Source organism: Sphingopyxis sp. H115 (genome assembly GCF_001468465.1).
Taxonomy (GTDB): domain Bacteria; phylum Pseudomonadota; class Alphaproteobacteria; order Sphingomonadales; family Sphingomonadaceae; genus Sphingopyxis.
This window is the reverse complement of the sequence record NZ_LNSA01000017.1, coordinates 54,256-95,573: the sequence shown is the minus strand read 5'-3', so window position 1 is coordinate 95,573 and position 41,318 is coordinate 54,256. Positions and strand designations below refer to the sequence as shown.

General features: G+C 64.0%; 37 protein-coding genes and 2 tRNA genes (1 of these 39 running past the window's edge). 10 read left to right on the top strand and 29 right to left on the bottom strand.

Going from position 1 to position 41,318, the window contains the following annotated elements:
• Positions 1-82 precede the first annotated feature (82 nt).
• On the bottom strand, positions 83-496 hold the full coding sequence (locus ATE71_RS13335; RefSeq protein WP_058803801.1) for a DUF2147 domain-containing protein: 414 nt from the start codon (positions 494-496) through the stop codon (positions 83-85).
• Positions 493-1,350, bottom strand: a complete 858-nt coding sequence (locus ATE71_RS13330; protein WP_058803798.1) for a metal-dependent hydrolase — start codon at positions 1,348-1,350, stop codon at positions 493-495. Before ATE71_RS13330 ends, ATE71_RS13335 begins: the two co-directional genes overlap by 4 nt.
• A 199-nt stretch (positions 1,351-1,549) precedes the next feature.
• On the opposite strand from ATE71_RS13330, the gene ATE71_RS13325 reads away from it, so the two are divergent.
• A complete protein-coding gene (locus ATE71_RS13325; RefSeq protein WP_058803797.1) occupies positions 1,550-2,176 on the top strand; it encodes a TetR/AcrR family transcriptional regulator in 627 nt (208 codons plus the stop codon).
• A 16-nt stretch (positions 2,177-2,192) separates the two neighbouring features.
• On the opposite strand, the gene ATE71_RS13320 is transcribed toward ATE71_RS13325, so the two are convergent.
• A complete protein-coding gene (locus ATE71_RS13320; RefSeq protein ID WP_058803795.1) occupies positions 2,193-3,185 on the bottom strand; it encodes a FecR family protein in 993 nt (330 codons plus the stop codon).
• Positions 3,182-3,694 (bottom strand): RNA polymerase sigma factor, encoded by a 513-nt coding sequence (locus ATE71_RS13315; protein WP_058803793.1) that lies wholly within the window; start codon positions 3,692-3,694, stop codon positions 3,182-3,184. Before ATE71_RS13315 ends, ATE71_RS13320 begins: the two co-directional genes overlap by 4 nt.
• Positions 3,695-4,045: 351 nt before the next feature.
• On the opposite strand from ATE71_RS13315, the gene ATE71_RS13310 reads away from it, so the two are divergent.
• From ATE71_RS13310 to ATE71_RS13300, 3 genes are all read left to right on the top strand, one after another.
• Complete coding sequence (locus ATE71_RS13310; protein WP_235588013.1) at positions 4,046-7,273, top strand: TonB-dependent receptor domain-containing protein; 3,228 nt, start codon at positions 4,046-4,048, stop codon at positions 7,271-7,273.
• Between the two features lie 329 nt (positions 7,274-7,602).
• Positions 7,603-8,073: a hypothetical protein gene (locus tag ATE71_RS13305; RefSeq protein WP_058803791.1), complete on the top strand. Its 471-nt coding sequence runs from the start codon at positions 7,603-7,605 to the stop codon at positions 8,071-8,073.
• A gap of 213 nt (positions 8,074-8,286) precedes the next feature.
• Positions 8,287-10,614 (top strand): hypothetical protein, encoded by a 2,328-nt coding sequence (locus tag ATE71_RS13300; RefSeq protein WP_058803790.1) that lies wholly within the window; start codon positions 8,287-8,289, stop codon positions 10,612-10,614.
• Here ATE71_RS13300 and ATE71_RS13295 read toward each other — a convergent pair.
• From ATE71_RS13295 to ATE71_RS13245, 11 genes are all read right to left on the bottom strand, one after another.
• Entirely contained in the window at positions 10,611-10,895 is a 285-nt protein-coding gene (locus ATE71_RS13295; RefSeq protein WP_058803789.1) for a hypothetical protein, read from the bottom strand. The genes ATE71_RS13300 and ATE71_RS13295 overlap by 4 nt on opposite strands.
• A 112-nt stretch (positions 10,896-11,007) precedes the next feature.
• Positions 11,008-11,694, bottom strand: coding sequence for a response regulator transcription factor (locus ATE71_RS13290; protein ID WP_058803787.1), 687 nt, complete (start codon positions 11,692-11,694; stop codon positions 11,008-11,010).
• Between the two features lie 14 nt (positions 11,695-11,708).
• On the bottom strand, positions 11,709-14,312 hold the full coding sequence (locus ATE71_RS13285) for a sensor histidine kinase (RefSeq protein WP_235588012.1): 2,604 nt from the start codon (positions 14,310-14,312) through the stop codon (positions 11,709-11,711).
• Between the two features lie 62 nt (positions 14,313-14,374).
• On the bottom strand, positions 14,375-14,968 hold the full coding sequence (gene kdpC, locus ATE71_RS13280) for a potassium-transporting ATPase subunit KdpC (protein WP_058803784.1): 594 nt from the start codon (positions 14,966-14,968) through the stop codon (positions 14,375-14,377).
• Positions 14,969-14,979: 11 nt separating this feature from the next.
• A complete protein-coding gene (kdpB, locus tag ATE71_RS13275; protein WP_058803783.1) occupies positions 14,980-17,019 on the bottom strand; it encodes a potassium-transporting ATPase subunit KdpB in 2,040 nt (679 codons plus the stop codon).
• 13 nt (positions 17,020-17,032) lie between these two features.
• Complete coding sequence (kdpA, locus tag ATE71_RS13270) at positions 17,033-18,736, bottom strand: potassium-transporting ATPase subunit KdpA (RefSeq protein ID WP_058803782.1); 1,704 nt, start codon at positions 18,734-18,736, stop codon at positions 17,033-17,035.
• 14 nt (positions 18,737-18,750) lie between these two features.
• Positions 18,751-18,840, bottom strand: coding sequence for a K(+)-transporting ATPase subunit F (gene kdpF / locus ATE71_RS13265; RefSeq protein ID WP_058803781.1), 90 nt, complete (start codon positions 18,838-18,840; stop codon positions 18,751-18,753).
• 105 nt (positions 18,841-18,945) lie between these two features.
• Positions 18,946-19,794, bottom strand: coding sequence for a TorF family putative porin (locus ATE71_RS13260; protein ID WP_058803780.1), 849 nt, complete (start codon positions 19,792-19,794; stop codon positions 18,946-18,948).
• Between the two features lie 157 nt (positions 19,795-19,951).
• Positions 19,952-22,063 carry a prolyl oligopeptidase family serine peptidase gene (locus ATE71_RS13255; protein ID WP_058803779.1) on the bottom strand — a complete coding sequence of 704 codons (2,112 nt, stop codon included), beginning with the start codon at positions 22,061-22,063 and terminating at the stop codon, positions 19,952-19,954.
• A 74-nt stretch (positions 22,064-22,137) separates the two neighbouring features.
• Complete coding sequence (locus ATE71_RS13250) at positions 22,138-22,560, bottom strand: DUF4112 domain-containing protein (protein ID WP_058803778.1); 423 nt, start codon at positions 22,558-22,560, stop codon at positions 22,138-22,140.
• A gap of 41 nt (positions 22,561-22,601) precedes the next feature.
• Positions 22,602-24,107, bottom strand: a complete 1,506-nt coding sequence (locus ATE71_RS13245; protein WP_058803777.1) for an ABC transporter substrate-binding protein — start codon at positions 24,105-24,107, stop codon at positions 22,602-22,604.
• An 87-nt stretch (positions 24,108-24,194) separates the two neighbouring features.
• Here ATE71_RS13245 and ATE71_RS13240 point away from each other — a divergent pair, with 87 nt between their 5' ends.
• Positions 24,195-25,142 (top strand): GNAT family N-acetyltransferase, encoded by a 948-nt coding sequence (locus ATE71_RS13240; protein ID WP_058803776.1) that lies wholly within the window; start codon positions 24,195-24,197, stop codon positions 25,140-25,142.
• A gap of 13 nt (positions 25,143-25,155) precedes the next feature.
• Here the strand turns inward: ATE71_RS13240 and ATE71_RS13235 are convergent.
• Positions 25,156-25,241 (bottom strand) — tRNA-Leu (locus tag ATE71_RS13235).
• 91 nt (positions 25,242-25,332) lie between these two features.
• On the opposite strand from ATE71_RS13235, the gene ATE71_RS13230 reads away from it, so the two are divergent.
• Both ATE71_RS13230 and ATE71_RS13225 read left to right on the top strand, forming a co-directional pair.
• Complete coding sequence (locus tag ATE71_RS13230; RefSeq protein ID WP_058803775.1) at positions 25,333-26,280, top strand: ABC transporter ATP-binding protein; 948 nt, start codon at positions 25,333-25,335, stop codon at positions 26,278-26,280.
• Positions 26,277-27,044 carry an ABC transporter permease gene (locus ATE71_RS13225; RefSeq protein ID WP_058803774.1) on the top strand — a complete coding sequence of 256 codons (768 nt, stop codon included), beginning with the start codon at positions 26,277-26,279 and terminating at the stop codon, positions 27,042-27,044. The genes ATE71_RS13230 and ATE71_RS13225 overlap by 4 nt, the downstream gene beginning before the upstream one ends.
• A gap of 40 nt (positions 27,045-27,084) precedes the next feature.
• Here ATE71_RS13225 and ATE71_RS13220 read toward each other — a convergent pair whose 3' ends face one another.
• The 4 genes from ATE71_RS13220 to aroA form a co-directional block, all read right to left on the bottom strand.
• Entirely contained in the window at positions 27,085-27,363 is a 279-nt protein-coding gene (locus ATE71_RS13220; protein WP_058803773.1) for an integration host factor subunit beta, read from the bottom strand.
• 203 nt (positions 27,364-27,566) lie between these two features.
• Positions 27,567-29,279, bottom strand: a complete 1,713-nt coding sequence (gene rpsA, locus ATE71_RS13215) for a 30S ribosomal protein S1 (RefSeq protein ID WP_058803772.1) — start codon at positions 29,277-29,279, stop codon at positions 27,567-27,569.
• A gap of 275 nt (positions 29,280-29,554) precedes the next feature.
• Positions 29,555-30,184 (bottom strand): (d)CMP kinase, encoded by a 630-nt coding sequence (locus ATE71_RS13210; protein WP_058803771.1) that lies wholly within the window; start codon positions 30,182-30,184, stop codon positions 29,555-29,557.
• Positions 30,181-31,509: a 3-phosphoshikimate 1-carboxyvinyltransferase gene (gene aroA / locus ATE71_RS13205; protein ID WP_058803770.1), complete on the bottom strand. Its 1,329-nt coding sequence runs from the start codon at positions 31,507-31,509 to the stop codon at positions 30,181-30,183. Before aroA ends, ATE71_RS13210 begins: the two co-directional genes overlap by 4 nt.
• Before the next feature lie 125 nt (positions 31,510-31,634).
• On the opposite strand from aroA, the gene ATE71_RS13200 reads away from it, so the two are divergent.
• Together ATE71_RS13200 and ATE71_RS13195 are read left to right on the top strand one after the other, a co-directional pair.
• Positions 31,635-31,961, top strand: coding sequence for a TIGR02300 family protein (locus tag ATE71_RS13200; RefSeq protein WP_058803769.1), 327 nt, complete (start codon positions 31,635-31,637; stop codon positions 31,959-31,961).
• Positions 31,962-32,079: 118 nt separating this feature from the next.
• Positions 32,080-32,155: transfer RNA gene (locus tag ATE71_RS13195), tRNA-Ala, on the top strand.
• A 146-nt stretch (positions 32,156-32,301) separates the two neighbouring features.
• Here ATE71_RS13195 and ATE71_RS13190 read toward each other — a convergent pair.
• From ATE71_RS13190 to ATE71_RS13155, 8 genes are all read right to left on the bottom strand, one after another.
• Positions 32,302-33,102: an acyl-CoA thioesterase gene (locus tag ATE71_RS13190; protein WP_058803768.1), complete on the bottom strand. Its 801-nt coding sequence runs from the start codon at positions 33,100-33,102 to the stop codon at positions 32,302-32,304.
• A 7-nt stretch (positions 33,103-33,109) separates the two neighbouring features.
• The gene (locus ATE71_RS13185; protein WP_058803767.1) at positions 33,110-34,276 is read right to left on the bottom strand and encodes a saccharopine dehydrogenase family protein; all 1,167 of its coding nucleotides are present in this window, start codon (positions 34,274-34,276) and stop codon (positions 33,110-33,112) included.
• 86 nt (positions 34,277-34,362) lie between these two features.
• Positions 34,363-34,875: a DoxX family protein gene (locus ATE71_RS13180; RefSeq protein WP_082665201.1), complete on the bottom strand. Its 513-nt coding sequence runs from the start codon at positions 34,873-34,875 to the stop codon at positions 34,363-34,365.
• Positions 34,876-34,946: 71 nt separating this feature from the next.
• A complete protein-coding gene (locus tag ATE71_RS13175) occupies positions 34,947-36,668 on the bottom strand; it encodes a cellulase family glycosylhydrolase (RefSeq protein WP_058803765.1) in 1,722 nt (573 codons plus the stop codon).
• Between the two features lie 79 nt (positions 36,669-36,747).
• Positions 36,748-37,302, bottom strand: a complete 555-nt coding sequence (gene dcd / locus ATE71_RS13170; RefSeq protein ID WP_058803764.1) for a dCTP deaminase — start codon at positions 37,300-37,302, stop codon at positions 36,748-36,750.
• Positions 37,303-37,341: 39 nt separating this feature from the next.
• Positions 37,342-37,791, bottom strand: coding sequence for a cytidine deaminase (locus ATE71_RS13165; RefSeq protein ID WP_058803763.1), 450 nt, complete (start codon positions 37,789-37,791; stop codon positions 37,342-37,344).
• Complete coding sequence (locus tag ATE71_RS13160; RefSeq protein WP_058803762.1) at positions 37,791-38,543, bottom strand: GH25 family lysozyme; 753 nt, start codon at positions 38,541-38,543, stop codon at positions 37,791-37,793. Before ATE71_RS13160 ends, ATE71_RS13165 begins: the two co-directional genes overlap by 1 nt.
• 2 nt (positions 38,544-38,545) lie before the next feature.
• A complete protein-coding gene (locus ATE71_RS13155; RefSeq protein ID WP_058803761.1) occupies positions 38,546-39,043 on the bottom strand; it encodes a UPF0262 family protein in 498 nt (165 codons plus the stop codon).
• Positions 39,044-39,219: 176 nt separating this feature from the next.
• Between ATE71_RS13155 and ATE71_RS13150 the strand changes: the two genes are divergently transcribed.
• The gene (locus tag ATE71_RS13150; protein WP_058803760.1) at positions 39,220-40,731 is read left to right on the top strand and encodes a replicative DNA helicase; all 1,512 of its coding nucleotides are present in this window, start codon (positions 39,220-39,222) and stop codon (positions 40,729-40,731) included.
• A 127-nt stretch (positions 40,732-40,858) separates the two neighbouring features.
• Here the strand turns inward: ATE71_RS13150 and ATE71_RS13145 are convergent, their stop codons facing one another.
• Positions 40,859-41,318: the 3' portion of a phosphoadenylyl-sulfate reductase gene (locus ATE71_RS13145; protein WP_058803759.1), read on the bottom strand. 344 nt of this gene lie beyond the right edge of the window; only the last 460 of its 804 coding nucleotides appear in the window; the start codon falls outside the window, past its right edge; it ends in the stop codon at positions 40,859-40,861.

The following is a 41,318-nucleotide window of genomic DNA, read 5'->3' as shown; positions in this document are numbered from 1 at the left end:
CTGCCGAAGCTCGCGGCGGGGGGCGGGTTGCTCGCCGCCGCCGCCGCGATGTTTCACTTGGTCGGCTAGCCCACAGCCCTATTCAGCCGGCGCGCGTCCATATCTTGGTACGGCAAAAGAAGACGACGCATCCCTTGAGCTCGAGCTTGCCGCTCGGGAGCAGTTTGAGCTGGCCCTTGGGTGCGCCGTCGCCCGATTCGGGGTCGTAGACGGGGCCGCCCTTCCATTCGCGCGGGCCGCCGGTGAATCCCTTGAGCACGACGAGGCCCTTGAGCTTGCGCTGGCGCAGCGCGGGGTCCGAATTGCGGACGTCGCGCAGGTCGGGATTGGCGCGGAGCCGGCTGGCATCGACGACGCGGCCGCACAGCGCGCTGCCGCATTTATAGATTTCGACGCGCCCGCCCTCGGTCCCGGTCGCCCAGACCCCGGTGATGTCGGCGGCCGCAGCGGGCATAGCGACGGCGGCAGCGGCGATGGCGAAAGCAATCCTCATCATGCGGCCATTCCTTTCGGCTTGCCGGCTTCGAGCAATTTCAGCGCGGCGTCGAGCAGCGGCCGGTCGTCCAGTTCCCACGGATGGAAGCCCGGTTTCATATAGGTGAAGACGCCGCGCAGCAACGCGCGCATCAGCCCGTGTCGGCCGTAAAGCCACGCAAGCAGCACCCGCCAGGTCGCCCAATCGTTGCGGCCGTCCTGCCGCAAGAGGTCGGCCGTGTTGCGGAAAATGACATAGTGGAACCGCATCGTCGTCACGCACATCACCGTGCTGCGCTTGAGCCAGCGGCGCAGCGGGGTCATGGACCGTGCGGCGTGGAGATAGGTGTCGAACGCCACTGCCTTATGCTCGATTTCCTCGATCGCATGCCAGCGCCAGAGCTGCCGAGCCTCTTCGGACGCGCCGCCCAGATGTTCGGGGTTCGCCAGCGCGTCGTGTGCCAGCGTCGCGGTGAAATGTTCGAGCGCGCAGGTCGCGGCCAACTGCTGGATCGGCGAGCGACGCTTGGCCCAGGCGATCGTGCGGCGGGCACGGTCCTCGGCCGATGCGATGTCGAAACCGACATCCTCGGCCTGACGGTTGAACACGACATGTTCGCGGCTGTGCATCGATTCCTGATAGAGGAAATCGTCGATCTGGCCGCGCAGCGGCTGCGGCGTCCCGTCGCGATAATGGCGCACCGACGTCATAAAGAATTTCTCGCCCACGGGGAAAGTAGAGGAGAGGGCGTTGAAGAAGGCAGTGCGGCCGGGGTCGTTGCTGTGCCACCAGCGCGGGGGCGCCTTTTCACGCCCGAATTTCAGGTCGCGCTTTTCGATATGCAGGTCGTCGGGTGTACGGATGGGGGAAGACATAGGTACCTCTCTGCGACTCAAGTTACATTAACATCAATGTTTATATCATTGCCGCAGGCATGGTGCAAGCCTCGGCTATTTGGCAGTTTCCAGCGGTTTTCTCTCCCGTTGTCACGGCGAGGGTGACAATTGGCGGCTTTGCGGTAAGGCTTTTCGGCGAAAAAGCTCCCGTGGGCGCGACGGCTGCAAAGGATCAGGAATGTACAAGCAAGCGCGACCGCATCAAAAGCGGCGCAAGCGTTCGGGGGACGAGGTCCGCGAAGAGGCGCTGGTTGCGGCGCGGCGTTTGCTGCTCGATGGGGGGCCCGCGGCGGTGACACTCGCCAATGTCGGCCAGGAAATCGGCATGTCGCACGCCAATGTCCTCCACCATTTTGGATCGGCGGCGGGGCTGCAATCGGCGCTGATGGGATCGATGGTGCGCGACCTCACGACCGCGCTCGACAATGTCGTCGGCCTGCTCAAAACCGATGCGGCGGCGCCGCGGACGGTCGCCGACCGCGTGTTCGACGCCTTCGACAAGGGCGGCGCCGGCCCGCTCGCGGCGTGGATCATATTGTCGGGCGACGTCGAGCATCTCGAACCGGTGCGCGAAGCAGTCCGCGCACTCGTCGATGCGATCGTCGGCCAGTCGACCGATGCTGGCGCTCCCGACCGGGTGCGCGCGGCGGTGCTGATGATGGCGGTGACGGCGTTCGGCGATGCGGTGATCGGGCCGCCGGTGCGCGACATGCTCGACCAGCGCGACGATGCGATGCGCGACCTTATCGCGCGCATCCTGCCGCTTTTCCTGATCCCGGGCGGTATCCCGCCGGCGGCATCCTAAACCGCGGCGCGCGCAGTCATTCGGCTCCCGAAAGCAATATCTCGTCGTCGGTCGTCGAAACGCGGCGCGCGATATCGTTGAGTTCCATCGCCTTGACAAATCCATCGACATCGCCGGCCTCGAACACGCCGACGACCTGCTTGTCGGGGATCTTGCCATCCTTGAACGCGAGTTTGCGCGTCGAATAGCGGTTCATTTCGGCGACCGCCTCGGACAGCGGATCGCGCATGAAGATCAGCCGGCCCTCGGTCCAACTCGTCTCTTTCGCCACGTCGACGCGCCGCAGCGTCCAATTATGGTCGGCGCCAATGACGAGCTGGCCTCCGGGTGCCATATCGGTGCCGCTACCGATGCCCGGCTCGGCCGCCGCCTCTTCGACCCGGACCTTCCCTTCGGCAAGCGTGACGACCATATTGCCATGTTCGAAGCTGACCTCGAACGCCGTGCCGATCGCGCGGACGCTCTTGCCGCCGGCGTGGACGATGAAGGGCCGCGACGGATCGGCCGCGACGCGGAAATAGGCGCGTCCGCCGACCAGGTCGACGCGCCGTTCGCGCGGGCTTTCGCTCACTCGCATTTCCGTTTCGGAATCGAGCGTTACGATCGATCCCTCAGGCAGGGTTACGGTCGTCGTCTGGCCGACACCGGTGCGGAAATGCTGGTCCTGCACGCCGCCGAAGCCCGGCACGCCCATCTGGTACATGCCCCACCCGGACGCAACGACGAGCAACAGCGATGCGGCCATCGCGAAATAGCGGCGCCAGGGCGCGCGCCGTTCGGCCACGGGTTCGGGCTCGCCCAGCATTTCGGGGTCCTGCGGGATCGTGCCCGCGATCATCCAGGCGCGATCGACCAGCCGATAGGCGTCGCGATGGGCATCCGACCGGTCGAGCCATTCGTGGAAAAGCCGCTCGTCGTCGATTGTCATATCGCCCGAGCGTTGCAGGTTGAACCAGTGGGCGGCTTCGGAGCGGAGCGCTGCGCGTTCGAGGATTTGCTTGCCGGTCATAGCCCCGGCTCCATTTCTTCGGCGATCCGAACCAGCGCGCGGTGCATCAATTCCTTCACCGCTTCCTTGGAGATGCCCATTCGCTGCGCGATCGCCTGATAGGTCAGATTTTCGAACCGGTGATACTGGAACGCCTCGCGCGCCCGCGGCGGCAGGTTCTGGATCGCTTCGAGGACGCGGCGATATTCCTGCTGCCCGATGACGATCCGTTCGGGCGACCGCTGATCGGCGATCTCTAGACCCTCTTCAAATTCGTCGTGCAACATCGCCGACCGCGCCTTTTGGCGGCGGTGGCGGCTGATCAGCGCATTGCGCGCGGCGGTGAAAAGATAGCGTTCGACATTGTCGATCGGGGCGCTGAGCTGTGCCGATTGTAGGCGCATGAAGACTTCCTGCACCAGGTCGTCAACGTCGGCGTCGTTCGCCCGGCGGCTGAAATAGCGCCGCAGGCCCGGGCCATAGGTGGTCATCCACGCCGCCAAATCGCGATCCGGATTGGGGACCGCCATCGTCAACCAAGACCCCGATAAAACAGGCATTGCCAGATGCTCCCAGCCTTTCGCGTCATTCCGGCATCATTCCCAAATCGATCATTGCGTCCCCATTCTACGCTGGAGCTAACCTGATAGACGCAGGAAAAATGCGTAAGGGGGGATCGGAGCGGTATCCCTTTGCATTTTTCCTAATACCCCGTTCACCGGCGTAGATATTAACATTGTTGAAAATTTCATGTGAGCATCCCCCCTTTCGGGACGAAGCGGCGTCTAGATAGATGGCGTCATGTCGAACGCCGCAACAACGGGGCGTCAACCCCGGCTACAGGGAGAGGGAGTGGGGACATGCGGTTCCAGGCATGCAATTTGCGTAAAATTTTGCTGAGCGGCGCGGCGATCGGGTGCCTTGCGCTTTCGGGCACGGCGGCATCGGCGCGCGAGCAGACGACAAATTATCGTATTCCCGCCCAGTCGCTCGACCGGGCCTTGCGCGATTTCGGGGTGCAGAGCGGCGTGACGATCATGGTCGATGCGTCGCTGGTGAACGGCAAGCGCACCGCGGGCCACAGCAGGCGGAGCGACCCCGAAACGGCGCTCCAGACGTTGTTGCGCGGCACCGGGCTCAGCTATCGCCGCGACGGGAATATATTCGTGGTGACGCGGGAGGGAAACGTAAATCGCGCCGTCGGGCCAGAAATTGAGGACGATAATGAAATCGTCGTGACGGCGCAGAAGCGCGAGGAGAAGATCAACGACGTGCCGATTGCCGTCACCGCCTTCACGCCGAAGGCGCTCGACGATCACAAGATCGAAGGCGGCGCCGAACTGGTGCGCGCGGTACCCAACGTCAATTTTTCGAAAAGCAATTTCAGCGGCTATGACTTCACGATCCGCGGGATCGGGACCAAGGCTATTTCGGCGTCGAACGACCCCGCGGTCGCGGTCAGCTTCAACAACACCCCCCTTATCCGCAACCGCCTGTTCGAAGCCGAGTTCTTCGACCTCGAACGCGTCGAGGTGCTGCGCGGGCCACAGGGTACGCTCTATGGCCGCAACGCTACCGCTGGCGTGGTCAACGTCATCCCGGCGCTTCCCGACGACAGCTTTGGGGGCGAGATAAAGGGGGAGGTCGGCAGTTTCGAGACGCGGCGCCTGTCGGGGATGCTCAACGTACCGATCACCGACACGCTGGCCGTCCGCGTCGCGGGCGCCATGACGAAGCGCGACGGCTTCGATTACAACACGTTCACCCAGCAGCGGGTCAATGGCCGCGACCTTTGGTCGACGCGCGCGTCGATCCAGTGGGAGCCGAGCGACCGGTTCAGGATCAACGCCATCTGGCAGCATTTCGAGGAGGACGACAACCGATCACGCACCGGCAAGCAGCTTTGCACCACCGATCCCGGCGTGGCCCAGGTCGGTGATATCGCGGTACCCGAATTCCTGCAAAGCCGGTTCAGCCAGGGGTGCCAGTCGGCGTCGCTTTACGACGATGCGGCCTTTGGCGCGCCTAATGCCAAGGCGCTGGCCTATGTCATGTTTCCCCAATTCAACATAGGCATCGGCAGGGATCCGACGGCGCCGCCGCCCCGTCCGCTCGTTTTTCCGATCGAGCGCAATTTCGATCCTTATGGCGATGTCGTGCAGTCGCGGGACATGAGGGAAATCGCCACCAGCTACGATCCCGTCTTTCGCGCCAAGAATGATGTGTTCCAGCTCAACATGGAAATAGGGATCGGCGACGATCTGACGCTCGTGTCGCAAGGCGCCTATTCCCGCGATCGTTATTATTCGTCGCAGGACTATAATCGGTTCGTCTCGGCGCCGGTGTTCAACGATTCAGCCACGCTGGTTCGACCGAATGGCGCGCCGATGACGGTGCCGGGCCCGACGCCGGGGGGCATTTTTACCGATCCGCAGCTGGGCGCATCGGACCGCATCATTTCCGCCGATCTCAGCCGGTCGCGCAATCGGCAATGGACCCAGGAACTGCGGCTGCAATCATCCTCTGACGGCCCTGTCAATTTTAACGTCGGGGCCAATTATCTCGATTTCAAATCGCAGGATGACTATTTCGTCTACAACAACCTGTTCTCGCTTATCGCGCAGTATAACTTCAACGGCAGCAACGTGGACAACGGCCGGGTTACTCGTAATTGCGGGGAAGGGACGCTAACGGCCCGCGAATGCGTTTATGTCGATCCCAATCCGATCGGCGAAGGTCCCGAGGACGGCCATAATTATTTTCGCAGCAAGAACCCGGTTCGGACCAAATCGCAAGCGGTGTTCGGCGAGCTTTACTGGCAGGCAGCCGAGGATCTGAAACTCACGCTCGGGCTGCGCTATACGCGCGACGAAAAAATCGCGACTCCGGTTCCCAGCCAATTGCTTCTGGGCTCATCTGAAAATGATCCGACGCAGGGCGGCTCGGTAAGCGGGGGCACGATCAACCGCGGTTTCCGTGAATTTCCCGATATCCGGCAGAAATGGAATACGGTGACGGGCCGGTTGGTCGTCGACTGGAAGCCCGACCTGTCCTTTACCGACGATACGCTGGTGTATGCGTCAGCTGCACGCGGCTATAAGGGCGGGGGCGCCAATCCGCCGCGCGCCGATATCGACCAGACGGTGATTCAGTATCAGCCGCTCCCCGAAACGTTCAAACCCGAATATGTGACGGCGTTCGAAATCGGGACGAAGAACAGCTTCGACGGCGGGCGGTTCACGCTCAACGCCGCAGCCTTCTTCAACGCCTATCAGGATTATCAGATTTCGCAGATCGTCGACCGCATTTCGCTCAACGAGAATTTCAGCGCCAAGACCTGGGGTCTGGAACTTGAGACGGCGTGGCGGCCCTCGCGCAATTTCCGGCTCGATGCGACGCTCGGCCTACTCGACACGCGGATCGACAAGGGCGCGAAGTCGATCGACGTGATGGACCGGACCCAGGGCAATCCCGACTGGATGCTGCTGCGGCCGTGGCTTCAGGTCCCCTCGAACTGCATCGCGCCCAAGGCCCTCGTCGGACAGATATTGGCCTATGATCGGGCGAACGAAGATCTGAAGCTGCTGATGCTGTCGGCGCTATGCGCCGGGTCCGCGCGTTACGGTACCTTCAATCCGGAGCTTCCGAACGTCAGCCCGGCGTTTCAGTTCGATCGGCTGCTGGGCTTCACCTATAATCCGCTGACCGATGCGCCGAACGGCGGGAAAGGCTTTTTTGCCGACCTTGGCGGCAACGAGCTGCCCAACGCGCCCCACTATACGTTCAACGTCGGCGCCCAATACAGCGCCTTTATCGAAGGCGGCGACTGGGTCCTGACTTTCCGCGGCGATTATTATCGTCAGGGCAAGAGTTATGCGCGCGTCTTCAACACCGAATATGACCGGCTGAAAGCTTGGGACAATGTCAATTTGGCCGTCACGCTTGCCCGCGGCGAAGGCGATTTCGCGCTCCAGCTTTATGTCAAGAACCTGTTCGACAAGGCGCCGATCACGGGCACCTTCACCAACAGCGACGACACGGGGCTCAGCACCAATGTCTTTACGCTCGACCCGCGCATCGTCGGCCTCAACGCGACGGTGAAATTCTAGCTCGTCGTAAAGGCGCAATGGCGCGGCGCCGGTTCCACGCGAACGCAATTGGAGGGGTTTCGGTTTCTCGTTGCAATCGGACAGGCGAGCTTCACGAGCCTCTCCCCTGGGGCCGCCGTTTCCTTGTTGGACGGCGGCCTCCGTTTTTTTTTGGCGATGAGGTGAGGTCCGAACGCCGACCCGGTCTCCCCGATCGACCGAGCCGTTAGCCTGCTAGAACACAAACAAAAAAACGCGTTCAATCCCCCCCTTTTCGTATCTGCCGCGTCATATTTATTGGGAGGCATCCCGCCTTCCCAAATCAACATCGATACGGAAGAGGATGTGTCATGAAGAAATTTACGGCCCTGATAGGAACCGTCGCCGCGCTCGCCATGCCTTTCGCCGCCCAGGCGCAATCGTTCAGCGGCAACGCCAACGGCAGCAACGGCTATGCCGAACTGGAGCAGTCCCTGAATGTGACGTGCGACGTGACGTTCGACGGAACGGTCACCTCGAGCACCACCGTTGCGATCTCGTCGCCCGACATCGCGCCGGGCGATTTCAGCTGTATCTTCGTCGTACCGCAGGGCACCTGGTCGGCCGCGACGGTGCCGGGTGATGCGACCAAGGTCGATATCACGATGGGTGCCAACACAATCGCCAACGACCCCTGCTACGGTACCGTTCGCGGCGACTGGAACAACAGCACCAAGGTTCTGACGATCACCAACAAGACGTTGCCGCCGATCGATCCGGCCGGCGACACCTGCACGATCCACGAGGCTGTGATTTCGATTCCGAATCTTAACCTCTCCTAAGTTCGGTTTGCATCCCGGCCGGGCACGCCAGCGTGCCCGGCCGATCTGCTTGCGGCTTGCCTCGCCGGTGCGAACATTGCATCCTCCATGCCGCACTCCCCACTCGCAAGGTCGGAGGTCTGGCGTTCTGGCACGATCAAAATTTGCTATCGATCAGCCGCGAGCCGCCGCCCGGAGATTACGAAGCGGGAAACGGATATCCGACGTACCGACATGATGGTAAACTCGCCGCTTCGCTGCGATGCGCGCTCCGCATGCTGTCACCGCCGTCCGGATTTCGCAGCTTTTCTTACGTGTATCTGTCTTTGGCCGCTCGTCCCCGCGGCGGCGCAGGACCATATCGCCGCTAGTCTCTCGCCGCCGCCTGCCGATGGCGAGGCCATCGCGGTCGGCGGTGATCAGGAGATTGTCGTCACCGCGCGGTATGGCGAGGCGCTCGTCGAACCCGAAACCGAGTTGGACGAGCAGCAGATCGACGCCTATGGCGCCTATTCGATCGGCGAACTGGTGCGACGGATCGCCCCGTTGACCGGGCGCCCGGACGAACGACCGATCGTCCTGATCAACGGCGAGCGCGTCGATTCGATTCAGGATCTGGCCCGCTTCCCGCCTGCCGCGCTTCAGCGGCTCGCCATCCTGCGACCTGAAGCCGCCGGCCGATATGGGTATTCGGGCAATCAGCGCGTCGTGAACCTCGTCCTCAAAAAGCATTTCGTGTCATGGGAGACGCAGGCGAGCACGAAAATACCGACAAGGGGCGGGCGGATTGGCGGCAATGGTTCGGCCGGGCGTTTCGTCATTGACGGCAAGGCGCGATGGAACGCGCAGGTTCAGCTTTCGGGCGAGAGTGCGCTATTCAAAAGTTCGCGCGCGCCACCGTCGGTGCAGGCCGGTGAACTTTTCGATCCCGACGATTATCTCTCGCTGCTGCCCGCGACCAACCAGTTGTCGGTGTCGATGGGACTGACGCAGCCGATCGGACGCTTTACTGGCTCGCTCAGCGTCAACGCAGCCTCGAACGGTAGCCGGCAATGGCTCGGCCTCGCCGCCGGAGATCGCGGCCCAGGGGATGCGCTTGTCCTGTTCGGCCGGCAGAGCTCACAAAACCTTGGCCTGTCGGCAACCCTGTCGGGCCCCGTCGCGGGCGGGCGAGCTATACTGAACGCCAATTATGCGCGCGGCTGGGCCAGGGGACGCATCGACCAGCCCGGCGATGCGCTTCCCGATGACGTGCAGAGCAGCCGCACCCGGTCGAGCAGCGAAAGCTTGAGCGCGCGGCTGACGTTCAACAGGTCGATCGCCGACTTGCCCGCCGGATCGCTGAACGCGACGCTGACGGCCGGAATGAACCGCAGCCGAACCAACAGCCGCTTCGACAACGGCGTTGTCGATGACAACCGCAGCAGCCGGGCAGAGAGGGACCGGTTCGATGGACGGCTGTCGTTCGGGGTGCCGATCGCCAGCCGAAGCCAAAACCCGCATTCCCTGCTCGGTGACCTGTCGCTCGACCTCGCCGGCGGCCTGACCTTCGGCACAGGCGAGGCGTCGCGTTCGCGGTTCGAGTTGGGTGCGAACTGGAGCCCCATCGCCGCGCTCCGGTTCAATGGATCGGTGAGCTTCACCGAACTTGCGCCGTCGATCGAGCAGTTGACAGCGCCCTATTTCGAAGAGGTGCGGCGGGTTTACGATTACGCACAGCAGGAAATCGCCGAACCGGTTTGGGTGACCGGCGGAAACCCCGATCTCGGATCGGGCCAGCGGCGCATCTGGTCGCTGGGCGCCTCGCTTCGCCCGTTCGATCCCCGGCTACTCTCGCTCTCCGTCGAATATCGAAGGCAGCAGTCGACCGGCGCCGCCGGTGGATTTCCGGGGCTCGCGCCGGCGGTCGAGGCGGCCTTTCCCGAACGGTTCGTTCGCGATGCGACAGGCCGCCTCATTCGGGTCGATGCAAGGCCGATCCAGATCGTGCGCGACATCGACGAGCGGCTGAACAACAGCCTGACCGTGTCGATCGTTCCGCGCTCTGGAAGCAGGGCCGACCCCGCGAACGCCATCGCTTCGGCCGCCATGTGGACCTTTTCCTTGACGCTCAACCATGGATGGAGCCTCCGCAGCGAGCTGGTAACCGCGATCGGCCTTCCGGCGATCGATCGACTGGGCGGCGGTATCGCGCGGTCGCGGCACAATGTCGGCTTCCAGATCGTTTCAGGCCGCCCGGGCATGGGGGTGACGCTGGACGGGAATTGGCAAAGTCCCTTCCGCCTTCGCGATCCCGCAGCGCCGGGCAGCGGCACCGAATATCGTTACCGCGCCTTCACGACGTTGAACCTGCGGGTGTTCGTCGAGCCGGAGCGCCTGCTGCGGGGAACCGAAGAACCGGATTGGCTCAAGGACCTCAATATCTCGCTCGATATCCAGAATCTGCTGGACAGTTACCGGCGCGTCACGCTGGGCGACGGCAGCGTGCCGCCGGGTTATCGGCGCTACGATGCCGATCCGCTCGGCCGCACGATCAGCCTCGCGGTGCGAAAGCGCTTTTAGCGCGGGCCGCGCCCATCGGGCGGAAGGCGCGCGCGCCAGCGTTCGCCGACGTCTACCCGGTCGAAGATGTGTCGGCCCTGCGTCATCAGCACGGCCGCCAGGCTGGCGCACAGAAAGGTTGTGGCGGCGAGCAGCAATGCCTTGGCGTCGGGCTCAGCATCCGATTTCGACAGGTGGAGCGCGGCGAGTTTCCAGGCCGCGAGCGAAGACAGCGACCCGGATAAGACGCCGCACAGCCGCAATCCAATATCGGTCCGCTTTTCGTGTCGCCGGTCGTCCATGCTACAATCCTCGATGTAGCAATCCAGCTATAGCGCCCGGCATAGGGTTTCGAGATCGAATCCGCCGAAGCGCATATTGGCAGCATAAAGTTCGGCCGCGCGCGCCGCGCCGTCAACCGTCGCCAAGAAGGCGGTATCCAACGCCGAGTTCGTTGGCGATAACGCTGCCCACCGCGCCCGGCGCCTCGATCTTTTGCCGCAAATTCCGGATGACGATGCGCAGATATTCGACCGGCGCCTCTTCGCTTCCATGCCAGGCGGCGGCAAGGATGCGTTGGTGGGTCACGACGCGGCCGACGTTGGCGGCGAGCAGTGCCAGCACGTCATGCTCCTTGCGCGTCAAATGGGTTTCGACGTCGCCCCGGCGCGCGACGCGCTGGTCGAGATCGACTTCGAGTTCGCCCTTCCGGTAAATCTTCGGTGCGGTTTCGGACAGGCTGCGATGGCGAAGCGCGACGCGAAGGCGGGCCAGCAATTCCTCGCTGTCGAACGGCTTGGTCACATAATCGTCGGCGCCAAGGTCGAGCGCGGCGACCTTCTGGTCGGTGGCATCGCGCGCCGATACCACGAGGATGACGGTGTCGCCTTGCTTTTTCAAAAGCTGGACCAGTTCGAGCCCGTCGCGGTCGGGCAGGCCGAGGTCGAGCAGCACCGCATTGGGCTTTTCGATCGCCGCCAGGGCGAGCGCGCTTCGCCCGTCGACCGCTTCGATCGCTTCATAGCCTGCGCGTTCGAGCGTGTTGCGCAATAGGCGCCGGATCGAAAGTTCATCATCGACAACAAGGATTCTGGCGGACATCGGGGCAATATTTCCTAAATTTCGTTTCCCTCGGCCGCGTTGCGCACGATCAGTGCCGCGGGGAAGCAAAGGGTGAAATGTGCGCCGCTTCGGTCGGTCCGGTTCGCGGCTTCGACGGTCATGCCCATCGCTTCCGAAAAGGCCTTTACGATGGCGAGGCCGAGCCCGGTGCCGCCGACGGCCCGGTCCGACCCTTCGAAACGGCGAAAGGTTTCGAAGACTTCGGCTTCGCGGCCCGGCGGCAAGCCCGGGCCTTCGTCGATGACCGAGAGTTTGAGCAGGCCGAAGTTGTGCGTGCCCTCGATGACGATCGGTGTCGCCGGATCGGCATAGCGCCCGGCATTGTCGAGCAGATTCAACAGGCAATGATGTAGCAATTGCTGGTCGACCTTGACCAGCGGCATGGCCGGCGGGACGGCGAGGTTGATCGCATGGCCTTCGAGCGAGCGACGGGCATCGTGCGCGGCGGCCGCGACGGCGTCTGCAAGGTCGATGGCTTCGACCTTCAGATTGAGCGCACCCGCCTCGACGCGTGCCATGTCGAGCAGGTTAGCGACAAACCGGTTCAGCCGGGCCGCTTCGCCTTCGATCGTGCCGATAAGTTCCGGTGTCGCGCCGTGGCGCAACTCGGCCGCTGCCCCCATAACCGCAGTCAGCGGTGTGCGGAGGTCGTGGCTGACCGACGACAGCAAGGCGGCGCGCAGCCGGTCGCGTGTCCTGACGGCTTCGACGTCGCGCATTTCCTCTGCGAGCCGCAACCGTTCAAGCGCCAGCGCCGCCTGATCGACCAGGCTGGCCAGCAGCGGAAACTGGTCGGGCCTCAGCGGATTCCCACCGTCGTCGCTCGCGAGGCCGAGCACGGCTTGAACCTTTTCACCCGCGCGCACCGGCTGGAAATACCAGTCGGAGGCGGCCAGCGTCCCCGATCCCTTTCCGGTGGGCATGTCGTTGTCGAAAGCCCATTGCGCGGCTGCCAGCTCCATCGTTTCGAACCGGAACTGCGGCCCGCTGGCGGCCTGGACGACCAGCCCGGTGTCGCCCGGAACCAGCACGACCGTGCGCAAGTCGAAGAGGCGGGCGATATCCTCGCAGATCGTTCGCGCCAACGCGATCGGATCGTCGATCGGGGTCAGGCGGCGCAGGAAACCCGCGAGCGCGGCATTGGTGCGCGCGCTCGCGGCTGCCATGTCGGCTTGCGCCCGCACGCGCGCGGTGAGCTGGCTGGTCACGATCGCGACGCCGAGCAGGACGAAGATCGAGATGATGTTTTCGGGATTGCTGACCGTCAGCGTACCGGTCGGCGGCAGGAAGAAGAAATTATAGGCGAGGCTGGAGGCGATCCCGGCGAACAGGCCGGTGCGCAGCCCGAACAGGGTCGCCGCGGCCATGACCGGCAGCAGATAGAGCAGGGCGACGTTGCCGAGATCGAGAATGTGGAACAAGGCGCTCGCCGCGGCGGTAAGGGCGCCGACCATCGCGGAGGTCCACAGGTATCCGCGCCGCGAACCCCATGCGCCGCGCGCGCGAAGGCGCGTCGAAGCAACGGGAGGAGCATCGAGCGGCAGGACATGGACCGCAACACCCGGCGTTTCGCGGACAAGGCGGTCGACCACCGAACCGTGACGCAGTTCGAACAATCGCGACCGGTGCGACTTGCCCACGATGAGCTGGGTTGCGCGCGCTTCCTGCAAATAGGCCTTGATACCGTCGACGATCGCGATCGCGGGCTCGGTCGCGACGTTGCCGCCGAGCTGCGTTGCGAGATTCATGGTTGCGGCGAGCCGGCGGTGTTCGGCTTCGCCGAAGGATTGGGCCCGCTGCGTTTCGATATACAGCGCGGTCCATGGCGCGTGCAGCGCGTCCGCGCTCCGCTTGGCGGCGCGCACGAGGCCGTCGGCGCCGGGAAGCTCGTTGATCGCGACGACGATCCGCTCGCCCCCTGCCCAGGTCCCGCCGACGCCGAGCGCGCGTACATGGTCGAGCATCTGCGTGTCGACCGCCTGTGCGGCGCGGCGCAGCGCGAGTTCGCGCAGCGCCGAGAGGTTCGATTTGGAGAAGAAGTGCGAGAGCGCGCGTGTCGCTTCTTCGGGCAGGTATACCTTCCCGGCCTTCAGCCGCTCGATCAGCTCGTCGGGCGGGATGTCGACGACCTCGATCTCCGCCTGTTCGAGGATCGAGTCGGGCACCGTTTCGCGAACGCGAACGCGCGTGAAGGATGCAACGACGTCGTTCAGGCTTTCGATATGCTGGATGTTGAGCGTCGAATAGACGTCGATGCCGGCGGCGAGCAGTTCCTCGACATCCTGATAGCGCTTGGCGTGGCGGCTGCCGGGGGCGTTGGTGTGGGCGAGTTCGTCGACGAGTACGAGGCGGGGCGCGCGCGCGAGGATCGCGTCGAGATCCATTTCGCCGAGCGTGCGGCCTTCATAGGACACGGCGCGGCGCGGCATGACCTCGTGCCCGCGAACGAGCGCCTCGGTTTCGGCGCGGCCGTGGGTCTCGACGACGCCGATCACGACATCAACGCCGTCGCGCGCCCGCGCCGCGCCGTCGGAAAGCATGTCATAGGTCTTGCCGACGCCCGGCGCCGCGCCCAGAAATATCTTGAGACGGCCCAAGCCCTCCTGCGATGCCTGTCGCAGAAGGGCTTGGGGGTCGGGTCGATCTGGACCGACGCGTCTCACCGATCGGGGCTGGTCCCGAGGCGATCGAGCTCGCGGTTGATGGCGAGCAGGTTCACCCTCTTTTCACCGATAAAGCCAAGCAAGGGATGAGCGGTCTGTTCGGCGACGAGTGCGCGCACCCGGCTTTCGGTTAGCCCGCGCGCGCTGGCGATGCGCGGCACTTGAACCAGTGCGGCTTCGGGCGACAGGTCGGGGTCGAGCCCCGAGCCGCTTGCCGTCACCAAATCGGCAGGGAGCGCGCCGACCACTCCTTCGGCGCGGCGCTTTGCGGCGTCGGCGCTGACGCGGTCGGCCAGCACCCGCGCCGTCGGGCCAAGGTTCGATCCCGACGAAGCGAGGCCGTCATAACCGTCGCCAGCCGCCGAGGGCCGGGTCTGGAAATAGCGATCGGAGGTGAAGGCCTGTCCGACGACGGCGGACCCGATCACCTTGCCACCGGAATCGCGAACGAGGCTGCCGTTCGCCTGGCTGGGGAATAGCGCTTGTCCGATGCCGGTCATCGCAAGAGGATAGCCGATACCGAGCAGGATGGCGAACAGGATCGTCATGACGATCGCGGGTCGCAGCGAGGATATGATGTCGTTGCCCATGCTGATGCTCCTCAGGCGAGACCGAGGCCGCCAACGGCCAGGTCGATGAGTTTGATACCGATGAACGGCGCGACGAGGCCGCCGAGGCCATAGACAGCAAGGTTGCGTGCGAGCAGCGGACCGGCGGCCATTGGCCTGTACGTAACGCCGCGGAGCGCGAGGGGCACGAGTAGCGGAATGATCAGCGCGTTGAAGATGATCGCCGACAGGATCGCGCTTTCGGGCGTCTTCAGCCCCATGATGTTGAGGACGCCCAGCCCCGGATACAGCGCGACGAACATCGCGGGGATGATCGCGAAATATTTGGCGACGTCGTTCGCGACCGAAAAGGTCGTGAGCGCGCCGCGGGTCATGAGCAATTGCTTGCCGAGCCCGACAACCTCGATCAGCTTGGTCGGGTCGCTGTCGAGATCGACCATATTGCCGGCTTCGCGCGCCGCCTGGGTGCCGGTGTTCATCGCAACGCCGACGTCGGCCTGCGCGAGGGCGGGGGCGTCGTTGGTACCGTCGCCGCACATCGCGACGAGGCGGCCGCCCTCCTGTTCCTTACGGATCAGTTCGAGCTTGTCTTCAGGCGTCGCCTGCGCGAGAAAATCGTCCACTCCCGCCTCGGCGGCGATTGCTGCCGCGGTCAGCGGGTTGTCGCCGGTGATCATCACCGTGCGGATGCCCATCTTGCGCAATTCGCCGAACCGTTCGCGGATTCCGGCCTTGACGATGTCCTTGAGGAAGACCGCGCCCAGCAGCTTGCCATCGACGGCGACGGCCAGCGGGGTACCGCCGCCGCGCGCGATATCGTCGGTGATGCGGCGGAGTTCGGTTGCCGCCGCCGTCTCCTCGATGCCGGGATTGGCCTTGAGGACTGAATCGACCGCGCCCTTCTGGATGATCGTCGCGCCGATTTTTACCCCTGAAATACGCGTTTGGGCGGTAAAGGGGATCACCTCGGCATCTTGTGGCAGCGATCGGGTCGTGACGCCGAAGCGTTCGCGCGCTAGGGCCGTGATCGAGCGCCCCTCGGGCGTTTCGTCGGCAAGGCTCGCGAGCAGCGCGGCCTCGGCCAGCTCGCCGATTTGTACGCCGCCGACGGCGCGGAACTCGCTCGCTTGACGATCGCCGATCGTGATCGTGCCGGTTTTGTCGAGCAGCAGGACATCGACATCGCCAGCCGCTTCGACCGCGCGGCCCGACTTCGCAAGGATGTTGAAGCGCACGAGCCGGTCCATGCCCGCAATGCCGATGGCCGAGAGCAGCGCGGCGATCGTTGTCGGGATCAGCGTGATCAGCAGCGCGGCGAGGATGCTGACCGGGATCGAGCCGCCCGCGTAGGAAGCAAAGCCGGGGACGGTTCCGACGGCGATCAGGAAGATGATCGTGAGCCCGACGAGCAGCAGCGTCAACGCGATCTCGTTCGGCGTCTTCTGCCGCTCGGCACCCTCGACGAGCGCGATCATCCGGTCGAGGAAGCCCTGGCCAGGATTGACCGTGACGCGCACCTCGATCTGGTCGGAGATCACGCGGGTGCCTGCGGTGACAGCCGAACGGTCGCCGCCCGCCTCTCGGATGACCGGGGCGCTTTCACCGGTGATCGCGGCTTCGTTGACCGAGGCGACGCCGAGCACGACCTCGCCGTCCGACGGAATGAGCTCGCCCGTCTCGACGAGTACGATGTCGCCGACCCGGAGCGCGCTGGCAGGGACGTTTTCGACCTGTCGCGCGTCGCCGCCCTTGAAGCGCTTGGCGGTCAATTCGGCCTTGGCCGCACGGAGCGAGGCGGCCTGCGCCTTGCCGCGCCCTTCGGCGAGTGCTTCGGCGAAGGTGCCGAAGAGTACGGTCAGCCAGAGCCAGACGACAAGCTGGAGCTTGAAGCCGGTCGCAAGACCATCCTGTCCGACGACGAGCAGCGCCGTCAGCAAGGTTGCCACGACGGCGGTCGTGAACATCACGGGATTGCGGACCAACTCGCGCGGGTCGAGTTTGCGGAATGCGTCGCGGATCGCCGGGGCGATCAGGTCGGCGGTGAAAAGGGATTTTGTGTTTGCGCGTGCCATGTCGGCTCCCCGCTCAGAAGGTTTGGCCGTGGATCATCGCGAGATGATCGGCGACGGGACCGAGCGCGAGGCTCGGCAGGAAGGTGAGGCCGCCGAGGATCAGGATGATCCCGACGAGCAGGCCGACCCAGAGGCCGCCGGTGGTCGGAAAGGATCCGGCGCTTTCGGGTGTGTAGGTTTTCGCTGCGAGGCTGCCCGCGATCGCCAGCATCGGCACGATGATGAAGAAGCGGCCGAGCCACATCGCCGTGCCGAGCAGACCGTTATAGAAGGGCGTGTTCGCGGTGAGGCCGGCGAAAGCCGACCCATTGTTCGCGGTCGCCGAGGTGAAGGCGTAGAGCATTTCCGAGAAGCCGTGGGGCCCCTTGTTCAGCGGCCCCGCCAGCCCCGCGTCGGTGACCGATGCGAGTGCGGTGAGGCCAAGGATGAGGAGCGGCAAGGTTGCGATCGCGAGCACCGCGAGTTTGACTTCCTTCGCTTCGATCTTCTTGCCGACATATTCGGGCGTGCGTCCGACCATCAGGCCCGCGACAAACACCGCGAGGATCGCGAACAGCAGGAAACCATAGATGCCCGCGCCGACACCTCCCACGACGACTTCGCCCAGCTGCATGTTGATCAGCGGGACCATGCCACCGATCGCGGTGAAGCTGTCGTGCATCGCGTTGACCGCACCGCACGACGCGGCGGTGGTGATGACGGAAAACAGGGAAGACGCTGCGATGCCGAAACGCACCTCCTTGCCCTCCATATTCCCACCGGCAACGCCGAGCTGGTGGAGGATCGGGTTGCCTGCCGCTTCCTGCCAATAGGTGATCGTAACGCCGGCGAGAAACAGGATCAGCATTGCGGAAAGGATCGCCCAGCCCTGACGCGTGTTGCCGACCGCCTTGCCGAAGGTCCAAGTCAGGCCGAAGCCGATGACGAAGATCGACAGCATCTGCACCAGGTTGGTGATCGCATTCGGATTTTCGAAGGGATGCGCGCTGTTGACGTTGAAAAAGCCGCCGCCGTTGGTGCCGAGCAGTTTGATCGCTTCCTGCGACGCCACCGGCCCGATCGCCAGCGTCTGCCTCGCGCCTTCGAGGGTCGAGACGTCGACTGTCCCGGCGAGCGTTTGCGGCACGCCGTTTGCGATATAGACGATCGTCAGCAGGATGCAGAGCGGCAACAACAGATAAAGCGTGATGCGTGTCGCGTCGGCCCAGAAATTGCCAATCGTCGCGGCGGATCGCCGCGCAAACCCGCGGAACAGGGCAAAGGCCAGCGCAATGCCCGTCGCTGCGGAGAGGAAGTTGTGGATCGCCAGGCCGAGCATCTGGCTCAAATTCGACATCGTCGACTCGCCGCCATAGCTTTGCCAGTTGGTATTGGTCGTAAAGCTGATCGCAGTATTGAACGACAGATGTTCGCCGAGTCCCGCCAACCCCTGTGGATTGCCCGGAAGGACGCCCTGGAGGCGGAGTATGCCATATGTGAAAAGCATCAGGACGAAGTTGAAGATGAGCATATGCACGGCGTAGCGGCGCCAGCCCTGCTCGGCGGCGGGATCGATGCCCGCGAGTTTGTAGAAGCCGGCCTCGACAGGACCGAGGACGGCGTGGAGCGGCGTGCGCCGACCTTCGTAAAGCGCAAAGAGCCACAGGCCGATCGGTTTGGTCAGCGCGAGCAAGATGCCCGTGAAGGCGATGATGAGGATCCAGCCCTGAAGGGTCATGGGGGCGCTCCTTTCTAGAAGCGTTCGGGGCGGATCAGCACCGCCACGAGATAGAGGAGAAGACCGGAAGCGGTGAGCGCGGCAAGCCAGAGATCGAGGGGCATCGCGTCACCTCATGCCTTGTCGCACAGGCGCGCATAAGCGAGCGTCGCCGCCAGCAGCCCAGCCATGATGGCGATCCAGAGCAGGTCTTGCATTGTCGGTCCTTTCTAGAAAGCGGCGGTCAGCGACAGGGTGACCGCGCCGTCGGAGATCGATCCGGTGCCGTCCTGGCCCTTGCTGAATCCTGGTTGGAGATAGGCGGCATCGGCTGCCGAAATATCAGTGTCGACGTAGCTGACGTTCAGCGTCAGATTTTTCCACGTCGCGTCGGCGCCGACCGACCAGTCCCAGTAGTCGCCGGTGGGCGTCACGCTGGTGGCATTGGGGCCGAGCCCGTCGTTGCCCGAACTGCGACCGATATGCGCCTTGGCGGTGATCGGCGTCCCGGCGATCGCCACTGCCGCATCGCCCCAGAGGTAAAGATTGTCCTCCTTGTCGCCCGGATCGTTATAGATTCCCGACGCAGCATCGGCGCCGGTCAGATACCAGCGGCCGAGCGCTTGCTGTTTCGGCGCATAGGCGACGCCGGCGGTCAGCGTCGCGGGTCCGCTCGTGCCGGTGAGCTTCGCATAGGGTTCGGCGAAGTCGCTTTTGTCGGCGCCGCCCGGATACATATACCAGGTCAGGCCGGCATCGAGCGTCGCGTGATCCGAAAGCGGCACCTTGTAGCCCGCGATCAGGTCGAGTTCCATGTTCGCGCCGCCGAACGTGCCCCATGCGGAGAGGTTCGCGGCCCAGGCACCAGCGTAGAAGCCGCTTTCGTGCGTGAGCGTGAGTCCGCCCTGGACGGCCATATTCTCGTCGGTCTGCGAAATGCCGCGGAAACGATAGTCGGACGCCAGCGTGGCCGATCCGCTGACGGTGGCCTTGGGTACATCGCCGGGGGATTGGGCATGAACCGGTGTCGCGGCCAGTCCCGCAAGACCGATGATTAGGAAGAGAAGTTTTTTGCGCATATGTCCCCCATTCGCGATTCCGCCACCGCCAATCGGTGGAGAAAGCGAATCATGAGGACGCCCAATTAGGTGGGCTCAGCGTTGCAATTCGAGAGCGATTTTGCGCGAGCGCATATGTTTTCCATATGCGCCGGGGCAGCGGCGAGCGGGCGCGGCGTTATTTCTTCTCCGCCAGTTCGCGCAGCAGGAAGCCATGGAGCATCGCGGCGCGCACCGCATCCTCGGCGTGATCGGCGCCGACCGAATGGCCTCCCTCTATATATTCGTGATAATAGACGCGATTGCCATTTTCCATCAGCCGCGCGGCAAATTTGCGCGCGTGGCCGGGATGGACGCGGTCGTCCTTGGTCGAGAGATAGAGGAAGATCGGCGGGTATTTCACGCCATTGCGGATATTGTGATAGGGCGAATATTTCGACAGGAAGGCCCAATCCTCGGGCACGTCGGGATCGCCATATTCGGCGACCCAAGAGGCGCCGGCGAGCATCTTGTCGTACCGCCACATATCCTTGATCGGCGAGCCCGAGATGACGGCGCCATAAAGGTCGGGGCGCTGCGTCATCGCCGCGCCTACGAGCACGCCGCCGTTCGAGCGCCCCGAGATCGCGATCCGGCCCTTGGCGCTGACGCCGGTCTTCACCAGATCCTCGGCGACCGCGTGCAGGTCGTCGAAGCTGTTCTGCCGCTTTTCGCGCAGCGCCGCCTGGTGCCAGGCGGGGCCATATTCGCCGCCGCCGCGGATATTGGCGAGGACATAGGCATTTCCGTCCTCGACCCAGAACAGCCCGAGCGGTCCCGCACGATAGGGCTGGCCGGTAAGATAGCCCGGCGTCTGCGCCGCGCGGAAGCCGCCATAGGCGTGGATCAGTGCGGGGACGGGGCCGGTCGAGCCCTTTTTGCGGGCAAGGAAATAAGGGATTTTCGTACCGTCCTTCGACGTCGCAAAGCGTTTCTCGACGCTCATGGCCGCCGCGTCGAAGGTCGCGGGAAGGCTCTGTATTGCCTGCGGGGCGCCCTGTTCCGACGCGGCATAAAGCGTCGGCGGCATCAGCATGGTTTCGGCGGTGACGAGCGCGAGGTTGCGTTTGCCGACGGTTCCGGCGATGCCGACCGTCGCATTCGCGGCGACGGGGACTTCCTTTTGGCTCCATGCGCCGGTCACCGGGTCGCGGCGAAGCGCGAACAGCTTGCCCTCAACATCGTCGAGCGCCTTGACCCACAGGATATCGTCGGTCGCCGCGACATCTTCGATGGCCTGCGCCTTCGTCGGGGTCATCGCGGTGACGATCGGCACCTTGCGGTCGGCGGACATATCCGCCAGCGAAAGCGAGACCAGCGAACCGGCCGGAATGCCCGCCCAGTCCTGATTGAGGAAGATGATGAGTTGCCCGTCGATGACGTCGCGAACGCTCGCCGTATCGGGGACGATCGTCGAGATATAGCGCGAGGCGTCGAGGTTCGGCAGCTTGATGTCGGCGGTGTAGAAGGTCTTGCCCCGGCTGATCATCGGCCAGCGCTTTTCGCCGTCGACGAGCGCGAAGACGTTCATGCCGACATCCTCATGCTCGCCCTCGGCCACAGTCGTCGCCGCCGACAGCGGCGTGCCGCGTTTCCAGCGCTTGACGATGCGCGGATACCCCGACGCGGTCATGCTGCCGTCGCCATAGTCGGTCGCGACGAGCAGGGTGTCGGCGTCCTCCCACGTCACGCTGCTCTTCGCTTGGGGCAGGGTGAAGCCGCCCCTGACGAAGCTTTTGGTCGTGCGGTCCAATTCGCGGACGATGTCGGCGTCGGTGCCGCCAGGGCTCAGCGAAACAAGACAGCGCTTGTAATCGGGCGCGAGGCAGTCGGCCCCGTGCCAGACCCAGCTCTGCTTCTCCGCTTTACCCAGCGCATCGACGTCGATCAGCGTCGTCCATTCGGGTTTTCCTGCCAGATAGGCATCTAGCTGGCTCTGCCGCCACAGCCCGCGTGGGTTGGCGGCGTCGCGCCAGAAATTGGTGATCGTATCGCCCATCACCTCGCCCGGCATCGCGATCTGTCGATCGTCGTCGAGGATTTCGCGCGCGCGCTGGCGATCCGCCTCGAAGCCAGGGCGCGTGCGGATCAGTTTGTCGGTGGCCGCATTTTCCGTCTTGACCCAATCGAGCGCCTTCTTGCCTTGGATATCCTCGAGCCAGAGATACGGGTCGTCGCCCTGCGGCGCAGCAGCCGCAGCGGCGGCGAAGAAACAGCTGAGGGCAAGCGCGGCAAGGCTGGCGCGGATCATTCGAATGTCTCCCCTGGGGTGTGGAGGCGCTGTGCTAGCAGCATTACACACCCCAAGGGAAGACGGCGACGCGCCTATTGGTCGATGACGATCGTGCCCGGATGATGCTTGTCGAGATGCTTCTTGATGATCCGAAGGTTGCGCGTGTTCGAGCGGAAGAAAAAGTCGAAGGCATCGCCGACGAGCGGCACCGCGCCCAGCGCCGTGTCGACGCCGAGATTGCCGACCATGCGCCATATCTTCCATTTCGGCATGCCAAGGTTGCGTGCTTCCCAGATGAGATAGGCGCCCATCGTCGCCGCGATCACGTCGCCGACGACGGGAACGAGGCCGACGATCGCATCGAGCCCGACAGGGCGGTTGATGCCTGGGATGACAAAGCTGCGTTCGAGCAGCATTTCGAGCGTTTCGACGCGCTTGCGCAGCGCGGCGGGATCGTTCCGGTTCTGGATCAGCGCGTCGAAGATCGCATCGGGATTGGGGGGCGAAGGGGCCATCCGGGTCCTTTCAAAAGCGCTCGAAAGTGCAGCGCCGATATTTAGTTAGGGCGCGCGATCAGGTGATTCAATGGGTGCTGCGCGCGCCCGTTGGCGCGCAGGCCCGTGAGCCGCTGCGACGCGACCGACCAGCGAAGCGGGGTCGCAAGCGGAATGAAGGGTGCATAGCGCGCCAGCACCGCCTCGGCATCGCCGATCTGTGTACGGCGTTGTCCCGCGTCGATGTTGTTCGTCGCTTGGTCGATCAGGTCCTGCGCCTCGCGGTTGCAGAGCGTGTCGCGGCGGCACGACAGGCGGCGAAGCGCCCAGAGGGCATCGTCGTTGGGCGCGACCTCGTCGATCAGGCGCAGGTCGGCCGTCGAGGCCATGGCGACGCGCTGGCTCGGCACGCCGATCGCTGCGAAATCGGCCGCGACATAGGCAAAGAGGATACGTCCGCCGGGTGAGTCAGGGACGGCGATGCGCACCGGGTCAATATCGCGTCCGGCGCCGCGCCAGGCATCGACGACGCGTTTCGCCTGCGCGATCCGCGATGCTTCGTCATATTCGGCCCAGGTCGGCACGAGAGGGGCGGGGCCGCCATCGCGGGCGTAAAGCGCCGGACGCAAGGTAACTTGCGGTTGCCATTCGGCCAGGCCGAAGGCTTCGACCAGCCGTTCGCGCCGGATCGCGCGGACCAGCGCACCGCGATTGACGTCGGTGGCAAGGAAACCCTCGGCGCGCAGGAAGGTCAGGCCGAACAGGCCGGGGACAGGATCGACGATGAGCCGCGAGCGCCCGATGTTCGAGGCAACGAAATAGGGGAGGGTCGAAAAACGCCCCCCGATGACGCCGTCGGCATAGCCGTTCTTGAAGCGCGCAAGCGCGCCGGGGGGCGACGTGCCGACGAGTTCGATCGACGCGGCAGGGTCGTTCGCTGCCGCTTCGGCCGCTTCGGGATCGTCGGCCAGCGGATCGGGGACGGGCGACAACAGCACCGCGTGGCCGATCTTGCGGGAGCGCATCGGGCCCCAGCCCATGCCCTTGTTCACGATCGCCATCGACGGCTGCGCAAGCAGTTCGAGGATAGCGGGCTGCGGCACCGAAAGGCGGATTTCGATGACGGTATCGGTCATCGCCTTGATCGTCTCGACCTCGGGAAAATCGTCTTTCAATATATGGCGGCTGGCCGGCGCCAGGTAGGATCGCATTATCGCCGCGACATCCTCGGCCGTCACCTTGCGACCATTGGTCCATTTCGCCTCGCGCAGGCGGAAGATATAGCTGCGTCCGTCGGTGGTGACGGTCCAGCGATCGGCAAGGCCGGTGTCGATCTGCCCCTCGCCGTCATAGCTGACGAGCCCTTGCGAGGTCGCGTCGAGCAGCGCGGCATTGCCAGTCGACAATTCGCCCTTCAGCGGTGTAGCGGCGGGGTTGATGGGTCCCAGGGCGGCAATCTTGACCGGGCCGCGTTCGCGAAACAGGCCGCAACTCGACACGGCAAGCGCAAGGCCGGTGGCGGCCGATATCCATATTGCGGCGCGCCCATATTTGCCTCTTGCCGTCATTATTCGCCTTGTCCCTCCTGTCGCGTAAGCCAATCATAACCATGTGCTGCGAAACGGGAATAGCCGTATCGAAACAAATGAGAGGTCATGGGGGACAGGGGCGAACAACAGGCGGGCGAAGCGGTTGCGCTGCGCATCGAGGTCGCGGGGCGGCCGATCGGGCATGTCCGGCGCCGGCTGCGTATCGTGCCGCATGGGCTCGATGCGCTCCTATCGGACGCGCTGTTGTCGGATGGGCAGGCCGGTCTGCCGCCGCCCGCGCGCGACGGCTGGCTGCTGCGCTCGATGCCGGTGGCGCGGCTGTCGGCGCTCGAAGGCGCGATGACGGGCTGGCTGCGGTCGGTACGGCAAGTCTATCCGCGTCACTATATCCCGATGGAAGGGGCCCGTTTCGACGATTGGTGGCAGGGTTTTTCGGCCAAGACGCGCTCGACCCTGTCGCGCAAGGCGCGGCGCCTGGCCGACCGGTTCGACGGCGGATTTACCGTTCGCTCCTATAGCAGCGCCGATGAGGTCGCCGAGTTCATGACCCTTGCCGGGGCGTTGTCGGCGCGCACCTATCAGCAGCGGTTGATGCAGGCGGGGCTGCCTACGGACGACGAGCATATCGAGCAGGCAATGGCGGAGGCTGCGCAGGGCAATATCCGCGCGTTCCTGCTGTTCGCCGAAGGCCGCGCGATCGCCTATCTCTACCTGCCGGTCGAGCGCGATATCCTGGTCTATGCCCACCTCGGCTATGATCCCGATTTCGCCGACCTGTCGCCGGGAACGGTCCTGCATGTCGAGGCGATGCGCCAACTCTATGCCGAGGGGTGTTTTCGCGCATTTGATTTCACCGAAGGCGACGGCGCGCACAAGGCGCAGTTCGGGCGCGCCTCGGTCGCCTGCGCCGATGTCCTGCTGCTTCGCCCGTCGCTGCGCAATCGCGCGGCGCTTGGCGCCATGCGGACGATCGACGGCTTTGCGGCGGGCGCAAAGCGCCTGCTCGATCGCGTCGGGCTGCGCGCGAAGGTAAAGGCGCTCATCCGGCGCTGACCGCGCAATTATCTGGTGCGGACGGCGGGACTTGAACCCGCATGTCACTAGGACGGCAGATTTTAAGTCTGCTGCGTCTACCGATTTCGCCACGTCCGCACGATCGACGCCGGTCAAGCCGATGCCTCGGTGGAGGTCAAGCGATGTTTGCCGCTTCACGGCACGCGGTGGGTGGGTTAGATGGCGTGCCATGACTCCAGTCCTCGAAATTTCCGGCCTCGGCAAAACCTATCAAAGCGGTCACACAGCACTCAGCGACGTCGACCTGACCATCAACAAGGGCGAGATTTTCGCGCTGCTCGGGCCGAACGGCGCGGGCAAGACGACGATGATCAGCATCGTCTGCGGCATCGTGACGGCCAGCACCGGCACGGTCACCGTCGGCGGGCACGATCATGCGCGCGATTTTCGCGCCGCGCGCACGATGATCGGGCTGGTGCCGCAGGAATTGCACACCGATGCGTTCGAGACGGTGCTCGCGACTGTCAGCTTCTCGCGCGGCCTGTTCGGCAAGCCCAAGGATCCGGCGTTCATCGAACAATTGCTCCGCGACCTGTCGCTGTGGGATAAGCGCACGTCGAAAATCATGGAATTGTCGGGCGGCATGAAACGGCGCGTGATGATCGCCAAGGCGCTCTCCCACGAACCCGAAATCCTGTTTCTCGACGAACCCACCGCGGGTGTCGACGTCGAACTGCGCCGCGATATGTGGAACATGGTACGCGGGCTGCGCGAACGCGGCGTGACGATCATCCTGACGACCCATTATATCGAGGAAGCCGAGGAAATGGCCGACCGCGTGGGGGTGATCAGCCACGGGAAGCTGATCCTGGTCGAGGAAAAAAATGCGCTGATCAAGAAACTCGGGCGCAAGACGTTGACGCTCAATCTCGCCGAACCCTTGGCTGCGGTGCCCGAAGACCTTGCCCAGTGGAGCCTCGAACTCGCGGGCGACGGCAACGAGCTGATCTATGAATTCGACAGCCATGCCGAAGCCACCGGGGTTCCGTCGCTGCTGCGGCGAATGAGCGACATCGGCATCGGCTTCAAGGACCTGCACACGAAGCAAAGCTCGCTCGAGGATATTTTCGTCGGGCTGGTGCACGAGGACAAGAGCGCGGCGGGAGCGGCGGCATGATTTCGAATATTCGCGGCATTCGCGCCATCTACCTTTTCGAAATGGCGCGGTTCGGCCGCACGTTCTGGACCAGCCTGATGCTGCCGGTGATCACCACCGCGCTCTATTTCGTCGTCTTCGGATCGGCGATTGGCAGCCGGATGAACGAGGTCAGCGATGTCCCCTATGGCGCGTTCATTGTGCCCGGGCTGATGATGCTGACGATGTTCACCGAAAGCATCAGCAATGCGTCTTTCGGCATCTATATGCCCAAATGGACGGGCACGATCTACGAGATGCTGTCGGCGCCGCTGTCGCCGCTTGAGACGGTGATCGCCTATGTCGGCGCCGCGGCGACCAAGTCGGTGATCATCGGAACAATCATCTTCGCCACCGCCCACCTCTTCGTCGACGTGCAGGTCGCGCATCCGCTGCTGATGGCCGCCTTCATGATCCTGATGGCGGTGACTTTTTGCCTGTTCGGTTTCATCATTGGCATCTGGGCCAAGAGTTTCGAGCAGCTTCAGGTGATCCCGATGCTGGTCATCTATCCGCTGACTTTTCTGGGCGGTGCCTTTTACTCGCTCGACATGCTGCCTACGGCGTGGCGGACGGTAACCCTGTTCAATCCCGTCGTTTACCTGATCAGCGGCTTTCGCTGGACCTTCTTCGGCAAGGGCGATGTGGGGATCGAGGTCAGCATGGGCGCAGTCGCGCTCTTCCTGGCGCTCTGCCTCGGCGTCATTTTCTGGATGTTCCGCACGGGGTACCGGTTGAAAAACTAGGCCGGTGACGGCCTGTTAGCCGGTATCCCGCGGGACGATATCAACTGTTCAGGCGCTCGCGCATTTCCTTGCCCGGTTTGAAATAGGGCACATTCTTCGCCTTCACCTCGACCGCCGCGCCCGTGCGGGGATTGCGGCCCGTGCGCGATTCGCGCGAGCGGGTCGAAAACGCGCCGAATCCGCGCAATTCGACGCGGCCGCCCGCGGCAAGCTGGTCGACAATGGAATCGAAGAATACATCGACGATGCGCTCGACCTCCTCGAGCCGCAGGTCGCTGTTTTCGCTCGCGATCTTCTGAACCAGTTCTGACCGGATCATCTGCTTCCCCTAATATATATAGCCACGCTTTCCCGCCGAGGCAGGATTCCGGACGTTGCCGGTTCATAGTGCGTGAGACCCCTCCCAACGCGCGCGGAAGGTATCACGAATCACCGTTTGGTCAAAATATATCACTGAAAGAAAAAGGCCCGCAGAGGGACACTCTGCGGGCCTTTTGTTTCGCCTGACGGCAGCAGGAGGATTTAATCCTTCTTGCCGGCCTTCAGCGCCTCGCCGAGGATATCGCCGAGCGACGCACCCGAGTCCGACGAGCCGTACTGCGCGACGGCTTCCTTCTCTTCGGCGATCTGCATTGCCTTGACCGAGAAGTTCGGCTTTTTCGAACGGTCGAAGCCGATGACCATGGCATCGAACTTCTGGCCGACCTGATAGCGTTCGGCACGCTGTTCGTCGCGGTCGCGGCCAAGGTCGGCGCGCTTGATGAAGCCGGTGGCGCCATCTTCGCCGGCCTGAACTTCGAGGCCGTTGTCGCGGACTTCGAGGACCGAGACGGTGACGACGTCGTTCTTCTTCAGCGAGCCAGCTGCGGCAACGCCGCCGCCGACGGCCGGAGCGCCCTTTTCAAGCTGCTTGATGCCGAGGCTGATGCGTTCCTTCTCGACGTCGACGTCGAGAACGACGACCTGCACGGCCTCGCCCTTGCGGTGGAGGTGCAGCGCTTCTTCGCCCGAAATGCCCCACGCGATGTCCGACATGTGAACCATGCCATCGACGTCGCCCGGCAGGCCGACGAACAGACCGAATTCGGTCGCATTCTTGACTTCGCCTTCGACGACCGAACCCACCGGGTGGGCTTCGGCAAAGGCGCCCCACGGATTCGACTGCGCCTGCTTGAGGCCCAGCGAGATGCGGCGCTTGTCGCTGTCGACTTCGAGGACGATAACGTCGACTTCCTGGCTCGTCGAAACGATCTTGCCGGGGTGGACGTTCTTCTTGACCCACGACATTTCGCTGACGTGGACCAAGCCTTCGATACCGGCTTCGAGCTCAACGAACGCGCCGTAATCGGTGATGTTCGTGACCGTGCCCGACAGTTTCGCGCCGACGGGGTATTTGGCGGCGACACCTTCCCACGGATCGCTTTCGAGCTGCTTCATGCCCAGGCTGATGCGCTGGGTGTCGCGGTTGATGCGGATGATCTGCACCTTGACCGTGTCACCGATGTTGATGACCTCGCTCGGGTGGTTGACGCGCTTGTAGCTCATGTCGGTGACATGGAGCAGGCCGTCGATGCCGCCGAGATCGACGAACGCACCGTAATCGGTGATGTTCTTGACCGCGCCTTCGATGATCTGACCTTCTTCCAGGTTCTGGATCAGGCCCGACCGCTGTTCGGCGCGCGTTTCTTCCAGGATGGCGCGGCGCGACACGACGATGTTGCCGCGGCGGCGATCCATCTTGAGGATCTGGAAGGGCTGCGGCAGGTCCATGAGCGGGCCGACATCGCGTACGGGGCGGATGTCGACTTGGCTACCCGGAAGGAACGCCACGGCGCCGCCGAGGTCGACGGTGAAGCCGCCCTTGACGCGGCCAAAGATGACGCCTTCGACGCGGGCTTCCTTGTTGAATTCTTCTTCGAGGCGGTCCCAAGCGGCTTCGCGGCGGGCGCGGTCGCGGGACAGCATGGTTTCGCCATTGGCGTTTTCGACGCGGTCGACATAGACTTCGACTTCGTCGCCGACGTTGAGGTCGGCCTTCTGGCCCGGCATCGCGAATTCGCGAAGCGGCACGCGGCCTTCGCTCTTCAGGCCGATGTCGATCACTGCCAGGTCGTTTTCGATCGCGGTCACGGTGCCCTTGACGACGCGGCCTTCAAAGCCGCCATCAGCACCACCCAGCGATTCGTCGAGCATCGCGGCGAAATCGTCGCGCGACGGAAAAGCCGTAGAGGCCATAGAGTGTTTTCCTTACTTCATTTGTTCCGGCCAAGCGGTTGGTTCCGCTGGTCTTGTGGCCGATCCGTCCCGTCCGCCGGATGCGATACGGGACATCCTCGAAGCGCTTCAATCGGCGAGGTGCGGGCAAAGCAAAAAGGGCGCGACGAGTTGATCTCGTCACGCCCGACACTCGAATCGAGTGGCGGTCTGTCCGTGCCTCGACCAGCTACAAACGCCCGTCGGACGCGGCGCCTATAGGCGCGGAGCCCCGCAGAAGCAAGGAAAAAGGGCGGTCAGCTGCGGTCCGCGCGCCGCTGTTCGACAAAGGCGATCGCGGCGGCCAGCGCCGCCTCGCGGGTCATGTCGCTGTTGTCGAGCAGCATCGCGTCGGCGGCGCGGACGAGCGGCGCATCGGCACGGCCTGTATCGCGCGCGTCGCGGGCGTGAATGTCGGCGAGCACGACGTCGTAGGTCACGTCGACGCCGCGTGCGCGCATTTCGGCATGGCGGCGGCGCGCGCGTTCCTCGGCCGACGCCGTCACGAATATCTTCGCGTCGGCGAGCGGCGCGATCACGGTGCCGATATCGCGCCCGTCGAGTACTGCGCCGCCAGGCTGGTTGGCAAAATCGACCTGGCGCTGGAACAGCGCGGCGCGCACAGCAGGGTGGACCGAGACGCGGCTCGCGAGTCCGCCCGTCGTTTCGTAGCGCAGCGCGGGATCGTCGAGCAGCGCAGCAGGGAAATCGCACGCCGCGAGCGCGTCGTCGGCCTTATCGGCGTCGCCGTGATTGAGCTGGGTCTGATAACCTACCGCGCGATAGAGCAGCCCGGTGTCGAGCACGGGCAGTCCGAAATGTTCGGCAAGCTGGCGCGCGAGCGTGCCCTTGCCTGACGCGGTGGGGCCATCGACTGCGATGATCATCGCTGCAAGCCCACGAGCAGAGCTTCGAAATTGGGGAAGCTGGTCGCGACCGGGGCGATGTCATCGATCGTCACCGGCGCTTTGCTCACGAGTCCGGCGATGGCAAAGCTCATGCAGATGCGATGGTCGAGGTGGCCGGCGATTGTCGCGCCGCCGGGCAACGGGTCGCCGCCGGTGCCGTCGATGACCAGCCCGTCCTCGCTTTCCTCGACGCGCACACCGATGGCATCGAGACCCGCCGCCATAACGGCCAGGCGGTCGCTTTCCTTGACGCGCAATTCGTCGAGGCCGGTCGTCGTCGTGCGGCCTTTGGCGAGTGCGGCGGCGACGAAAAGGATCGGGAATTCGTCGATCATGCTCGGCGCGGCTGCGGGATCTACCTCGATGCCCTTGAGGTTGCTGTGGTGCACGCGGAGGTCGGCGACGGGCTCGCCCCCGACTTCGCGCTCGTTGAGAAGCTCGATGTCGCCGCCCATCTGCTTCAGTACGTCGACCAGGCCGGCGCGCGTCGGGTTCAGGCCGACATTGGCGATGGTGACGTCCGATCCGGGCACGACCAGCGCGGCGACGATGAAGAAAGCGGCGGACGAGGGATCGCCCGGGACGATGATCGACTGCGGCTTCAGTTCAGCTTCGCCGCGAATGTGGATATGGCGCGTGCCGTCGCCATCGGTATCGACCGTCAGTTCGGCGCCGAAGCCGCGCAGCATGCGCTCGCTATGGTCGCGGGTCGGCACAGGCTCGATCACCTCGGTGATGCCTGGGGTGTTGAGCCCGGCGAGCAGCACCGCGCTCTTCACCTGCGCCGACGCCATCGGCAGGCGGTAGGAGAGGGGAATGGCGGGAGCGAGGCCGCGCACCATCAGAGGCAGGCGGCCTCCCGGCGAGGCGCTGATGTCGGCGCCCATCTGCGCCAGTGGATCGATGACGCGGCCCATCGGGCGTCCCGACAGGCTGGCGTCGCCGACGAAGGTCGCGGTGATCGGGTGGCTCGCGACAAGACCCATCAGCAGGCGTGTCGAGGTCCCGCTGTTGCCCATGTCGAGTGCACACTGCGGCTGGAGCAGTCCGCCGACCCCGACGCCGTGGACGCGCCATTCGCCATCGTCCTGCCGTTCGATCGTCGCGCCCATCGCGCGCATCGCGGCCGCGGTTGCTAGCACGTCATGTCCTTCGAGCAGGCCGGTAACGCGGCTTTCCCCAATGGCCAGCGCCGACAGCATCAGCGAACGGTGCGAGATGCTCTTGTCCCCCGGGATCGCAATCCTACCTTTCAGCGGAACGGAAGCGGAAAAGGCGCGCGGTGTGGCGGTTTGATCGGTCATGGCGTGCGGCTTTTGACAGCGGCCTTGCAATCTGGCAAGGCGCACGCCGATTTGACGGATAGCTATTCAGATACCGTCGCTCTTCCGATATTTCTATCCTGTTTTCAAAGGATTATGAGGCGTTTATGATTAAGGCTGAATGGGGCACGAAGCGCAGCTGCCCAAAATGCGCCACCCGATTCTATGATTTGACCAAGGACGATCCGGTCAGCTGCATCAATTGCGGCTATAGCTGGATTCCGGAATCGGTGCTCAAATCGAAGCAGCCGATGCCCTTCGAAGAAGTCGAAAAGCCGGGCAAGGCCGCGAAAGAGGATGTTGCCGGCGACGAGGATCTGGATCTGGACGTCGACGTCGACGAGGACAGTGATTCGCCCGACAACGACGTCGACCTTGGCGGCGACGACGACCTGGGGGTTGCGACTGGCGACGACGAGGACGACGAAGGCTGATTTTCCGGCGGGGGGCCAAAAAAGCATCGAAAGATGATTTGGCCCCTTGCATCACCTGATGGCGCTGCTAAAGGCGGCGTCCCGGTCGCACCGCTCGGCGCGACACGCGAAATGGCACGGGGCCTTAGCTCAGCTGGGAGAGCGCCTGCATGGCATGCAGGAGGTCAGCGGTTCGATCCCGCTAGGCTCCACCATTACAAAAAGGCCTGCAAAAGCGGGCCTTTTTTATTTTCGACCACCGGCATCTGCGAATGGACCACCGGGAAACGGGAAAATGTCCGGTGGTCATCGATCGCTAGCGGCCTTGTGCGGCCCCGCCGTTGATGTTCGCGGACCAATATCAGGCGTAGATTGCGATTGCCTGGCTGCCGCTCAGGATCGGTTCACCGGCGCGGTTCCACAGCATCATGTCCTGCACCGACAGGCCGTGGCGGGCATAGCCGGTCTTGGCCGAGAGCAGCCACCAGCCGTCATCGGTTTGCGGCGTACCGGTCAACATATTGACCGTCCAGTTCATCGAGCTGATCGGCCCGAATTGGCTGAACAGCGCCATCGCGGCGGGGGGGAGTGCGTCGCCCATCGCGAGCAGTGCGATCGCGGGGTGGCAGGCGGGTTCCTCGACGAAACGCACCCAGGTCAGATATTCGCCGACCTCGCTTTTCCACGCAAAGCGCGGGCCGGTCGTCGGGCGCATGTCGAAATGGCGCGTGAAGGAAGGGCGCGCATGATGTTCGGGCACCGGCGCCAGGGTTTCGGGAGCGGGCGCATCGGGCATCGCCAGCCGATTGTGGTCGAGATGGCTTTCCCGGTCGGGCGAGAAGGCGAAGACCGCGGCGGTGCCGAAGCCCTGGTCGCTCGAAACGCCGGCGTCAACGAACAGGCTGGATTTCGACTGGCGCAGCACGCGCGTCTCGACCTTGCAGTCGCCGCCGACGGGGCCGACGAAGCTGATCTGCGCATAGCGTAGCGGCGTCTCGGTCGGGTGAAGCGCCATCGCACCCGCCAGCGCGACCGCCGAACTGATCCCGCCATAGGCGGTTCGCCCCTGCATCCATCCTGCGTCGATATGCGCCTTCGCCACGCCCTCTTCGGTGCGCAGCGTAGCGAGCAGCGCGTCGAGCGCGCTGGGAGAAGTTGTCATTGCCCGATTATTCCTCGATCTGGAAGGTCAAGCCCGCGTTCTCGGTCAGCCGCGCGATCAGCGCGTCGCCGAGCAGCGCGCCCGGTGTCCACACGCCGCCGGTGCCCTCATTTTCGAGCAGCGCCATTCCCGTTTCGGCGAGCATCTTCGACGTCGAGCCATAGCCGGGGTCGCGGTCGCCCTGCACCGAGGCGCGCACTGTCGTGCCGTCGGGATATTCGCCGATGAACAACACATCGTAGAAGCCGTTTTCGCGCTGTTCCTTGCTCGGGCCGTCGCCGGGCTTGATGCTGGGGTCGAAGGGGTTTGCTTTCGCCATCGCTTCGGCCATCGCCTTGCCGGCGTCGCCGATCGTCGTCATCACCATTTCGTCATAGACTAGATCCTCGCCCCATGGATGGCCGAGCAGGAAATTGGTACGATGGACATTCTTGGTGTTGATCGGCGCCATCACGAAAGGCGCGGTCCAGGTGCCGGTCGCGCTGTCATATTCGGGGACGAGCCCGGTGGGCTGCGAAGGCCCCTCGAAACCCGGAGTCAGCGCAAAGCTGGACTTGAGCAGCAATGCGAGCGACGGCTTTTTCGCGATGGCTTTCAGCGTTTCGGTGAGGCTCGCAATCGTGCCGCCCGACGCGCCGCCCGCCATCTTGCGCACACGGCCCTTGACGCGCGGGGCCGGCTTGCCGTGGCGCCGGATCGCCTCGGCCTGCAGGAAATGGACGCCAAGGTCGAAGGGAATCGAATCGAAACCGCAGCTGAAGGTGATGCGTGCGCCCGATGCCTTTGCCGCGGCCTCATGTTCGTCGATCATCTCGCGCATCCAGCCGGGTTCGCCGCAGAGGTCGGCATAGGCGGTGCCGGCGCGGACGCAGGCGGCGACGAGTTCGTTGCCGTATAGCTGGTAGGGACCTACCGTTGTGAGCACGACCTTTGTGTTCGCCGCCATCTTGTCGAGGCTCGCGGGATCGCTCGCGTCGGCGACGATCAGCGGCGTTTCGTGCGGCGCGCCGATCAGGTCGCGCACTGCGGCGAGCTTGTCGAGGCTGCGGCCCGCCATCGCCCACTTCGGGGCGTCCTTGCGATCCCTGTAATGGTATGCAAGATATTCGGCGACGAGACGGCCGGTAAACCCGGTTGCGCCGTAAACGACGATATCGAAATCGCGGGACGCCATGACAAACCCTCCCTTTACGTAAACGTTAAGTGGAGGCTAGCGCAGCGCGCGCGCGATGCCAAGCGCGAAGGTCCAGGTTCCGCACTCTAGCGACGCCAGAAGGGGCGTTTCTCGACCGCCACGGGCGCACCGACAGCCTCGGCGCGCCCTTCGGCGCGCGCGGCGCGCAGTTCGGCTTCGGTCGCGTGCTGCTGCGCGCGGTGCGCGGCGAGTTCGTTGCGGCGGCGCTGGCGCAGTGCGTCGTAACTCCAGCGCGTATGCCCATAGCCGAAGAGGCAGAGGACCCCGCCCGCAATTGCGAGATTCTTCATCGCCGCCATCGCCTGAACCGGATCGGTGAATTCGCGGTGGAAGAACAGGATGGTGAGAAGCACGAAGGCGGCGAGCAGCACCGACCATAGCCGGGTCGCGACGCCAAGCGCGAGGCAGGCACCCGCGATCAGTTCGAATAGTCCGGTCGGGATCGCGAGCCCGCCGGGAAGCCCCGCAGCGGCGATCATTGCATTGGTGTCGTTGACATGGATCAGCTTGCTGATCCCAGACACGATAAAAATTACGGCGATGAACAGGCGGCCGAAAAAGACGGCGATCATGGACATGGATTATCCTCCTCTGGCGCGCCCCGGCCGCTTGTGCAGACAGGACGCGCAGCGAAGGCGATGGGTTCCCGTCAGCGCGGCGTGAAGACCAGTTCGGCAACCTCGCAGTCGCTGCAAGCGAGCGCGCGCAGCGTCACGGCACCGGGGCCTCCGGGCAGATAGATATCGGCGAACTTCACAGTCCGCCACGCGGTGCCGGCCGGAACCGACACGCCGCGTTCGTCGATACCGATGCGGCCGCCCTTCGTCGTGCGGACCCGCGCCGAGACGGTCCAGCGGCCCGCCTTTGCGACGTCGGCACTGTAGCGCATCCACTCGCCGGTGACGAAGTCGCTTACATAGGCCGTGCCGTCCGCCTCTCGCGCGATGTCGACGCCGTCGTTGCGGTAGGTGGTTCCGTTGTTCCACGGTGTTCGTTCGCCGCCGGTCGCGACGTGATAATTGGCGTCTACGGTGTCGCCATAGGCAATGCCCGGCGGCCCGAAGTCATAGTCCGCGGCCGCGATGGTTAGCGGTTCCGCCGCCAAAGTGCGCGGTGCGAACGCGCGGTACGTCGGGTCGTGCGGCTGGCGGAACATCGCGTCGATGACATCGGGTTTCGGGATGTTCCGGTCGAAGCGCGTGTTTTGGGCAAGCTGCATCATCGCGGCAAAGGCATCGTCGGCTGCGGGCTTCGGTCCCTTGCCGGTCATCCATTGGGTGATCTTCAACCAGCCGTCGCCGGCGACGATCTCGAGCGGCTGGTTAAAGCCGATTTTCTTGAGCGGCCAGAAATTCCAGCCGATACCGCCTTCCTCGACAAGCGCGATCGCGTCGCGGTACCATGCATTGCTGTTCTCGCCCGACTCGCCGAGCCAGATCGGGCGGTTGTAGCTGGTGCGCAGCGCCTTAATCCCTGCGAGGCTCGCTTCGTCGTTGCGGTTCCAATATTTGTGGAAGCTTAGCACCATATTGGCATCCCATGCTGGCGGCAGGCCCTGGTAATTATTGCCCCAGCAATTCCCCTCGATGATGACGATATGTTTTTGGTCGACTTCGCGTATCGCGGCGGTGATGCGCTGTTGCAGCGCCCACACCGCCTTGTTCTCGGTCTCGTCGCAGCCATTGCCCTTGCCGGGCGTCGCGAAGCTCCAGTTCGGTTCGTTGATCAGGTCATAGGCGCCGATCCACGATTCGTCCTTGTAGCGCGCGGCGAGCTTCTTCCACAGCGCGACCGTCTTACGCTGGTTCTCCGCGCTCTGCCACAGCGAGGGTTTGGCGGGATCGCGGTCGGATATGGCGAGGTCGTTACCCTGACCGCCGGGCGCGGCGTGGAGGTCGAGGATCAGCCAAATGCGGTTCGCCTTGCTCCATTCGAGCAGGCGGTCGATGCGCTGGAAACCTTCTTCGTGCCAGGTGTCCTCACCGGGCTCGGGTTCCTTGTCGGCGGGCAGGGTGAGTTGGTCGAAATGGATGGGCAGGCGCACCGAGTTGAAACCCCATTTCGCCATCTGATCGATGTCGGCGCGGGTCGTATGGTTGTCGAGCCAGGCGCGGTAGAATTCCGCCGTCCGCTCCGCGCCGACCAATTCGACGAGCTTGGCACGAATCCTATTCTGTTGCCCGACCTCGCCAAGCTTCAGCATATAGCCTTCCTGAAGCATCCAGCCGCCGAGCCCCATGCCGCGCAGGATTACAGGCCTGCCCGACCCATCGACGATTTCGGTTCCCGCGACCTTCAGGAAGCCTTCGGCGTGCGCGGCATTAGAGGAGAGCAGCGCAGTGAGTGCGAACGCGACGGTGCGGAACTTCATGACCTCATCCCCATTTTCAATTATGGGAACGTTATCAATTTCGGCCGTCAGAGCAAGCGCGTTAGCGTAAGTCGCGGTGTCAAAGCTTTGGCAGCGTGACGCCCTTTTGTCCCATATATTTGCCTGCGCGGTCGGCGTAGCTCGTCTCGCAGGGCTCGTTTCCCTGGAGGAAGAGGAACTGGCAGGCGCCCTCGTTGGCGTAAATCTTGGCGGGCAGAGGAGTGGTGTTCGAGAATTCGAGAGTCACATGGCCTTCCCAGCCGGGTTCGAGCGGGGTGACGTTCACGATGATCCCGCAGCGCGCATAGGTCGACTTGCCGAGGCAGATGACGAGCACATCGCGCGGAATGCGGAAATATTCGACCGTGCGCGCCAATGCGAAGCTGTTCGGCGGAATGATGCAGACGTCGGTTTCGCGGTCGACGAAATTCTTGGGGTCGAATTCCTTGGGATCGACGGTCGTCGAATCGATGTTGGTGAAAATCTTGAATTCGGGCGCGACGCGCGCATCATAGCCATAGGAAGAGAGCCCATAGCTGATGCAGCCGTCGCGGCGCTGCGCCTCGACGAACGGTTCGATCATGCCCTGCGTCCGGGCGGCTTCGCGAATCCAGCGATCGGAAAGAATGGCCATGCGTGTCTCTTGTAAGGGCGCGGCGCTTTGCGCAAGCGGTCAGTCGATGAGGCCGAGATCCTTGGGTCCGAACGCTGCCGGCAGCAGCTCGCTGAGCCGGTAGGTCGTAACCGCGCGGCCGTCGCCCGAGGCGCAATGGACGAGGAGGTCGGTCTTCGAGCGCTCGGCGGCTTCGTTGAGGATCTGCCGGCAGCGTCCGCACGGATTGACTGGATCGCTGCCGATCAGCGCCTCGCCGTCGGGCCGTCCGCCGACGATCGCGATCTCGGCGAGCTCGCCGATCCAGCCTTCGTTCGCGATCTTTGCCACCGCCGCGGTTTCGGCGCACAGCGTCAGGCCATAGCTCGCATTTTCGACATTGGCGCCGGTGACGACGTCGCCATTCTTCAAGAGCAATGCGGCGCCGACGTAAAAGCCCGAATAGGGGGCATAGGCGCGGCTCGCGGCATCGCGCGCGGCGTCGATCAGGGAGTCGCGGGTCTTGGTCATCATGTCCCTCCTTGCGGCCGCAGCGCGTTCCAGCCGACCGTTCCGTCGGCGCCCGAGATGCGAACATGGTTATTGGCTTGCCACATCGCCCAGGGATGCGCACCATAATCGGGTTCGAAGAAATCGCGGCGCAGCCAGGTCGTGCGCGCGATCCCCTGCGTCACCCGATAGTCGCCTTCGAACGCCGGGCCGGGTGCGATCAGGCTGCGCTTTCCCATATGCGCCTCGATCTGGGCAAGAAAGGTCGCGAGTTCGGAAAGCAGCAAGGCGCGCGTCGGGCGGTCGGGGCAACGGTCGTCATAGTCTAGCCACACGACGGCGGGCAGGGCGTCGGCACGGCGCGGTACATGGCGGATGAAATTTGCCGCCTGATCGGTTGCGAGTTGGCACAGGCTGTATCGGTGGATCGCGCCCGCCTGAATCCCGGCGTCGCGTGCCGCCGCCATGTTGCGGACGAATTTTGCGTCGACCCCGGCGGAACCGTCGGTTGCCATGATATAGGCAAAATCGGCGCCCGCAGCCTTGACCGAACCCCAATGAACATCGCCATTGCCGGCGTCGATCGTAACGCCCTGCGTGGGGTAGAGTGCGCGGTCGGGCGTCCAGCGCGCGGCCCACCACATCGCGAGGCCCGCGGCGAGCAATAGCAGCGCTATGATCGCACCGGTCCTGCGCAGCAACCGAGCCACCGCCGCGCGCCACCCGCCGCGCGGTCGTAGCCGCTGCCTGTCCTTGATTGCCCCTGTTGCCATGCTCAGCCCTTGATATGGAGCACGCAAATCAGCGTGAACAGCCGCCGCGCGGTGTCGAAATCGACCGCAATCTTGCCGTCGAGCCGGTCCATCAGCATCTCCGCCGCCTCGTTGTGCAGCGCGCGCCGCGCCATGTCGACGGTTTCGATCTGCTGCGCGGTCGAGGTCTTGATCGCCTGATAATAGCTGTCGCAGATCGCGAAATAATCGCGGATCGGGCGACGGAAACGCCCGAGCCCGAGGATGATCGCCTCGAGCGGCGATCCATCTTCTCGGGCAATTTCAAAGATCAGGCGCCCGTCCTCGACACGCAACATCAACCGATAGGGGCCGGCATAGCCGTCAGGGTGGCCGCGCTGCGGCACGAATTTGTTATCCTCGATCAAATCGAAGATCGCGACGCGGCGTTCCTGCTCGACATCGGGATTGCGCCAGACGATCGAGCCTTCGTCGAGCTCGACCGAAATGATCCGCTGTTTGGAAGGGTCTGCGTCGCTCATGCTGCCTGTGCTTCTACTTGGGCTGCGGCGAAGGGCAAGGGGGCGCCTCTGGGCTTTCCCTATCATTCGTTCGGAGGGGGCGTGTTTCAAACTTATCCCCAAGGCGCCCCACAGTCCTGCCGTTCGGCAAAGCCAAGCCGGTTGCGCCCGCCGCGGCCCGGGCGCATGGTGGCGCCATGCCTGAGCTAGCCCTGATCCCGACCCCGGCCAACACCGGGGACGAACGCCAATTACCCCGCAATATCGAAGCTGAGGCCGCGTTCCTCGGCGCGATCCTGATCGACAACCGAGTCGTCGAGGATTTGCCCGTCGCGCTGACTCCTGAGCATTTCTTCGAACCGTTGCACGGCCGCATTTTCCAGCAGACGATGGCGCTGATCGAACGCAACAGCATCGCGACGCCGGTGACGCTCAAACCCTATTTCGAGGCCGACGAGGCGATGAAGGCGGTCGGCGGGGTCGGCTATCTCGCACAGCTCACCGGCAGCGGCGCGGGGTTGATCGGCGCGCGCGATTTCGCCCGGCAGATTTTCGACCTCGCCTTGCTGCGCGAACTGGCGGGCGTCGGCCGCACCCTGGTCGAGAATGCGCTCGACACCAGCGAAAGCGTCGACCCGCAGGCGCAGATCGAGGAGGCTGAAACCGCGCTCTATCGCGTCGCGGGCGGCGAGGCTGAGATGGGATCGGTCAAGAGCTTCAACCAGGCCAGCTTGACCGCGCTGCAGGCGGCCGAGCGCGCGCTCAATTCGGGCGGCCATCTGTCGGGGATCACCACCGGGATCGCCAGCATGAACGCCAAGATCGGCGGCATGCACAATTCGGACTTGATGATCCTCGCGGGGCGTCCGGGTATGGGCAAGACCTCGTTCGCGACCAATATCGCGTATAATGCGGCCGAACGCTGGCGCCGCGACGAGGAAGACGGCATCCCGCCCGAGAAGAATATGGGCGCCAAGGTCGCCTTCTTCAGCCTCGAAATGTCGGCCGACCAGCTCGCGACGCGCGTCCTTGCCGAACAGTCGGGTGTGTCGGGCGAGGCGCTGCGCATGGGCAAGATCAGCAAGGAGCAGTTCCAGCAGCTCTCGCGCGCGGCGCAGCAACTCCAGACGCTGCCCCTCTTCATCGACGACACTCCGGGGCTGACGATCGCCGGGCTGCGGACGCGCGCTCGGCGGCTTCAGCGGCGGCACGGCATCGGCTTCATCGTCGTCGATTATCTCCAGCTGTTGCAGGGTTCGTCGAAAAGCGGCGATAACCGCGTACAGGAAATTTCCGAAATTTCTCGTGGTCTTAAGACCTTGGCGAAAGAGCTTAATGTTCCCGTGATGGCGCTGTCGCAGCTCAGCCGCCAGGTCGAAAGCCGCGAGGACAAGCGCCCGCAATTATCCGACCTTCGCGAATCGGGCTCGATCGAACAGGATGCCGACATGGTGCTCTTCGTGTTCCGCGAGGATTATTATGTCGCGGCGCGCGAACCCAAGCGTCCCGTCGAGGGCGATGACGTCAAGATTCACGCGGCGCACGAGGAATGGGCGGCCGAGATGGAGCGCGTCTTCGGCCTTGCCGAAGTCATCGTCGCCAAATCGCGTCACGGCTCGACCGGCAAGGTACGCCTGCATTTCGAGGCGAAGACGACCAAGTTCAGCGATCTGGCCGACGACAGCCAAGCGTATGAGGATTATGAGTGAGGTTTGAAATCTGAACCTTCGAAATTGCGAGGAGCCGAGGGCGACGCGGCAATCCGGAGTAGGCGTAATCCGCCCTGGATTGCTTCGCTCCTCTCGCAATGACGACGTATTTTTGCGGCGCGTCTGATCAAAACGCCGGATCGTTCGCCGGGTCGTCGTCGATCGGCGTCACGACTTCATGGATACCGCATTCGGTCTTGTCCCAGCCGCGCCAGCGGCCCGAGCGCGGGTCTTCGCCCGGCTGGACCTTCGACGTGCACGGCGAGCAGCCTATCGAGGGATAGCCTTCGGCTTCGAGCGGGTGCCGCGGCAGGTCGTGCGCCTCGAAATATTCGTCCAGCATCTCACGCGTCCAGTTGGCGAGCGGGTTGAACTTCAGGCGACCGGTGCTGCCGTCGAGTTCGAAGCGCGGCAGGCCCTGCCGCGTCGCCGACTGGAATCCCTTGCGGCCGGTGATCGAGGTATCGAAATCGGCCAGCGCCTTTTCGAGCGGCTTGACCTTGCGAATTTCGCAGCAGCCGTCGGGGTCGTAGGACCAGCGAAGCTCGGTCGCGTCCTTTTTCGCCAGCTCCTCGGCATCGGGGGTC

Excerpts from the sequence above, each read along its gene's own strand:
- ATE71_RS13240 (WP_058803776.1), top strand. The coding sequence starts at position 24,195 with ATGGGGGACAGGGGCGAACAACAGGCGGGCGAAGCGGTTGCGCTGCGC.
- ATE71_RS13335 (WP_058803801.1), bottom strand. The coding sequence starts at position 496 with ATGATGAGGATTGCTTTCGCCATCGCCGCTGCCGCCGTCGCTATGCCC.
- dcd (WP_058803764.1), bottom strand. The coding sequence starts at position 37,302 with ATGGCCATTCTTTCCGATCGCTGGATTCGCGAAGCCGCCCGGACGCAG.
- ATE71_RS13230 (WP_058803775.1), top strand. The coding sequence starts at position 25,333 with ATGACTCCAGTCCTCGAAATTTCCGGCCTCGGCAAAACCTATCAAAGC.
- rpsA (WP_058803772.1), bottom strand. The coding sequence starts at position 29,279 with ATGGCCTCTACGGCTTTTCCGTCGCGCGACGATTTCGCCGCGATGCTC.
- ATE71_RS13255 (WP_058803779.1), bottom strand. The coding sequence starts at position 22,063 with ATGATCCGCGCCAGCCTTGCCGCGCTTGCCCTCAGCTGTTTCTTCGCC.
- ATE71_RS13245 (WP_058803777.1), bottom strand. The coding sequence starts at position 24,107 with ATGACGGCAAGAGGCAAATATGGGCGCGCCGCAATATGGATATCGGCC.
- ATE71_RS13295 (WP_058803789.1), bottom strand. The coding sequence starts at position 10,895 with ATGGACGACCGGCGACACGAAAAGCGGACCGATATTGGATTGCGGCTG.
- ATE71_RS13160 (WP_058803762.1), bottom strand. The coding sequence starts at position 38,543 with ATGGCAACAGGGGCAATCAAGGACAGGCAGCGGCTACGACCGCGCGGC.
- ATE71_RS13155 (WP_058803761.1), bottom strand. The coding sequence starts at position 39,043 with ATGAGCGACGCAGACCCTTCCAAACAGCGGATCATTTCGGTCGAGCTC.
- ATE71_RS13220 (WP_058803773.1), bottom strand. The coding sequence starts at position 27,363 with ATGATCCGGTCAGAACTGGTTCAGAAGATCGCGAGCGAAAACAGCGAC.
- ATE71_RS13290 (WP_058803787.1), bottom strand. The coding sequence starts at position 11,694 with ATGTCCGCCAGAATCCTTGTTGTCGATGATGAACTTTCGATCCGGCGC.
- ATE71_RS13200 (WP_058803769.1), top strand. The coding sequence starts at position 31,635 with ATGATTAAGGCTGAATGGGGCACGAAGCGCAGCTGCCCAAAATGCGCC.
- ATE71_RS13260 (WP_058803780.1), bottom strand. The coding sequence starts at position 19,794 with ATGCGCAAAAAACTTCTCTTCCTAATCATCGGTCTTGCGGGACTGGCC.
- kdpB (WP_058803783.1), bottom strand. The coding sequence starts at position 17,019 with ATGGCACGCGCAAACACAAAATCCCTTTTCACCGCCGACCTGATCGCC.
- ATE71_RS13315 (WP_058803793.1), bottom strand. The coding sequence starts at position 3,694 with ATGGCGGTCCCCAATCCGGATCGCGATTTGGCGGCGTGGATGACCACC.
- ATE71_RS13250 (WP_058803778.1), bottom strand. The coding sequence starts at position 22,560 with ATGGCCCCTTCGCCCCCCAATCCCGATGCGATCTTCGACGCGCTGATC.
- kdpA (WP_058803782.1), bottom strand. The coding sequence starts at position 18,736 with ATGACCCTTCAGGGCTGGATCCTCATCATCGCCTTCACGGGCATCTTG.
- kdpF (WP_058803781.1), bottom strand. The coding sequence starts at position 18,840 with ATGCCCCTCGATCTCTGGCTTGCCGCGCTCACCGCTTCCGGTCTTCTC.
- kdpC (WP_058803784.1), bottom strand. The coding sequence starts at position 14,968 with ATGGGCAACGACATCATATCCTCGCTGCGACCCGCGATCGTCATGACG.
- ATE71_RS13210 (WP_058803771.1), bottom strand. The coding sequence starts at position 30,184 with ATGATCATCGCAGTCGATGGCCCCACCGCGTCAGGCAAGGGCACGCTC.
- ATE71_RS13150 (WP_058803760.1), top strand. The coding sequence starts at position 39,220 with ATGCCTGAGCTAGCCCTGATCCCGACCCCGGCCAACACCGGGGACGAA.
- ATE71_RS13305 (WP_058803791.1), top strand. The coding sequence starts at position 7,603 with ATGAAGAAATTTACGGCCCTGATAGGAACCGTCGCCGCGCTCGCCATG.
- ATE71_RS13225 (WP_058803774.1), top strand. The coding sequence starts at position 26,277 with ATGATTTCGAATATTCGCGGCATTCGCGCCATCTACCTTTTCGAAATG.
- ATE71_RS13190 (WP_058803768.1), bottom strand. The coding sequence starts at position 33,102 with ATGACAACTTCTCCCAGCGCGCTCGACGCGCTGCTCGCTACGCTGCGC.
- ATE71_RS13185 (WP_058803767.1), bottom strand. The coding sequence starts at position 34,276 with ATGGCGTCCCGCGATTTCGATATCGTCGTTTACGGCGCAACCGGGTTT.
- ATE71_RS13320 (WP_058803795.1), bottom strand. The coding sequence starts at position 3,185 with ATGACCGGCAAGCAAATCCTCGAACGCGCAGCGCTCCGCTCCGAAGCC.
- ATE71_RS13330 (WP_058803798.1), bottom strand. The coding sequence starts at position 1,350 with ATGTCTTCCCCCATCCGTACACCCGACGACCTGCATATCGAAAAGCGC.
- ATE71_RS13175 (WP_058803765.1), bottom strand. The coding sequence starts at position 36,668 with ATGAAGTTCCGCACCGTCGCGTTCGCACTCACTGCGCTGCTCTCCTCT.
- ATE71_RS13180 (WP_082665201.1), bottom strand. The coding sequence starts at position 34,875 with ATGTCCATGATCGCCGTCTTTTTCGGCCGCCTGTTCATCGCCGTAATT.
- aroA (WP_058803770.1), bottom strand. The coding sequence starts at position 31,509 with ATGACCGATCAAACCGCCACACCGCGCGCCTTTTCCGCTTCCGTTCCG.
- ATE71_RS13300 (WP_058803790.1), top strand. The coding sequence starts at position 8,287 with ATGATGGTAAACTCGCCGCTTCGCTGCGATGCGCGCTCCGCATGCTGT.
- ATE71_RS13325 (WP_058803797.1), top strand. The coding sequence starts at position 1,550 with ATGTACAAGCAAGCGCGACCGCATCAAAAGCGGCGCAAGCGTTCGGGG.
- ATE71_RS13165 (WP_058803763.1), bottom strand. The coding sequence starts at position 37,791 with ATGACCAAGACCCGCGACTCCCTGATCGACGCCGCGCGCGATGCCGCG.